Genomic DNA, 56,197 nt, shown 5'->3' on the forward strand with positions numbered 1-56,197 from the left:
TTGTTGTTATGGACGCGCTCATAACAACAACACGCCGCAGGTCAACGAGGGGGTGGGTGGCGGGGCGGGGTTAGGGCGCGGGCGGTCAGGCCGGTTGCGAATACGGCGGTTCCGGTCAGGACGGACTGCCAGGGCAGCGTGGCGATCAGGACCAGGCAACCCGTGGCGCCGAGCAGGTTGAGGGCGCGCGGGCGGCGGCGGTCACGGGCCGGCTGGGTGAAGGCCGACGCGTTCGCGATGGCGTAGTAGACCAGCACGCCGAAGGACGAGAAGCCGATCACGCCGCGCAGATCGGCGGTGGCCACCAGGACGCCGACCGCGACGGCGGTGGCGATCTCGGCGTGGTGCGGAACCCGGTGGCGGGGGTGGACGGCGGCCAGCCAGGCCGGCAGGTCGCGGTTGCGGGCCATGGCCAGCGTGGTGCGGCCGATGCCGGCGATCAGCGACAGCAGCGCACCGAGTGCGGCGAGGGCCGCCCCGGCGCGGACCACCGGGGCCAGGGCGGCGGCGCCGGCGGCCTCCACCGCGGTGGTCAGCGGCGCGGCGGACGAGGCGAGGCGTTCCGGGCCGGCGGCCAGCAGGGCGGCCGCGCCCACGACCAGGTAGACGGCCACGGTGATGAGCAGTGCGATGGAGATGGCGCGGGGAATGACGCGCCGCGGGTCGCGGACCTCCTCGCCCATGGTGGCGATGCGCGCGTAACCGGCGAAGGCGAAGAACAGCAGTCCGGCGGACTGGAGGATGCCGTAGCCGCCGCTGCCCCATCCGCGCAGGTTCGCCGGGCTCCCGCCGCCGCCCGCCGCGATCGCGATCACGACGGCGGCCAGGGCCGTCAGGCTGGTGGCGACGAGGACGCGGGTGGCCAGCGCGGTCCGGGTCACGCCGCGGTAGTCGAGCGCGGCGAGGGCCACCACCGCGGCGACCGCCGCGGCCCGTTGCGCCCACCACGGGCCCGGGACGGCATACGACGCGAACGTGAGCGCCATCGCCGCGCAGGACGCGGTCTTGCCGACCACGAATCCCCATCCGGCCGCGAACCCCCACCACTGACCGAGCCGCTCCCGCCCGTAGACGTAGGTGCCGCCCGAGACCGGGTAGACCGCCGCCAGCTGCGCGGACGCCACCGCGTTGCAGTACGCGATCACCGCCGCCACCGCCAGGCCGATGAGCAGGCCGGCACCGGCCGCCCGCGCGGCGGGGCCGAACGCGGCGAAGACCCCGGCCCCGATCATCGAGCCCAGCCCGATGACGACCGCGTCGCCGGTGCCCAGCCGGCGCGCCAAGCGACCGGCATCGTCCGGGGACGGGCCGGGTCCGTCGTCCCGGCGCGGGGAGCCCATCGCCCCTTCTCCCTCCATATATCAAACTGGTTTGATGTATTGTCGCCGTATGGGCTCTCCGGTTCAAGCCGCTCCGGCGTTCGTACGGTTGGCCGCCCATCCGGTGCGGTGGCGGCTGCTGAGCGAGCTGTCGGTGAGTGACTACCGGGTCCGCGAGCTGGTGAACCTGATCGGCGAGCCGCAGAACCTGGTCTCCTACCATCTGCGGCAGTTGCGCGGCGGCGGGCTCGTCACCGTCCGGCGCAGCAGCTTCGACGCGCGGGACAGCTACTACCACCTGGACCTGGAACGCTGTGCGCACGCACTGGCCTCGGCCGGCGCCGCCCTGCACCCCGCACTCACACCGACCGGTGCCGCCCCGCCCCCGACGCCGGACCCCGGATCGCCGCCGATTGCGCAGTCCCCGCCGCACCATCGGCCTACCGTCTTGTTCGCCTGCACGGGCAACAGCGCACGCTCACCGATCGCCGAGGCCCTGCTGCGCCGCCACAGCGGCGGCCGCGTCGAGGCGACCAGCGCCGGCAGCCACCCGAAACAGCGGATACACCCCGACGCCGTTTGGGTGCTGGACGAGCACTACGGCGTGGACATCTCCGGTCGGCGGCCGCAACACCTCGACACCCTGGACGGCCGCCGCTTCGACTACGTGATCACCCTGTGCGACAAGGTCCGCGAGGTCTGTCCCGACTTCGGCGGCCATCCCCGGCGCGTCCACTGGAGCATCCCCGACCCGGCGGCGGCCGGTGACACCGGGGGCGCCGCCTTCGTCCGCGCGGCCGCGGAGATCGACACCCGCGTCCGCTACCTGCTGCCCCGGCTCGTCCGTCCATCACGAGAGGTTCGGCCATGACGACGCACGATCGGCTCGCAAGCGTCCGCTACCTCGTCGATGACGTCCAAGCGGCCATCGACTTCTACACGACCCATCTCGGCTTCACGCTGAACACCAACCCGGGGCCCGCCTTCGCCGACGTGGTGCGCGGGCCGCTGCGGCTGCTGCTGTCCGGCCCCGCCAGTTCGGGTGCCCGCGCCACCGACGACCCCGCCCCCCCTGGACGCAACCGCATCCACCTCGTCGTCGACGACCTCGACGGCGAGATCGACCGGCTGCGCACCGCCGGGCTGGCCTTCGAGGGCGACGTGGTCGCCGGTCCGGGCGGCCGGCAGATCCTGCTCACCGATCCCGCCGGCAATCTCATAGAACTCTTCGAACCCGCCCGCTCCTGAGCTCCGGAAGCGGGCGGGTCGTACGGTTCAGGCGTTCTGGCGTTGGCCGAACATCGTCCTCACGAACCTGATGAGCATGAGGACCGGCAGAATGAACGCGTAGAAGAACATGAAGTACTCGCCGCCGTCGAAGATGAACCCCAGATACACGGCGTAACCGAGGAAACCCGTTCCGAAGGCGAGTTGGAGCAGCCTTTCCCCGACGCTCTGGCCGCCCCCGATGGACGCCATGGCGAGCATCGCGAGGCCGGACACCAGCAGAAACACGACGTACCACGAGAACGTGACATCCGCGCTGAAGTCGATATTCATAATGTCCCTCTGAATGTGCGTGACAAAGCTGGATGATCATAGCGACCTCGGCCCCGTTGATCACCGGTTGGCCTGATCAGGCCACTTTCGGACGCACCTTGGTCTTACCTGGTGAAGCGCAGCGCGTCGAAAGCGAAGGCCATTACCGCCTGGCGGAGGTGGTCGGGCGGGGCGGCGGGGAACACCACGGTGTAGCGCAGGAACCTTGCCACGATGGTCGCCACCGGCTCGCCCGTCGCGGTGACGACCTGGTAGGCGACGCCCGGGAGGTCGCGGCTCGCGGGATGCGGGCCGATGGCGCCGAGGGGTTTCCGGTCGGGAGTCAGAAGGCGCAGGCGGAGTGGCGAGTGCGTGACGCGTTCGGCCGTCTCAGCCGGGCGACCGGTGGTGTCGAACACCCCTATGCCTCCGGCCTGCCGGACGAGAAAGAACGCGATCTCCCCCGAGGCGGTGCGGGCGGTCACATAGGGGCGGCGGGTCACCAGGCGCGGAGCGGTATCCCCGGTCTCGCGTTCCAGTGGCGCGGGCGGGCGAGAGGACGTGCGGAAGCGCAGGACCGTCCGGCCGCTCTGGTCACGCCATTTGCGCAGACCCGTCAGCGACGTTCCCGTGCCCGACCGGGCGATTATCCGGCGGCCGCGTGCCCGGCTCCGCAGGAAGAAGTAAGTGAATACTCCGAGGACCGGAAGCGTCGTCACCCACATGAATGCGGCCGGGTACAGCGTGTGGCGGGAGCGGTCGAGATCGCCGGCGTACGGGCCGAGGGGGCCGACGCGCACCGGCACTCGGCGTCCGATATCGGCCTTGCCCACTCCTGACACGTGGCCGCTGTCACGGGTGCCGTCGGCGAATTGCCACGTTCCCCGGCAGTCCACGTACTCGGTGTCGCGGAGCGGTGCGCGCGTCTCGCATTTCTCGATGGTCGCGACGGCCCTCTTCCCTGACGTGACCGTGTACACGACCATTCCGGGAAGGGCGACCATCACCCATGCCAGCACCGTAAGGGTGAGGAAGAACGCGGCGGGAGCAGTGGCGGCCTCGACGGATTCCTTGAGCCCGCGGCCGGGAGTTACTGGACGGGGGCGGGGCGCTTCGCGTCCGCGCACTGCGTTCTTCCTTCCGTGAAGCCGCGCTGCCTAGCGATCGGAGTGGCTTGGAAGGTCGAGGGCTTTCAGGACGCCGCCCAGGACTCGGATGGCCAGGTCTCGGACGGCGTCGCGGGGCAGGTCGCGTTGCGCCAGCCAGGACGTCGTGGCGCCCTCGACGAACGACAGCCAGCCTTCCAGGGCTATGCGCAGGGCCGGGGACGGTGCCGTGCCGCCGGTCAGGCCGTGCGTCAGGGCGGCGAGCAGGCCGCCGCGGACGCGGTGGTGGAGGGCGGCGACCTCGGCGTCCACGCCGACGCCGCCGCTGGTGATGGTCTGGAAGGCGGCGCGGTGGGTGTCGGCCCAGCACAGGAAGGCGTCCAGCGAGCGGGTCAGGCGTTCCAGCGGGGACAGGTCGCCGAACTCCTCGGCGAGTGCGTTCAGGTGGCCGGCGGCGTCCTCGATGACCGCCAGGAACAGGCCGCGCTTGCTGCCGAAATAGTAGTAGATCAGGCCCTTGGCGACGTCGGCGGCCGCGGCTATCTCGTCCATGGACAGCGCGTCGTAGGAGCGGTCGGCGAAGAGCCGGGACGCGGTCTTCATGATCGAGTCGCGCCGGTCGGAACGGTGCCGGTCCGTCATCTCGCTCCTCCCGGCCGGTCGTCGGCGTCCGAGCGTACGCCTCTTGACTTTCGTTCAAACGCGGCCGATATTAGATCCCCAGTCTAATTGATCGGCCCGTCGGGCGCCGGACGGAGCGTGAGGCCATGAACGAGAGCCCGGAGCGGTTCCGCGACCTGCAGCGGCTGGCGTACGAGGCGGCCGAGGCGGTGGCGGGGAGCCTGGAGCCGGGGGTGACCGAGCGGCAGGCGGCGCGGCGGATGCGCCGGTGGCTGGAGCGCCGCGGGGTCGACGACTGGTTCCACGTCCCGTTCGCGTGGTTCGGCGACCGGACCGCCTTCCGCGGGATCGTCCTCCCCCACCAGTTCCTGCCCACCGGCCGGCGGCTGGCCGAGGGCATGCCCTACATCCTGGACGCGGCGCCGATCGCCGACGGCTACACCGCGGACATCGGCTACGCGGGATGCCTCGGCGGCAACCCGTCCTGGGAGCGGCTGACCGCCGACCTGGCGGTGTACCGGGAACTGATCGTCGGGCTGGTGCGCGAGCGGCGCACGTTCGCCGACATCTACGCCGAGGTCGACCGGCAGATCGTCCGGCACGGGTACGAGAACCGGCACCGCAAGTACCCGGGCCGGGTCATCGGCCACCGGGTCGGCCGGGTCACAAGCCGGCTGCCCCGCAACCTCGTCCTCGGGGCGTTCGGGGCGCGCACCGCGCAGACCGTGGCGCGCGAGCTGATCAAGGAGCGCCTGCAGGGACGGTCCACGCTGTGGAACGGCGCCCGGCAGTCGCGGCACGTGCCGACGCCGGGGCTGTGGGCGGTGGAGCCGCACCTCGGTCTCGGGGACGTGGGCGCCAAGTTCGAGGAACTGCTGGTGGTCACCGAGGACGACGCCTACTGGCTGGACGACGATCTGCCGCACGTCCGGCGATGGGCGGCGGCGCCCGCGGAGCAGGCGGACCCCGCATGAGCGACTTCGCGAGCCGCACGGTCAAGGCCGGCGGGGTCCGGCTGGCCGTCCGCGAATACGGCGAGCCGGGCCGGACGACCGTCGTGCTGGTGCACGGCTACCCCGACACCCAAGCGGTGTGGGAACCGGTCGCCCGGCTGCTGGCCGAGGACTTTCACGTGGTCACCTACGACGTGCGCGGTGCGGGCGGCTCGACGCGTCCGCGCCGCACCAGGTCCTATGTCATGGACGAGTTGAACCGCGACCTGCACGTGGTCCTGGACGCCGTCTCGCCGGACCGGGCCGTGCATCTGGTCGGGCACGACTGGGGCTCGGTGCAGAGCTGGGCGGCCGTCGCCGGCACTCGACCGGAGGGACGTATCGCGTCGTTCACCTCCATCTCGGGCCCGTGCATCGAGCACTTCGGCCAGTGGGTCCGCGACCGGCTGCGGCGCCCCACGCCCCGCCATGTGCGGCAACTGCTCGGCCAGCTGGCCCGGTCGTGGTACCTGCTGGGCGGCATGATCCCCGGCGCCGGATGGCTGGTGTGGCGCCTCGGCGGCACCCGGCTGTTCCCCGTCCTGGTCGAACGGATGGAGGGCATCGAACGCAGGCCCGCCCCCACATTCCAGCAGGACGCCCTCTACGGAATGAAGCTGTACAAGGCCAACGGCCTGCGCTTCCTGCGCCCCGGCCGGATGGTCCGGACAGCGGTTCCCGTCCAGGTCATCGTGCCGACGAGGGACCGGTTCGTCTCGCCCGCCCTGAGCGAGGACCTGGCCCGCTACACCGACCGGTCGTCGCGGCGGGAACTGCCGGCCGGGCACTGGGGCTCGATCACCGAGCACTCCGCGGACGTGGCGGCGGCCGTGACCGGACTCGTCCGCCGCACCGAAGAACAGATCGAGGAACAGGCCGAGGATCGGGACGGTGAGTCCGCGGCGCTGGACCAGCGGATCGGAGGAAGGAACCCATGACGGAGGCCCAGGCCGCCGGCGGCGAGATGGACGAGCGGCACCCCGTGATCGTCCCGCGGCGGGTGAAGTTCGACTGGACCGGCACGCCGCTGCACTGGATCCCGGACGAGCCGGTCGCCACCCACTTCATCAACACGCTGCACCTGCTGCTGCCGGCCGGTGAGCGCTGGTTCGTCCGCGTCTACAAGCAGACGCTGCCGCTGATCGGCGAGGACGACGCCCGGCTGCGCGCGGAGGTCAAGGGGTTCATGGGGCAGGAGGCCGTGCACGCCTACTCCCACCAGGGCGTCCTCGACCGCCAGATGCGGGAGCGCGGGCTCGACCCGCGGCCGCTCACCCGCCGGATCGAGTGGCTGTTCACCGCGATCCTCGGCGACCGGCCGCCGCTGCCGCTGATCTCGCGCCGGCGCTGGCTCAACCTGCGCATCGGGGTCATCGCCGGGATCGAGCACTACACCGCCGTGCTCGGCCAGTGGATCCTGGACGCCGAGGAGCTGGACGCGGCGGGCGCCGACCCGACCATGATGGACCTGCTGCGCTGGCACGGCGCCGAGGAGGTCGAGCACCGCTCGGTCGCCTTCGACGTGTACGAGTACGTGTCGGGTGCCTACTGGCGGCGGTTCGTCACCTTCTTCATCGGCGTGCTCGCGCTGCCGCTGGCCGCCTACGCCGGTGCGGCCTACCTGTGCGCCCGGGACCCCGAACTGCACGGCGTCCGCCCCCGCATCCGCGACTACCGCCGCGCCGTCCGCCGCGGGCTGCTGCCCAGCAACCGGTTCATGATCGCGGCAGCCCGCCGCTACCTGCGGCGCGACTACCACCCGTCCGGCGAGTGCTCCACCCAGCGGGCCCTGGACTACCTGGCGACCTCCCCCGCCGCCGCCCAGGCCGCCGGCACCCCACGGCCCACCTGACCGCCCGCGCTCCCCTGCCCCCAGGCCAAGGGCTGGCCGGCCCGGCTGGGCAGGGTGATGCGTTCGACGGTTGGCGCCGGCTCTATCGCCGGACCATACTTGGGAGTATGGTCTCCGTACCATGGAGTATGGAGACGGGTACGGAGACGAGATCGTGCGGCGGGTGCGGGAGCTCGGGCCCGTGCTGGCCGAGCGTGCCGAGGCCGCCGAGGCGGCGCGGCGGCTGCCCGACGCGACCATCGAGGACCTCGCCGCGACCGGGCTGTTCGGGATGCTGGTCCCGCAGCGGTTCGGCGGCCCCGAGCTGGGCTTCGCGGCGATGGCGGCGGCGTGCCGGGAGGCGGGCGCGGCCTGCGCCTCCACCGGATGGCTGTCGGTGATCTACACGCTGCACAACTGGATGGTCGGGCTGTTCCCGGATCAGGCGCAGGCCGAGGTGTGGGCGAAGCGGCCGTATGCCCTGATCCCGTGCGTCCTGTCGCCGTCCGGCACCGCGGAGCCCGTGGACGGCGGCCACACCGTCACCGGCCGCTGGTCGTGGGGAAGCGGCGTCATGCACGCCGACCACGTGATGGTCATGGCCCTGGTCACCGCGAACGACACGATCGAGCCGCGCCTGTTCCTGCTGCCGCGCGAGAACGTGGCGGTCCATGACGTCTGGCACACCAGCGGGATGCGCGGCACCGGCAGCAACGACATCGAGGTGCCGGGCGTCTTCGTCCCCGAACATCGGTCGGTGCCCATGCTGGAACTGACCGAGGGACGCTCGCCCGGGTCACGCGTCCACCCGGCCGCGCTCTACCGGACGCCGCTCGTGCCGGTGTTCGCGCTGACCGGCGCGGCGCCCGTGCTCGGCGCGGCCGAAGGCGTGCTCGCGCAGTTCGAGGAGCGGATGACGACGCGGGTGATGGCCTACAGCGGGGAGCGGCAGCGCGACCTGATGAGCGGGCAGATCCGGTTCGCCACCGCGACCGCCGACCTCGCCGCGGCCCGGCTGCTGCTGGAGAACGCGCTCGGCGACGTCACCGGCGCCATCTCCGAGGGTCGCGCCCTCGACATGACGGACCGGGCGCGGGCCCGGCTGGTCGCGGCGCACGTGGCGGCGACCGCCCGCCGGGTCGTGAACGAGTTGTGCTCCGCCGCCGGGGCGAGCGCGCAGTTCACGTCCTCCCCGTTCCAGCGGGCGCAGCGCGATGTGAATACGATCTCCGGGCATGTGGTGTTCGATCCGGATGCGGCCTACGCGCTCTACGGCAGGATCGGGCTGGGCCTCGACCCCGGCCGGGTCCTCCTCGTCTGACGGGCGGCGGGCGTGACGACCCGTGCGAGGGTGGCGCGGCGGGACTGGATCGAGGCCGCCTACCAGGAGCTGGCCGGCGCCGGCGAGCGCGGCGTGACGATCAACGCGCTCGCGGCCAGGCTCGGCGTCACCAAGGGCAGCTTCTACTGGCATTTCACGGACCGTCCCGAGCTGATGCGGGCCCTGCTCGACCGGTGGGCGCACGAGCGGACGGACGAGGTGCTCGCCCTGTCCCTCGGTAGCACCACCGAGCCGCGCGAACGGCTGCGCCGCATCCAGGCGCTCGGCCGGGAGGTCGCGCCCATCGACCGGGCGATGCGGCTGTGGGCGCAGCACGAGCCCGCGGCCGAGGAGGCGGTGCGGCACGCCGACCGGGCGTTGCTCGGGCACATCGCCGCCTGCCTGGAGGATCTCGGGTTCGGGGCCGAGGAGGCCCGGCTGCGCGCGCTGCTGATGCTGCGCGCGTGGGTCGGCGGCTACCTGATACCGGACGGGAGCGATCCCGGCCTGTACGACACCACGCTCGACATCCTGCTGGCGCGCCCTCGCTGACCGCCTTCTCGCCGCGAGATCGCCGGTCCGATGAACCGAATCCGATTCCGGCGAGTCTGAGGGGGCAACCGCCCGCCCAGAGAAGGACCCCCGATGACCGCTCTGATCGTCCTCATGTTCGTCTTGGCGGGCGTCTGCCTGCTTCTCGCGTGCATGGACCAGCGGAAGCTCTACTGGAAGACCGGCGCCTGGCAGTACCGGAACCCGGAGGCCCACGAGCCCTCCGACTCGGCGTTCGCCGTCCAGCGGGGCTCAATGGTGGTCGGCGCCGTGGCACTGGTGATCATGGGGTTCGTCCTCAAAAGCGCGGACGGTTCACGTGACTACTCCACGGCTCAGGTGAGGTCGGTCGCGTCCGCGGCGGCCTCGGAACTGGACCAGGCGGGGCCGGGGCTCGGCTCGTCGCACCGGGCGGCGAGCGCCCTCTACAAGGCCGTGGACGAGGAGGGCAACGGCAACGTGGAGATCCAGAGCGCCGGCGGCGGCAAGTACGAACTGACGAACCGCAAAGGCCAGAACCCCGTCTGCCTCACCATCACGGTCGACAACAAGCTGACGCTGGGCGGGTCCGACCCTTGGAACCATTCGGTCAGCACGTCCGTGAACGAAGGTTCCTGCTGACCCTCCTGACTGCTGACCCTCCTGACGCTCGACATCGGTCAACCGAGGCCGGCGAGGAAGGCGAGCATGGCCTCGTTGACCTCGCCGGCCGCCTCCATCTGGACGAAATGCCCGGCGCCTTCGATGATGCGGACGTCCCGTAGGCCGGGCACCAGCCCCTCCATCTGCTTCAGGGCACCGGAACCCATCATCTGCAGGACGGGGTCACGCTCCCCCACAAGGAACATCGTCGGGACGGTGACGTTCTCGTCCGGACGGCTCTGCTTCTCCTCCCAGACGTGGTCGTAGGCCCGATACCAGTTGAGGCCGCCCGTGAAGCCCGTCCGGCGGAATTCATTGACGTAGTACGCGAATTCGTCCTGCGACAACCACGGCCAGGGCAGGGGCGGGGCTTCGGGCAGTACATCGAGGTATCCGTTGCCTTCGCTGGGGTGCTGCCAGATGTCGAGGTAGCGGTATCCACCGCTGAGCGCCCAGAACACGTTCGCCAGGAATCGCTCCGGTGCGGCCGCGAGCTCCGCGTCGGCCGGCCCTTGCTCTTGGAAGTAATGCACATGGACGAAGTGCTGCTCGGCCATCCGCGCATACAGCTCCGTGGGCGGACGCGTCGAAACGGGCATGCGCGGCACGCTCAGCTGTATCAGCGCCTTGACCCGTCCAGGGGCCCACTGGGGCAGGTCCCAGACGAGAGCGGCCCCGAAGTCGTGACCGGCGAAGACGGCCTCGTCGATACCGAGGCCGTCCAGGAGCCCGACCATGTCCGCGACGGTGCGCCGCCGGTCGTACTCCCCCGGCGAGGCGGGACGGCCACTCCGTCCGTACCCGCGCATGTCGACCGCGATGGCCCGGTACCCGGCCGCCGCCAGCACCGGGAGTTGATGGCGCCAGCTGTACCAGAGCCCCGGAAACCCGTGGCACATGACCACCGGGAGCCCGTCACCCTGCTCGGCCACATGAAGCGTGATGTCGCCGGCGTCGAGCATCCGGTGCCGGACGTCCTCCCCGCCAAGCTCGCCAAGGCTCATGCCGACGATCCTGCGCGCCGGCCGGCCCGAGATCCTTCTCTCTCCCGTTCACCGGGACACCGCTGGACGGCGCGGCCCCCGGCGGACCAGAGTCGGCGACCATGCCGAGTCCCGACATCGCCGCGCGCATCGCCCGGCTGGAGGCCATCGAGGACATCAAGGCCCTCAAGCACCGCTACCTGCGCGCCTGCGACGCCAAGGACCCCGCGGAGTTCCGGGCCTGCTTCATCGCCTCGGGCGCCTCCATCGACTACGGCCGGCTCGGCGCGTTCGACGACGCCGACGGCATCGCCCGGGTCTTCGAGCGGATCGCCCTGCAGAAGATCGACGGCAGGAACGCCATCCTCGACATGCACCACGCGATGCACCCGGACATCACCGTCCACGGCGAGACGGCCGCGTCCGGGCGCTGGACGCTGAAGTTCCGCCAGGTCAACCTGTTCGAGAACACCGAGACCGTCACGACCGGCGAGTACGACGACGAGTACGTCATCGAGGACGGCCGCTGGAAGATGGCGAAATGCCACTTCCGCCGGTACTGGTCGATCACCCGCCCGATCGGCCCGGACTGCCGGATCGACCAGTAGACCGGCGGACGGCGGGTCAGGAGGCGGCCGCGGCGGGGGTGTTGCGGACGGTGACGCTGATGCGGTTCCACGCGTTGATCGCCGCGATCGCCATGACGAGGCCGGCGAGGGACTCCTCGTCGTAGTGGTCGGCCGCGTCGCTCCAGACGTCGTCCGGTACCCCGGCCGGGTTGTCGGCGATCCGCGTGGCCGCCTCGGCGAGGGCGAGCGCCGCCCGCTCCTCGTCGGTGTAGTAGGGCGCCTCGCGCCAGGCCGCCACCGACCAGAGCCGCTGGTCGGTCTCGCCGGCCTTCTTGGCGTCGGCGGCGTGCATGTTCACGCAGTACGCGCAGCCGTTGATCTGGCTGACCCGGAGCCTGACCAGCTCCAGGGTGCTCTGCGGGAGGCCGGTGCCGTTGACGTACGACTCCAGCGCGAGCATGGCCTGGTAGCCCGCGGCGGCGGGCTTGACGATGTTCATCCGTGCCTGCATGGTGCTGCCTTCCTCGAATCTGGACATTTTCTGTCCAGAATTAACCGAAATGACCGGACGCTCTGCCGGGGGCAGGGCGCCGGCCGGGTTCAGGTCCGCAGGTTCGCGAACCGGGCGCGGGCCTCGCCGGGGGCGGACGGCAGGCGGCGCTCCACCGTGCGCCGGAGATCGGCGAGGGTCTGCCCGGCCAACTCCCTGCGCCAGGCCATCTCCGCGCGCCGCATGGCCTGGGAGACGAAGCAGCTCCGGCGGTAGTCGACGCCTTCGTGCTCGCCCGGCCCCTGCCGCACGATCTGCTCGCACCGGAACGCCTCCTCCCGGCCCTCGATGGCCGCCACCACGTCCAGCAGCGAGATGTCCTCCGGGCTGCGCGCCAGCCGGAACCCGCCGCGCGGCCCGGGGGTGGAGGTGAGGATCCCGGCGCGGGCGAGCGCCTGCAGCTGCTTGTTCAGGTAGGCCGCGGGGAGCGCGTAGAACGCCGCCAGCCTGCCCGCCGTGACCGCCTCACCCGGCTCCAGCCAGGACAGGTTGATGCAGCTGTGGATCGCCCACTCGACCCCCTCGCTCATCCGCATAACCTGGATGTTAAACGTCCAGGATTCGGATCGCAACCCCGGAGCGGACCCGGAGCACGGCCGGGGCGGCGTTAAAGTCCGCTTGTGAGCACCGTGAACCCCACTTTCCGGTCGGCGGCGCCGGCCGACGTCCCCGGCCTCGTCGCGCTCATCGAGAGCGCCTACCGCGGCGACTCCAGCCGCGCCGGCTGGACCACCGAAGCCGACATCCTGGACGGGCGGCGCACCGACCCCGGCATGGTCGAGGACGCGGTGAGCGGCACCGGCAGGCGGATGCTGGTCGCCGAGGACGGCGGCCGCCTCATCGCCTGCTGCCAGCTGGAGGACCGCGGCGGGCACGCCTACTTCGGCATGTTCGCCGTGGACCCGGCCCGCCAGGGCGGCGGCCTCGGCAGGACGGTCCTCGCCGAGGCGGAACGGCTGGCGCGCGACGACTGGGGCGCGAAGGAGATGCACATGACGGTCATCAGCGTCCGCGAGGACCTGATCGCCTGGTACATCCGCCGCGGTTACACCCGGACCGGCGAGAAGAGCCCGTTCCCTTACGGCGACGAGCGCTTCGGCCTCCCCAAGCGGGACGACCTGGAGTTCGAACTCCTGGTGAAGCCCCTCAGCTGAGGCGCGCCGCACGGTCCCCGCCGGCCCGCCCGGACGACGTCCTCCGGAGCAGTCGTTCGAGCCGGCCGACCGCCCCCGCCGGCCCCGGTGCGGCGGCGATGCGGCCGGCCAGCGACAGCGCGGCGGCGCGGTAGGACGGGTCCTCGATGACCGTGCGGACGGCCGCCGCGATCTCCCCGGGACCCGCGGTCTCGCCGTCCAGGGCGATGCCGGCCCCGAGGTCGGCCGCGCGCCGGGCCAGGACCGGCTGGTCGGCGGCCGGGTTCGGCAGCGCGACGAGCGGCACGCCGTGCGCGAGGGCGGCGGCCACGGTGCCGTGCCCCGCGTGCGTCACGACCGCCGCCGCGTGCGGAAGGACCTCGGCGTGCGGCAGCCAGGGCAGGACGGTCGCATCCTCCGGCACGCGCAGGCCGGCGGCGTCCATCATGCCGGTGGTGATCAGCAGGCGCGGCCCGCCGCCGTCGGCGAACGCGTCCAGCGTGCGCTGGATGCGCGAGGTCTGGTCCCAGGCCAGGCCGGTGGAGAAGCCGGCCACCACGAGGGGGCGCGGGTCGTCCGCACGCCAGGGCGGCCGCCACCCGGAGGGCGGTTGTTCCTCGGCCATCGGGCCGACGTACTCGAACGGGGCCCGGTCGGCGAGCGGGTCCAGCTCGGGGATGCTCGCGCACAGGGCCGGGAAGGGCGTCCACGCGTCCCACAGGCGTTCGAGGGCCGGACGGCCGGCGTCCTCGCGCAGCGCGTTCACGGCGGGCAGCAGCATCCCGTCCATCCCCTGGCCCGGCGGGCAGAGCGCCCCCGGCGCGCTGTGCACCAGCACCGCCGCCGGGATCGCGGACGTCTCCAGCCGGGCGAGCGCACCGAACATCAGGCAGTCGGCGACCACACCGTCGAAGGAGCCGTCCGCGAGGACCTCGTCGACGTCCGCCGCCTGCGCGGGGCAGGCCCAGACCGCACCGACCAGCGCCGGGAGCCAGCCTTCGGGCGGCGGCGCGGCGGGGTAGCCCGCGTCCGCGCGGGGCAGCGTCCGGAACTCGAACCCCGCCCCCTCGAAGCGGGCCCGCTGGCCGCCGTAACCGGCGAACACGACCCGGTGGCCGCGCGCCGCCAGCTGCTGCGCCAGCGCGATCATCGGACCCTGGTTCCCGGCTCCGTCCCAGGTCAGCAGCAACCAGCCGGCCATGTCACGCTCCCTCCAGCAGTGCCTCGATCATCATCGTCATCGTCGCCTCGGCCTCGTCCCGCGGACGAGCCATGTCGCGGCGCAGCAGCTTCCAGGTGTAGACGTCGCAGGCGCAGACCAGCGCGTCGACGACCCTGGCGCGGCGCTCCTCGGGGACCCCGGTGAGCCGCGGCCCGAGCTGGCTCTCGACATGCCGCCGATGCCGGGCCCGCCCGATCTGGACGATCGGCGCGACCGCGGGGTCGGACTCGTCCGCCAGGTTGCGCACCACCACGTCACCGAACTTCTCGTAGTGGTCGAACCAGGCCGCCACCGAGCCCGCGACGTCCCCCGGCTCGGGCCGCCGCAGCTCGGCGCCCATCCCTTCGAGCACCTTCTCCAGGGCCAGCTCGATCAGCCGCGCCCGGGTGCCGTACGCCCGCAGCACCGTCGGGACGCTCACGCCCGCCTCGGCGGCGACGTCCTCCAGCCGCACGTCCGACCGCAGCCGCGAACTGAGCAGCGTGACCGCCGCGTCCAGGACCCGCTCCCGAGTCGCCTCCGCCGACCGCGCCCGAGCCCGCTGCGTATACCCCCTTTTCATGACAACCAACACTAACACGAAAGTCGATTGACCGAGTGGCGAGGCAAGCCGCTGTGTTCGAGTCCGTTTGAGGGTTGATCGTTCGGCAAGGCGCTAGGCCGCTGGTGACCGCGTGGAAACATTCACAAGGTAATTCAATGGAACACTTGAAGGTGGAGGTGAGTGCGGTGAAGTTCGTACTTGAGGTCGATATGAGTGAAGGTGCCGTGGCCGAGGACGCCGTCAAGGAATTGGGGCGCATCCTGCGGTACTGGGCGGGGAACGTCCGGCATTACGAGTTGAAGGTCGGTGACGAGTCGTCCATCTACGACTCCGATTATCACGATGTCGGCCGGTGGCAGATCGTGGAGACTCCCTGATCCGGACATGAAGAAGGCGCGGAGGGCGCGGGCCCCGACCGACCCGCGATTCCTCCGCGCCTTCGCCTGTGCGGGCGGCTAGTAGCCGCCTCCCGTGGACGAGCCGGTGCCGGCGGCCTTCTTGCCGGTCGGGGTGGTCGCCCACCAGACCCCGCCGACGCCCTGGCCGTTCGTGTCGCCGGGCTGCTCGTCCTTCTCGTAGTAGTACATGGGCCAGCCGTTGATGGTGAGCTGGCACTTGCCGTCGTCCTTGCGCTCGATGAAGCCGACGACCTTCTTGCTGACGCCTTCGAGTTTCAGCTTCTTCCAGCCCTTGAAGGTGGCGGGCGGCCATGCCTTCTTGCAGGCGCCGAAGCATCGGGTGGTCGGCGGCTTGTCGGTGTCCTTGTCGTAGCGGTAGAGCGTCCGGCCGTTGCCGTCGGTCAGGATCAGGCCGAGTTTCGGGTCGTTCTTCGCCTTGACGACCGTCCAGCCCTTCCAGCGGTTCTTCACCGGGGCGGCCTTCTTGCCGGTGGGGGACGCGGCGTACCAGGTGCCGCCGACGCCCTGGCCCTTCACGTCGCCGGGGCTCTGGTCCTTGGCGAACCGGTACAGCGGCCAGCCGCCGAGCGTGACCTGCCAGGTCCCGTCCGGCCGCTTCACCTTGCCGACGAGGGACTGCTCGACGCCCTGCACCTCGGTCTCACCCGCGCCGGCCGCCGCCGGCGGCCACGCACGGGCGCACGCGTCCGCGCAGGTGGACGCGGGCGGGCGCGCGGTGTCGTTGTCGAACCGGTACAGCGTCCGGCCGTTCCCATCGGTGACGATCTTGCCGAGCTTCGAGACGCTCGCGACCTCCAGCGCGGTCGGCGCGGCGGCGGGGGCGGGGGCGTCGGCGGCCGGTGCGGCCGGCGCCTTGGCGCCCGCGGCCGTGTTCTGCCTCCCCCCGGCGCTCTCCTGCCCGCACGCGCTCACCACGAGTCCCGTCGCGGTCAGGGCGGCCGCGACGGGGATCGCCCAACGTGGGAATCTCATCTGTCCTCCAGGTCGTCTGGGGCCCGGTCTCCGGTCCGGGTCCCGTCCGTCGGTCCAGGTGGAGCCGCCGCACCGCTCTGCCGGACCGACGAGGAGTACGGTGAGCCGCGCGAAAGGGTTCAAGCCCGGGAACCGGAAGCCCGCGAAACGGGTCAAAGCAGGGCAATGGACCGGCGAGGAAGGCAGCGGTGACCGGAGACGAATCTGCGGGCGGCACGCTCGGCCTGAGCAAGGAGCCGGTTCCGGCGCGGCCGGGCCCGGCCTGGATCGTCGTCCCGGCACGCGTCATCGCGCTGATCGTCGTGCTGCCGCTGCGCCTCGTCCACGACCTGTTCGTGCTGATCGGACGCGGCCTGCGGGGCACGGGGCGTGCGCTCTACCGGTGGCTACTCGTTCCGCTCGGGCGGCTCTTCTCGGCCATCGGGCACGGGATCGCCGCCGTGCTCGATCTCCTTCTCGTCCGGCCGCTGCGCTGGCTCGGCGTCGTGGTGAGACGCGGGTCGGGGCGCTTCGGCCGATGGCTCTACCGCGTGCTGATCGCCCCGGTCGGCCGGTTCCTGGCCATGATCGGACGCGGGCTCGGCCGGTTGCTGGAGTTCGTCCTGCTCCGTCCGCTGCGCGGGCTGGCGTGGCTGCTGTCCGGCGCCTGGCACGGGATCGTGTTCCTGATCGGCGTGCTCGTGGTCATGCCGGCCGTGCTGCTGTGGCGGTACGTCCTGCGGCCGCCGCTGCTCGCCCTCGCCTGGCTCGGGCGCGGGGCGTTCGGCCTCCTCGCGGCCGGCCTCAGCGCCCTCGCGGCCGGGATCGCCTGGTCATGGCGGCTGCTCGGGCGGTGCCTAGCCTGGCTCGGGCACGTGCTGTTCGTCGTCCCCGCCACCGCCTTGTGGCGGTATCTGCTGGCGCCGGTGCTCGCGGGCGTCGTGGGGACGTGGCGGCTCGCGTCCCGCCTACTTCGCTGGCTCTGGCGGACGCTCGTCGTCGTCCCGGTGCGGGTCGTGATCGTCGCCCCCGCCCGCTGGATCGGGACGAGCGTGCTGCGCCCGATCGGGCGCGGCATCGGGGCGGCGTGGCGGGTGTCGGTGCTGGAGCCGGCCCGTTCCGTCCGGCGGACGATGCGGCAGGCGAGCCGGGACGTCCGCCTCACCCTCCGCCGCACCTTCCTCGGACGCTGACGCGCATCCCCCTTCTGAGATACTCGCGGTGATGTATCGACTCCTGTTCTCACTGGTCATCTCCCGCGTCCCGGCGGAGGCCGCGCACCACCTGACGCTGCGGGGCCTGCGCGCGGTCCAGTCCGTGCCGGGGCTGGCGCCGCTGCTGCGCCGGCTGCTCGCGCCCCGCGACCCGGGGCTCGCCGTGCACGCGCTCGGGCTGGACTTCCCGAGCCCGCTCGGGCTCGCCGCCGGGTTCGACAAGGACGCCGCCGTCTACGAGGCGCTCGGCGCGTTCGGGTTCGGCCACGTCGAGATCGGCACGGTGACCGGCCGCCCGCAGCCCGGCAACCCGCGCCCCCGGCTGTTCCGGCTCCCGCCCGACCGGGCGGTCATCAACCGGATGGGCTTCAACAACGAGGGCTCCGCGGCCGCCGCGCGGCGGCTGCGCGGGCGCCGTGCCGGGACGATCGTCGGCGTCAACATCGGCAAGACGAAGGTCGTCCCGGAGGCGTCGGCCGCCGCCGACTACGTGGCGAGCGCCGAGCGGCTCGCGCCCTACGCCGACTACCTGGTCGTCAACGTCAGCTCCCCCAACACGCCCGGCCTGCGCAACCTCCAGGCCGTCGAGCATCTGCGCCCGCTGCTGACGGCCGTGCGCGAGGCCGCCGACCGGGTGACGTCCCGGCGCGTCCCGCTGCTCGTCAAGATCGCGCCCGATCTGGCCGACGACGACATCGACGCGGTCGCCGACCTCGCCCTCGACCTCGGCCTGGACGGCATCATCGCGACCAACACCACCATCGGGCGGGACGCCCTGCTCAGCGCGCCCGTCCTCGTCAAAGAGACCGGGGGCCTGTCCGGGGCGCCGCTGAAGGAGCGGTCCCTGGACGTGCTGCGGCGGCTGCGCGCCCGGACCGGCGGCCGGCTCGCGCTGGTCTCGGTCGGCGGTGTCGAGACGGGCGACGACGTGTGGGAGCGGGTCCGCGCGGGCGCCACCCTCGTCCAGGGCTACACCGGCATGATCTACGGCGGGCCGCTGTGGGCGCACCGCGTCAACCGCGACCTCTCCCGCCGGCTCCGCGCGAGCGCGTTCCGCACCCTGGACGACGCCCGCCGCTGACCGTCCCCGCCCGTATTTGCCCGTCGCTTGCCCCGAGGGCGAGCATCAGCGGGACGACCCCGGGCACCGTCCAGGCATGGCCGGCGAGTCGATCACCCGCAGGACACTGCTCATCCGGGTCGCGCCGGCGCTGCTCCTCGCGCTGCCGGCGCTCGTGACACGGGCCGGCGGCTTCGAGCTTCCCGCGGTCGCCGCCATGGCCGTCTTCGGCCTCGGCGTCCTCGCGGCGGCGATCCTGCTCATGTGGGCGGCGGAGACCGCGCGCGCCGACATGCCTGGCGCCCTCGCGATCGCGGTGCTGGCGCTCATCGCGGTGCTGCCCGAGTACGCGGTCGACCTGTACTACGCCTACGCCGCCGGGACGAGACCGCAGTACACCGCCTACGCGGCCGCCAACATGACGGGCGCGAACCGGCTGCTCGTCGGGGTCGGCTGGGCGCTGGTGGTGCTGGCGTTCGCGCTCGCCGTCCGCCGCGCCTCCGGCGGCACCGGCGGCGGACGGGGCAGGCACGCCGCACCCGGCACCGGGCGGCGGGACGTCCGGCTGACGCCGCTGCACCGCATCGAACTCGGCTTCCTGGCGCTCGCCGCCGTCCTCGGCTTCATCCCGGCACTGACCGGCGAGATCGGGTGGTACATCTCCGTCGTCCTGATCGCCTTGTACGTCCTCTACATCGCGCGGATCTCCCGCCACCCGCGGCAGGGCGTCGAGGAACTCGCCGGCGTCCCCGCCCGCCTCGCCGCGCTGCCGAAGACGCGGCGGCGCGCGGTGACCTGGACCGGGTTCGCGCTCGGCGCCATCGTCGTCTTCGTGTCGGCGGAACCGTTCGCGAACGCGCTGGTGGACGCGGGCACGTCCCTCGGCATCGACGAGTTCCTCCTGGTGCAGTGGCTGGCGCCGTTCGCCTCCGAGGCACCGGAGCTGCTCGTCGCCGCCATGTTCGCGTGGCGGCTGCGGGACGCCGACGCGATCGGGACGCTGCTGTCGAGCAAGGTCAACCAGTGGACGCTGCTGATCGGCACGCTGCCGCTCGCCTACCGGATCGGCGGCGGCGCCTGGTCGCTGCCGCTGGACTCCCGGCAGACCGAGGAGGTGCTGCTGACCGCCGCGCAGACCGTCCTCGGCCTCGCCTTCCTCGTCGACCTCGTCTTCAGGCGGTGGGAGGCGGCGGTGCTGTTCGGGCTGTTCGCGGTCCAGTTCGTCCTGCCGAGCGAGATGGCCCGGCTGGTCATCTCGGGCGTCTACCTGGCGATCGGCTTCTCCGTGCTCATCGCGCGCTACCGCGACGTCGCGGCGGCGATGTCGACGGTCGTCCGGCCTAGACGAAGAAGCCGTCCGCGATGAGCTCCGGCAGGACCGCGTCGGCATGCGCGCGCACCCGGCCCGCGTCCATACCGGTCAGCTGGGCGATGGCGTCCAGCAGCGGGTCAAGGGGCAGAGTGCCGTCGCAGACCCCCGCGAGGCCCGCCTCGACCGTCCCGACTCCGGCCGCGCGGCGCAGCCGGCCGGCCTGCCGCAGGACGATCCGCTCCGGGTCCTCGGCGCCGGGCGGGCCGACCTGTTCCTGGACGAGCCCCGGGACCGCCGCCAGAAGTTGTCCACAGCTTGTGGAAAACTCTGCGCCCTTCGCCAACCCGTTGAGAACATCCTCAACGTAGGCGCCGACGGGCTCCTCGACGGCGTGCCGCAACTCCTCGACCCGGACCACCGGACGCTCGCTCCGCCGCAACGTGATCCACCCGAACCCGACCCCGACGACCCCGTGCCGCTCGAAGTAGTCGAGCCACGCGTCATACCGCGCCCGGTACTCGGGCGTCCCGGCCTCGCACGAATCCCGCAGCCACAACTCGGCGTACTCCGCCGGATCCTGGACGTCCCGCTGGACGATCCACGCGTCGCACCCGTCCACCCAGCCGCCGACCCGCTCCTCCCAGGGAACACCGTCGACATGCAGCCAATTGGCCAAGAGCTGGCAATATCCGCCCTCGGTGAGGTAATCGGGCGCCTTTCCGACGAGCGAGCGGCAGAAGTCGTCCCCCGCCATCCCCGACTCCCGGTAGGTGAACCGGGGTCCTTCCTCCGGCGCCACCACGAACGGCGGATTCGACACGATCAGATCGAACCGCCGTCCCCGGACCGGCTCCAGCAACGACCCCTCGAGGAGTTCGGCGCCCTCGACACCCGAAAGCGCGAAACTCATCGCGGCCAACTCCAGGGCCCGCGAATTGACGTCCGTAGCGGTGACCCTCGCCCCGGGATTCCGGGCCGCCGCATGGACGGCCTGCACCCCGCATCCGGTCCCGAGATCGAGCACGTTGTCCACAGCCCTGTGGACAACCAGCCGCGCCAGATTCCCGGACGCCCCGCCCGTCCCCACGACGTGATCGCCCGCCGGAACGCCCCCGGCCCCGGGCCGCACCTTGAGATCGGACACGACATACCCCACATGCCCGTCCCCGCCCAGGCCCTCCAGCGGCTCGACCCGCAAAAGCGCCCGCATCTCCCCACCGGACACTTCGACCAGCCCCGCGGCCACGAGCTCATCCGCCGGAATGGCGTCCACCGGCACGGGCACCTGCAACCAGAACAACCGCGTCAGCAGTTCGAGGGGCGACCCGCCCCGAGTAGCCCGCAAGGCGGGCACGATCTCGTCCCGGGCCAAAGCCCCGCCCGCAACAGCCCCGAGGAGTTCCCGGACCCCGCCGACCGTGTAACCGGCCCCGACCAACAACTCGCGCACCCGAAGAAGCCCACTCACCCGCCCATCCTCCCGCACCGTCCCGGCCTGGGAGGGCGGCCTCTCGGCAGGTCAACTCAAGTACTGCTCAAATCAAGTACTGCTCAAAGCCCTTGGCGAGGGAGTCGGCGATGCGCTGCCGGAAGGAGGAGCTGGAGAGTTTGGCGGCGTCGCCCTTGTTCTGCATGTTGCCGCACTCGATGAAGACCTTGGGGACCTTCGACATGTTGAGGCCGCCGAGGTCGTCGCGGCGGTCGATGGCGTTCTTGCCGAGGTAGTTGGAGTAGGGGATGCCGGTGCCGTCGTGGTAGGCGTCGCGGAGGGCCTTGCCGAGCTTGGCGGAGCCGGTGACCATGTCGGCGTTCCGGCCGATGGAGATCGGCTCGATGATGTGGAAGCCGTGCCCGGACGAGGCGGCACCGTCGGCGTGGACGGAGATGGCGGCGTCGGCCTTCAGCTTGTTGCCGACGGCGGCGCGCTCGGTGATGCAGGGGCCGACGCTCTTGTCGTCCTCGCGGGTCAGCGCGACCTTGGCGCCGCGGGCGCGCAGGAGCTTGGCGAGCCGCTTCGAGACGTCCCAGGTGAAGGCGTGCTCGGCGTAGCCGGCCTTCGTCTCGGTGCCGGTCGTGTCGCACGCCTTGCTGCCGTTGCCGATCTTGACCTGCTTGTTGATCTCGGACGGGTGCGCGGCGTTGCCGCCGTTGTGCCCGGGGTCGATGACGACGACCTTGCCGGCGAGGGGCGCGGCGTCGTCCTCGGCGGACGCCGGCGTCCGGTCGCTCGAAGACGGGGCGCCGGCCGCGGGCGGGATCGCGGGGTCGGCGGTGGACGCACCGGAGGAACCGCTGCACGCGGTGAGCGCGGCGCCGAGGCACAGCGCGAGACCGGCGGCCGCGGGGCCGCCTCGTTGGATGCGCACAGGCCGATTCCTCCGTGATGACTTCGTTACCGGGACCATGACAGTCTGCACGGCCCCGCCGGTTCGTCAAACGAAGTCCGCGAAATCAGCGCAGCGGATCCTCCTTGCCGAGCAGCGCGGCGAGGGCCCGCGCCTCGTCGGCGTCCAGGCCGAGGACGACGCGGGGCCGCCCCCACGGGTGGTCGATCGAGTGGGCCACGTAGCTGGCGACGGACTCCGACACCTGCTCGGCCAGGCCGCGCGCGTGCCGCCACTCCGACCACGCCCGCTCCAATTCGCTCGCCGCGCGCTGCGCGCACGACACCAGTTCCGGATCACGCACGAGCTGAACCCCCCAGTGGACTTTCCCGGTGCGGTCCGGCGGGCCCCGTCCGGGCGGCCTCCCCCGAGGCCGCCCGGATCCACCCGTCGGACGGTGAGTCCATTAACCACCTGGCGGCGGGCCGGGGACCGGCGAATGCGGCAGTCTTGGCCGGGCCCTTACCCGGCTTACACCGGTTCTAGGGACGATCGACCGTCCCCCTGTCCCCGGCCATAACCGGCCACGGGCGCGGTGCCGCCGGGGATGCGTACGTGCGGGAGCGATGTGCGGCGGGGGGACGTCCCTCGGGGCTGCCGAGGGCGGCGGGTCACGGGGCGGGAGCGGGCCCCGTGGTCGAGCGCACCACCAGGTGCGGGACGACCAGGTTCTGCCGGGGGTGCCGGGACGGGTCGCCGATGCGCGCGGTGAGCAGTTCGGCGGCCACCCGTCCCATGTCGCGGCGCGGCTGGTCCACGCTGGTCAGCGAGATGTGCCGGATCGCCGCGAGATGGGTGTTGTCGTACCCGACGATCGACAGGTCGGCGGGGACGGTCATGCCGAGCTCGTCGGCGGCCGACAGCGCACCGGTCGCGACGAGGTCGTTCGGAGCGAAGATCGCGGTGGGGCGGGCGTCGCGGCGCAGCAGCGCGCCCGCGGCCCGGTAGCCGCCGTCCTCGGTGAAGTCGCCGGGCTCGACGACGATCTCCGCGGACAGCCCGTGCCGGTGCATGGCCTTCTCATAGCCGGTGCGGCGGTAGTGGGCGGTGGTCGAGCGCGCCCCTTCGATGTGCGCGATCCGGCGGTGCCCGAGTTCGACGAGGTGGTCGACGGCCAGGCTCGCGCCGAGCTCGTCGTCGTCCACGACGATGTCGACGCCGTGCACGTCGCGTTCACCGACCATCACGACGGGGACGCTCGCGGTGGCCTCCTTGAGCGATTCGGGGACGACGCTGAGCAGGACCAGGCCGTCCACGCGCATCTCCAGGAACGCCTCGACCGCCTCGGCCTCGAACAGCGGGTCCCAGCGGCCGCTGCCGACGAGCATCCGCAGGCCGGCGCCGTGCAGGCTCTCCTGCAGCCCGTCGAGGAACTCGGCGAAGAACGGGTTGTGCAGGTCGGCGACGATGGCGCCGATCAGCCGGGTGCGGCCCTCGACCAGGCTCCGCGCGACGGCGTTCGGCCGGTAGCCGAGTTCGCGGGCGGCCTGCAGGACGGCCTGCCGCCGCCGCTCGCTCACATGCGGCGACCCCCGCATCACCAGTGAGACGAGCGACTTGGAGACTCCGGCGCGCTCGGCGACGTTGCGGATCGTCGGTTTCGGCGCCGGCACCGCCCGCCCCTCCGCGCGCGGGGCCGGCGGGGTTCCGCCGCGCGCGGCCGGAGAGGGGCCGCCGCGCGGCGGGGGCACCGCACCCTCTCCCTGCCGTTCGTACGGGGGGTTCGGTTCATCAGCTGACATGGCACTCCGTCCGGGGGGACCTGCAGGACCTGCCGCGACGGCACGCCGCCGGGGGAGCCGGCGCGCCGTCCTCCGCTCGGGAGGAGATGCCATGATGCCGCGCCTTCCCCCCAAACCGTCGCAACAGGGAGTAACGGGCATCCGCGAATGGTGGTTCAGGGCTGTGGTGTTCCGGATCACAGTGCCGTCCGCGGGTGATCACGATCCGGTGGCGATGATCACGAGCCGGTGAAAAGGCCGGCCGCGTCGCGGTCGGCGGGATCTCCCGCGTGCCCGCCTCGGATACCCTGCCCACGTGGCAGAACGTGCGGTGGCCGGCGACAAGGCGGGGAGCCGGCAGAGCGGCGGGCGGGGCGGCGGACAGCGCGGTGGGCGCGGCCGACGCAGGCTCAGCGTGGACGAGCGGCGCGAGGAACTGATCGACGCGGCGCTGCAGCTGTTCAGCGCGCGCTCGCCCGAGGACATCTCGATCGACGACGTCGCGGCCGCGGCGGGCGCCTCCCGCGCGCTCGTCTACCACTATTTCGGCGGCAAGTACGAGCTGTACATCGCGGCGCTCGGCAGCGCGGCGAAGAAGCTGTCGGTGCTGCTCGAACCGCCCACCGAGGGCAAGCCCCTGGAACGGCTGCGGATCTCGCTGCAGCGCTACTTCGACTTCGTGGAGAGCCACGCCGCGGGCTACACGGCGCTGCTGCGCGGCGGCCCGGCCGACCGCTCCGGTGAGGTCGGCGAGATCGTCGACGGCATCCGCCGGCTGCTGCTGGACCGGATCCTGCACTCGCTGGACGTGACGGAGCCGCCGCCCGTCCTGCGCATCACGCTGCGCTCCTGGATGGCCGTGGTGGAGACCGCCGGCCTGGACTGGCTGGAGAACAGCGACATCCCGCGGGCCGAGCTGGAGCGGCTGCTCGTCGACCAGCTGGTGGCCATCATGCAGACGGCCGGACGCCACGATCCGGGGACCGGGGCCCTCTTCGACCGCCTCTCCCAAGAGGAACTGAACGCCTAGCTCCCAGGACCGCCGGAACGATCGGAACTCCTGGAACGACCGCGGCTCCCAGAGCGACCGGGGTTGCCGGAACGACCGGGGCGACCGGGATTGGCGGGGCGGTTGAAGGCTTGTGTCCGGTTGTGGACGCTTAGCTGTTGGGTGTCCGAAATTCCGTACAGGCCAGATCCCGCCCGCGGGTCAGCGGGCGGGATACCGGCCGAACGGTGAGCGGCCCGGTGCCCACGGTTCTCGGATGACCGTGGGACCGGCCCATTCGCCCGGGAGACCTCGGGCCGACCTCGCGGTACGAGATGCGCCCCAGTGGCCCCCGGCCGTCCCCCCTTGGTGCCGTGCGTGTTTATTCCGAGCGCTGCTGCGGGATGCCGGCGAGCAGCGCCCGCACCTCCGCCTCGCGGTAGCGGCGGTGCCCCCCGAGCGTCCGGATGGACGTGAGCTTTCCCGCCTTCGCCCACCGCGTGACGGTCTTGGGGTCGACGCGGAACATCGTCGCCACCTCCGCCGGCGTCAGCAGGGGCTCGGCCTCTGGCGTACGTGCTGACATGTTTGCGGCCTCTCCTCCGTGGACCGATGACAGCGATCCTGCGATTGATCCTCGCGTGGTCACTGATGTCCCCTATGGCCCGAAAGAGCCACTATGACATCACAACGTGTAACCTTGCCACCACTCAGCGCAACAAGCAAGTTCCTGACTGCAGTTGCGTGCAAACATCCCCGCGGCTGCGGGGCGCCGCACCTGAGCAAGGGCCACTGGGTCACGCTGCGTGATTCTAGCGACACGTATAGTCGTATCGCGCGCGGATTCGGGAAATTTGTTTTAGTTCGCGGCCTCGAGCGCCCGGACGGGCCGCCAGCGGGCCAGCAGGCGCTTGTACATCGCCACGGTCAGTTCGACCTCGCCGCGCTCCATCCCGGTGAGGGCGACGGTCATCTCGGCGACCGACTCGTCCGCGCGCAGGGCCCGGTCGTCCAGCAGGTGGACGAGGCCGCCGTAGTCGAGCTCCACGAGTGCGCGCGGGTGGAATCCGCCGAGCCACCGGGCGAGCGTCTCCAGCCGCCCGGCCGACAGGAGGTAGACCTCCTCCGTCCCGTCGCCGAGGTTCTCGCGCACCACCGGCAGCGCCGCCTCCACCCGGCGGCGCGCCTCGCCCATCGAGGTGACGTAGATGAGCGTGCGCGCGGGCGCGGCCGTCGCCGGGCCGTGTCCGGCGAGCTCCTCGGACGCGTCGTCGGACTTGCGGTATCCGGTCCCCGGCGTACCGAGCATCAGGCACCGCTCGCCGCGCGCGAACGGCACGAACCAGTCGAGCGGGACGTGCCAGGTGCTGGTCAGGATGTGCGGGCGCAGCGGCCGCCCGGCCCGCTTCCACTGGTCGAACTCGCTCATCGCCCGTTCCGCCGCCGGCGGCGGGACGAACGCGGCCGCGACCCCGGCGGCGTGCTCGCCCCGGAACCGCTCGAAGGCCAGCCAGGAGCGCAGCCTCGTCCCCCACGGGCAGATGTAGATCATGTCGTCGAGGCGCCGCACGTAGGCGTCCCTGCTCTCCCGCTCCGGGGCGACCTCCGGCGGCGACGCGGTCAGCCTGAGCGCCGCCTCGCGGTGCTCCGTACCGAGCGCGTGGATCCGCCGCGGGCGCCGCCGGGAATCGGCGTAGACCGTCCACAGGGTCCGCGCGGGCTCCGGGAAGGCGGTCACCGGTTCATAAACCCGTAGGTACGCGGCGTACGGAAGCACCACCGCATCGTTACACGAGATCGGGGCGGACGTGGGGCATCCGGCGTCCTAGTCTGATCTGGAGACAGAGAGGAGGGCACTACCGTGCCTAATGTCTTCGGGGCGCCCCACAAGGGCACCGAACCCCGACACGAGCAGGTCGTCTTCTGCCAAGACGAAGCCAGCGGCCTGCGCGCCATCATCGCGATCTACTCGACCGCGCTCGGCCCGTCCCTCGGAGGTACCCGCTTCTTCCCGTACGGCTCCGAGGAGGACGCACTGGCCGACGTGCTGAACCTGTCCCGGGGCATGGCCTACAAGAACGCCCTGGCCGGGCTCGACCTCGGCGGCGGCAAGGCCGTCATCATCGGCGACCCGGCCATCGACAAGTCCGAGGCGATGCTGAGGGCGTTCGGGCGGTTCGTCCAGTCGCTGAACGGCCGCTACTACACGGCCTGCGATGTCGGCACGTACAGCGAGGACATGGACGTCGTGGCGCGGGAGTGCCGCTTCGTCACCGGACGGACGGTCGCGCACGGCGGTGCCGGCGATTCCTCCATCCTCACGGCGTTCGGCGTCTTCCAGGGCATGCGCGCCGCGGCCGAGACCGCGTGGGGATCGCCCACGCTGCGCGGCAGGCGGGTCGGCGTGGAGGGCGTCGGCAAGGTCGGCCACCGGCTGGTGGAGCACCTGCGCGAGGACGGCGCGGACGTCGTGATCTGCGACGTGAACCAGGCGGCCGTGGACCGGGTCCGGTCATCGCACCCCGAGGTGGAGGTCGTGGCCGACGGTGACGCCATGGTCCGCGCGGATCTCGATGTGTACGCACCCTGCGCGCTCGGCGGCTCGCTCAACGACGACACCGTGCCCGTGCTGCGGGCCAAAGTGGTCTGCGGCGCCGCGAACAACCAGCTGGCCCACACGGGCGTGGAGAAGAGCCTCGCCGACCGAGGCGTCCTGTACGCGCCCGACTACGTGGTGAACTCGGGCGGCGTGATCCAGGTCGCGGACGAGATCGAGGGCTTCAACTTCGACCGGGCCAAGGCCCGCGCCACCGGCATCTACGACACCACCCTCAAGATCTTCGCGCTGGCCGCCGACGACGGCGTCCCGCCGGCGGCCGCGGCCGACCGGCTCGCGGAGCGGCGGATGACCGAGATCGGCAGATTGCGGGGGATTCTCCTCTAGCGGCCGTCACCCTGGGTCGGACGGCGTGTCCGGACAGTGGTCTTCCTAGACCCGTTTAGACCGTTGCAAGACCGTTGTAAGGGCCGCCGTGGGGCGCGGTACGACCGTCCCACGGCGGCCTTGGCACGTACTCGTGACCACCGGATACACTGTTGTTATCAGCAACAGGGGCGCCGCCACGTACCGTCGATGTACCGAGCCAGGCGCAAAACGGGTACGGTTGTACCCGTGACTGACGCATGGCTCATCAGGCACCGGTTCGTGTGGTACACGCGCGCGTTGATGGGCCCACGAAAGCCCTGACCATCGAGGGGGTCGAGCCAATGGGTCGCGGCCGAGCCAAGGCCAAGCAGGTGAAGGTTGCCCGGCAGCTCAAGTACAACACCGGCAACACGGACCTCGACCGCCTGAAGGACGAGCTGGGAGTACCGGACTCCGGCGACGACTCGTATGACGAGCTCGCCGAGAAGTACGCCGACTACGCCGAGGACTACGGCACGGAGCCCCGCAAGGACGGCACCTCCGGTTGATCGGCCGACAGTGCGCCACTGCCCACCACGGGCAGTGGCGTTTGTCGTGACTTCTCCATGTTCGACGCGGTTCTTCCTCTGTGGGGGGTGTGTGGGTCATGGTTTCCGCCGGCCGCCGAGAGAGCCCCTGGGGCACCTTCGGCGGCTCATGCTGACCGTGTGACGGTTGAGGGCTGAGAGGCGCTCAGAGCCCCTCTCAGCCCGTCACACGCCGGCTTCAAGCGAAGGCGGCGGTGCCGGTTCCCTCGGTGATCTCGCCGAGGGTCCAGGCGGGAACGCCGCGGGCGGCCAGCAGGCGCAGGGCCGCGTCGGCGGCGTCCGGGCTCACGATCGCGGCCATCCCGACGCCCAGGTTGAACGTCTTGTCCATCTCGGGCTGCGGCACGCCGCCGTGGTCCCGCAGGACGCGGAACAGCGGCGGGACCTCCCACGACGAGCGGTCCAGGACGGCGTCCACGGTCGCCGGCAGGGAGCGGGCCAGGTTCGCCGCCAGTCCCCCGCCGGTGATGTGCGCGAACGCGCGCACTCCGCCGGCCTCGGCCAGCGCCAGGCAGTCCCTGGCGTAGATGCGCGTCGGGGTGAGAAGTTCCTCACCCAGCGGACGGTCCAGTTCGGCGGGCGCCGATTCCAGGGTCAGGTCCGTCGTGGCCAGAATGTGCCGGACGAGCGAGTACCCGTTGGAGTGGATCCCGGACGACGCCATGGCGAGCACGGCGTCCCCCGCCTGGACGCGGTCCGGGCCGAGGATCTCGTCGGCCTCCACGACGCCCGTCCCCGCGCCCGCGAGGTCGAACTCGTCCGACTCCAGCAGCCCGGGGTGTTCGGCGGTCTCGCCGCCGATGAGGGCGCATCCGGCCAGGGCGCAGGCTTCGGCGATACCGCCGACGAGGTCGGCGATCCGTTCCGGGACGACCTTCCCGCACGCGATGTAGTCGGTCATGAACAGCGGCTCGGCCCCGCACACGGCGAGGTCGTCGATGACCATGCCGACGAGGTCGTGCCCGACCGTGTCGTAGACGCCGAGGCGTCGCGCCAGGTCGACCTTGGTGCCGACGCCGTCCGTGGACGTCGCGAGCAGGGGACGCCTGTACTTCAGCAACGCCGACGCGTCGAACAGGCCCGCGAACCCGCTGACGTCGTCGACGACCTCCGGGCGCCGTGAGCGCGCCACCCTCGACTTCATCAGCTCGACGGCGCGCTCGCCCGCCGCGATGTCGACACCGGCGGCCTCATAGGACGTCACCGGCCGACCTCCAGCAGATGCTTGCCGCGGGCGTCCTGCTCCACGGGGATGGGGTAGATGCCGTCGAAGCACGCCCTGCACAGGTTGTTCTTGGGGATCTGCGAGGCGGAGATGAGCTCGTCCAGGGACACGAAGCCGAGAGTGTCGGCGCCGATGGAGTCGCGGATCCCCTCCACGGACAGGTTCCCGGCGATCAGTTCGGCGCGGGTCGCGAAGTCGATGCCGTAGAAGCAGGGCCAGGAGACGGGCGGGCTGGAGATGCGGACATGCACCTCGGCGGCGCCCGCCTCGCGCAGCATCGACACGATCGCGCGCTGGGTGTTGCCCCGGACGATGGAGTCGTCCACCACCACGAGCCGCTTGCCCTCGATCGCCTCGCGCAGCGGGTTCAGCTTGAGCCGGATGCCGAGCTGCCGGATCGTCTGCGACGGCTGGATGAACGTCCGCCCGACGTAGGAGTTCTTCACCAGCCCCTGGCCGTAGGGGATGCCGGACGCCTCCGCGTACCCGATCGCGGCCGGGGTGCCCGACTCGGGCGTCGGGATGACCATGTCGGCCTCGACGGGGTGCTCGCGGGCCAGCCGGCGCCCCACCTCGACGCGGGTGGCCTGGACGCTGCGCCCGGCGATCGTCGTGTCGGGCCGCGCCAGGTAGACGTACTCGAACAGGCAGCCCTTGGGGCGCGGCTCGGCGAACCGCTCGGACCGCACGCCGTCGCCGTCGATCGCGATCAGCTCGCCCGGCTCGATCTCCCGGACGAAGCGGGCGCCGACGATGTCGAGCCCGGCGGTCTCGGACGACACCACCCACCCGCCGGCCTCCAGCTCGCCGAGCACGAGCGGCCGGACGCCCTCGGGGTCGCGGGCGGCGTACAGCGTCCCCTCGTCCATGAAGACCAGGGAGTACGCGCCGCGCGTGGCCGGGAGGATCTCCCGGGCGGCGGCCATGGGGCCGCCCTCGCCGTGGTGGGCGAACAGCGCCGTGAGGACCTCGGTGTCGGTCGTGGCGGTCAGCACCCCCGATTCCAGCCGCGCGGCCAGCTCGGGCGTGTTGATGAGGTTGCCGTTGTGGGTGAGCGCCAGCCCGCCCGCGTCCGTCGACCGGAACGTGGGCTGCGCGTTCTCCCACGTGGGCGAACCGGTCGTGGAGTAGCGGCAGTGGCCGACGGCGATGTGGCCGCGCAGCGTGTTCAGCACCGACTCGTCGAAGACCTGGGCGACGAGGCCCATGTCCTTGAACACGACGATGCGGGAACCGTCGCTGACGGCGATTCCGGCCGATTCCTGGCCGCGGTGCTGGAGCGCGTACAGGCCGTAGTAGGTGAGCTTGCTCACCTCGGCCCGCGACGCCTGGTCGGCGGGGACCCAGACGCCGAAGACCCCGCAGGCGTCCTGCGGAGCCCGGTCGGAGGGATCGATGTCGTGGCTCAGACGTCCGTCACGGAGAGGCACGTCAATCAGTCTAGATGCCCGGTTCACCTGGTCCGATCGGTGGCATGTCTTAACCGGGCTTTACCCCCTTGCACCACGGGCATCACGAGGTTCGGGGGAATCTGAGGACGACACGTGGAGGGGAACGATGACACTGCCCGGGTACGAGACCTACGCGCCGCCCGCGCCGCCCAGGCGGAGCGGGCTGGCGAGGGCCTCCCAGGTGCTCGGAATCGCCGGGCTGGCGGGCCTCGTGCTGTGCCTGGCGGGTGTGATCCCCGCCGTCGTGGGTCTCGTCCTGGGGGTGGTCTCCCTCGCCCGGCGCGATCCCGATCGGCGGCGCGCCGTCGTGGGGGTCGTCTGCTCCGCGCTCGCCCTCGTCCTCGGCGCGGGTTCGCTCTTCTGGCTGCTGAGCAAGGCCGCGCAGTGCGGGGACGAGGCGCGGTACCCGGACGAGCCGTCACGCCGGGGCTGCGTGGAACGCGAGTTCCCCTTCGCCAAGGAGAAGCCCCGCCCCGCCGCTCAGTCCGCTGCCCAGCCGGCCGCTCGGACGGCCGCTCAGTCGGCCAGCGCGCGGACGGCTTCCTCGGCGAGCGGTGAGGCATACACGCGGAAGTCGTCCATGAGGCCGCCGAACCCGGGCTTGGTGGGTTCGCTACCCAGGTAGATGGGTCCGGCCGGTGTGACGACGGGGTGTTCCAGCGGGACGGCCACATCCAGCTTGCCGTTGATGTAGAGGAACATCCCTCCGGTGTTCACCGCGAAGGCGACATGGGTCCATTCCCCGAGCGACAGCCTGGTGTGGCTGTCGACGTAGTCCGGTCCCTTGACGGTGAACAACTGGACCCGCAGCCTCATCTCGTCCGGATACAGCCACAGGCCGAGGCCCCGGGCGTCGTCCTCCGCGACCGGCTTGTAGACGAGGCTGCGCCACTCCCCCGTCGGCTGCTCGGTCACCTGGACGAAGAACGCCAGGCTGAACCCGAACACCTGGCTCAGGACGAGTTGGGGCGCGGCGGGGATCACAGCCCGGTCGTGTCCGTTGAGCGAGAGCGCCTCACCGTCCCGGCCGGGGACGATTCCGGCGGTCTCGTCCAGTTCGGCGGCGGGTCCGGCTCCGGTCGCGTCCGCGACCCTGCGGCCGTCCACGGTGGCGACGTCGAACGTCCAGTGCGCGATCAGCACGGGGATCACCTCCAGCAAGGCGGATACTCCCGCACTGCGGCGCCCCAGTCGATGGGCGGGGGAAGACTCAGTCGATGGGCAGGGGCAGGAAGGCCGACAGGTCCGCGCGCGCGCCGCTGGCCCTGACCCGTCCGTCCGCGACCGCGTCGGCCCAGGCCAGCCGTCCCGTGGCCAGCGCGATCCAGGCCGCGGCGTCCATCTCCACCACATTCGGTGGTGTACCACGGGTATGGTGCGGGCCGTCGATGCACTGAACGGCGGCGTGCGGAGGGACCCGGACCTCCACCGAACGGCCCGGGGCCAGCTCGGCGAGCCGGTCGAGCAGGAACCGCACCGCCCCCTTGACCACCGGACGGGACGGCTCGGCGCCGCCCGCCCCGGCGGAGGCGAGGACCGTGTCCAGGGCCGCGCGACGGAGCGCGGCGGGCTCGTCCGGACCGCTGTGGGGCGGCAGGCCGAGCGCGGCGCGCTGCTCGTTCAGGACGGCGAGGGAGAGCGGAGTTCGCGACATCGCGCCCGAAGCTACCCCGTCGGTCGCGGTGGCCGGGCGGCCGGTGGCGAACCGGTGGGTACGGGAGGCCGCCCTTCCACAGGAAGTACGCCGAAGCGGTAGAAAGAGGACCCCCGGTGCAGGCATGGGGGAGTGAGTTGGACGGGGAGCCGGGGCGCGTCCCCGGAGGACACGGAGGTTCGTCAGATGCCCGAGGCGCTGCCCCTGCAGCCGGGTGACCCGCTGAGACTCGGCTCGGTCGAGATCACGGGCCGGCTCGGCGTCGGCGAGCAGGGCGCCGTCTTCCTCGGCAGGGACCGGTCCGGCGGCCACGTCGCGGTGAAGGTCCTGCACGTGCGGCTGAGCGGCGAGCCCGTCGCCAGGTCCCGGTTCACGGGCGCGTTCTCCTCGGCCCGGAAGGTGTCCGGGTTCTGCACGGCGGCGATCCTGGACGCCGATGTGGACGGTGACCGCCCCTATGTGGTGAGCCAGTGGGTGGACGGGCCGTCCCTCCAGCAGCTCGTGGACGAGGAGGGCGTGCGCGGCGGCGCCGTCGTCGAGCGTCTGGCGGTGGGTACGGCGATCGCGCTCGCGGCCGTCCACCGGGCGGGTGCCGTTCATCACAACTTGAAGCCCGGAAACGTCCTCCTGGGACGGGACGGGCCGAGGATGACCGACTTCGGCATCGCGCACGCTCTGGAAGCGGTCAACGTCTCCTTCACGGCGCACATCACCGACGATCCCTCCTACAAGGCCCCGGAGCAGTTGAGCGGCATGGGCATCGGCTCCGCCGCCGACGTGTTCGCGTGGGCGTCCACCATCCTGTTCGCCGCCACGGGCAAACCGCCGTTCGGGGAGGGTTCGCCCCACGAGATGATGCAGCGCATCGTCTACGACCAGGCAGACCTGTCGGACGTCCCCGATGCGCTGCGCGAGGTCATGGCGAGTGCTCTGGCCAAGGTCCCGGCGGAGCGTCCTACCGCCGCGCAGATCCTTGAACGGCTTCTGGGGGCCGGCAGCCCGCTCCCCGCCCGCATGCCACCCTCGATGGTGGAGGTGGGGCGCGCCCTGGCGGCGGGCCCGGCCGCCAGGCAGCAGGCGTCGCCGACGGTGCCGCCGCCGCGCTCCCCCATGGGCGCACCCGCGCCGCCGAGGGGGATGCAGCCCCCGCCGCCCGCACCGCCCACGCCGCCTGTGCCGCCGCCCCCTGCCCCGCCAGGGCCTTTCGGTCCTCCCGGTCCTCCCGGGCCTTCCGGGCCTTCCGGGCCTTCCGGGCCGCCGACCGAGGCGGCGTCGCCCTCCCTCCCCCTCCTCGGGAAGCTGTCGCGCAAGCCGCGCCGGGAGTCGCGTCCGCCGGAGCCGGAGCCGCTCGCCGCCGACCTGGACCCGGCGGCCTTCGAGGCGACGACGACCTTCGGCGCGGTCGGCCTGGACCGCCCGGCCGGCTCCGGCCGCCGGGACGAGCGGGACGAGCCGGTCCACGCGGACCAGACCGCGAGGTTCGACGCGGTCGGCCCCGACCCGACGGCGGTCTTCGACGCGGTCGGCATGCACGACTATCCGGACGTCTCCGAACCGCATCTCATCCCCGGCCTCGGCCATGGGCGGGACGACGGTGAGCGGCGCCCGTCACCGCTGGCCTCCATCGCGCGGATGAGGCGGCCCAGCAACCATGTGCTCGGTCTCGCCCTTTCACTGTTCATCGGTGTCAGCGTCGGGATCGCCATCATCGCGCTGGTGCTGTGGCCCCAGCTCAAGGACGACGGCGGGGGCTCACCCGACAGCGCGAACGCGTCCAACAACCGTCCGGTGACGACGATCCCGGCCTCTTTCGCGGGTACCTGGAAGGGCGATGTGGTCAACACCGGCCGCAATGCCTCTTTCCCAGTGGAGGTCACGTTCGAGGCGGGCGGCACCACCGCGCGTGCGGTGTATCCACGCGAGAAGTGCGACGGCACTCTGACACTGACCAGGGGCACCGAGAGCGCACTGAAGATGAACCTGGCCATCGGCAGCCCGTGTACGAGCGGCGTCGTCGAGATCACCCGGCAGCCGGACGGGACGCTGCAGTACACGTGGAGCAAGCCGGGCACGAAGCTCGGTTACGGGGGCAGGCTCAGCCGCGCCTGATCGGGAGCCATTCCCCGCGCCACGTCCAATTTGTCACCTCAAATCAGGACAGTTCCGCTAGGGTTCCCTCGATCGAGATCATCGGTCGCATGGCGGGCCCGCCGCACGCGGTCCCCGGCAGAAGGAGAGGCCGTGCGGGCTGTCCACCGAAGGCTGCTGCTGGCCGGCGCGGTCGCGACCAGCCTCGGCGCCGCCGCGGCGCTCCCCGTGCTCGCCGACGACCCCGCCTCCCTCGTGCGGGTGAGGGCGGCGGAGGGCACTCCCGTGCCCGGCCAGTACATCGTCACGCTGAAGCCCGGGGCGTCCACCGGCGACACCGCCGGGAAGGTCGGGGCGGCTGGCGTCAAGCGCTTCGACGGCGTGCTGAACGGCTTCGCCGCCAAGCTGACCGGCGACCAGCTCGACAGGCTGCGCCGCGACCACCGCGTCGCGGCGATCGAGCAGGACCAGATCGTCCGGACCAGCAAGACCCAGCGCGCACCTCTGCCCTGGGGCCTCGACCGCATCGACCAGCGGTCCAGGAAGCTCTCGAAGAGCTATTACTACAAATCTTCCGGAAGCGGCGTCAACGCCTACGTCATCGACACCGGCCTGGACGTCAAGCACAAGGAGTTCGGTGGCCGCGCCTCCATCGCGTGGACGGCGAAGAGGTTCAACGGCGACGGCCGTGACTGCAACGGGCACGGAACCCACGTCGCGGGCATCATCGGCTCCAAGACCTATGGTGCGGCCAAGTCCGTCAAGCTGCGGGCTTTGCGCGTCCTCGACTGCGACGGCGCGGGCTCGATGTCGGACGTCGTCGCAGCCGTCCAGTGGCTGCGCACGCACGCCGCCAAGCCGGCCGTGGCGAACATGTCGCTCGGCGGGTCGAAGTCCTCGGCGCTGAACACCGCTGTGACGAGCCTGTCGAAGTCCGGGGTCTTCCTGTCCGTGGCCGCGGGCAACGACAACAAGGACGCCTGCAAGTCCTCGCCGGCCGGGGCGGGCTGGGTCATGGCGGTCGGCGCGACCACCAAGTCCGACGCCCGCGCGTCGTTCTCCAACTGGGGCAAGTGCGTCGACATCAACGCACCGGGCTACGGCGTCTACTCCACCTGGCCGGGCGGCGGCCGCAAGGCGATCAGCGGCACGTCCATGGCCGCCCCCTACGTGAGCGGTGTCGCGGCCCTGTACCTGTCCACCCACAAGAAGGCCACCTTCCCGCAAGTGCAGAAGTGGCTGAACGACAATTCCACCCATGGCCTCAAGGGGCTCCGATCCCAGCCCGACCGGCTGCTCTACAAGGGCAAGTTGTGAAGCCGGTCACGTAGGATGGCCCGGCTCCCAGCAAGGAAGCCGGGCTTCCCGCGTACCGAGCCGTCCCACCGGATCCAGGGGTCTACCCTTGGCGAGGCTGGACTTCTTTAGCGCTCATTGACCTCAGGGCCCCCGGACCTCCGTACCTACGGCCGAGACGAGAGGAGAACACGTGGAGACCCCCGCCTCCACCTGTCGGCCGACCGCGCGCCGGCGAGGTGGACGACGCACCGCCACGGCTCTCGTGGCCATCGCCACCGCGCTGCCGCTGATCGGCGCCGCCACCCCCTCCGCGAGCGCGGCCCCGCCCGCGTCCGTCCCCATGGACCCGGGGGACAGCGCCAAGTTCGCCAAGCTGAACCGGCAGATCGAGAAGCTGGACAAGGAGTACGGCGGCGACCTCGCCAAGCTGAAGGACGCCCAGTACGCGGCGGAGAAGGCGCTGAGCAAGTCCAACGCCCTGCAGAAGGACCTCGTCGAGGCCCGCAACCTCGTGGCGCAGCTCGCCGCGACCCAGTACATGACCGGCGGCGAGGACCCGACCGTCGCGTTCCTCGCCGACGCCGACCCCAACGAGATGCTCAGCAACGCCACCCTGGTCAGCCACCTGGCGCAGAACAAGGCGGCGAAGGTCGCGCAGATCCAGAAGCTCGTCAACGACCAGCTCGAGGCCCGCAAGAAGGCCCAGGCGAAGATGACGGAGCTGAAGAAGGAGATCAAGGACCTGAAGGGCCGCAAGACCCAGATCCAGCAGCTCGTCAAGAAGTACAAGCCCGAGTCGCCGAGCATCGGCATGGGCGGCGTCACGCCCCGCATGCTCAAGGTCAAGAACACCCTCGACCTGGAGACGGGCCCGTTCCCGACGATCGGCTGCGTCCGGCACAGCGGCGACCCGCAGGACCACGGCACCGGCCACGCCTGCGACTTCATGGTCACGACCGGCGGCGTGATGGCGGGCGGCAGCGCCAAGGCCCTCGGCGACCGCACCGCCCAGTACGCCATCTCCCACGCGAGCGCCCTCGGCATCAAGTACGTCATCTGGCGCCAGCGCATCTACGACATGCGCAGCCCCGGCTGGCGCATGATGGAGAACCGCGGCGGCGTGACCGCCAACCACTACGACCACGTCCACGTCTCGGTCTTCTGAAAGTAGGGGATATTGCATCTGATGATGAATATCCACTTGTTGAGATGGCGTTGGTACTGGCCAACTGCTGGTCGGTGTGGTCTCGGCCTCCCAAGTTCGCTACTCGCGTGATGCCAGGCTGAGCTGCTTCTTCTCGCGTTCTTGCGGCGAGATCTCGCATCTGATGCGAGCATGTCGCATCAGATGCGAGGGAGGTGGTTGGGGTGAATCGGGTCGCGGTGGAGGGTGCGGCGCATCTGGTGCTCGCGGACGGTGTGGTGCCGCTGCATCCGCAGGAGGCGGTGTTCACCGCAATGCTGGCGGGGTGGGAGCGGCAGCAGCAGGCTCGCCTGCTGGCGGTCTCGACGATCCGGACGCGGGTGGATCTGGTTCGGCGGTTTGCGGAGTTCGCCGGGACGCCGCCGTGGGAGTGGCTGCCGGGGGATGTGGAGGACTGGGCGACCGACTTGTTGTCGTCGCCGGGGCCGTTGGCGCGCTCGACGGTGCGGAACTACCTGAATCAGATCGCGATGTTCTGCGACTACCTAACCGACGCCCGCTATGGGTGGGGTGAGCAGTGCCTGGAGTACTTCGGGACGCATCCGGTCCAGATCTGCCACGAGGACAACATGCCGTCGCACTCCTCGCCTTACGAGGGACGGCCGGAGGCGCGGGCGTTGACCCGCCGGGAGTTGCAGGACTTCTTCGACTACGCCGACGAGCGAGTGGTGCGGATTCGGGCGGCGGGCAAGAAGGGGTGGGCGCCGGCGTTCCGCGACGCCACCCTGTTCAAGGTGGTCTACGGGTGGGGGCTGCGGCGGCGCGAAGCAGCACATTTGGATCTTGCGGACTTCTCACGGAACCCGAAGGCTCCGGAGTTCGGACGCTACGGTGCCTGCTATGTCAGGTTCGGGAAAGCGGTGAAGGGGTCACCGCCCCGGCGACGGACGGTCCTGACGGTCTGGGAATGGGCGGCCGAGGCGCTGGCTGAGTACGTTGAGGAGGTCCGTCCGCTGTTCGAGGTCGGTAAGCGGCAGTTGCTCTGGCCGACCGACCAGGGCGGACGCGTGCAAGGCCGAGAGATCACCCGCCGGTTCGCCGACTACCGGGACGCACTCGGTCTGGAGGAGGTGCTGCATCCCCACTGCCTGCGGCATTCCTACATCACGCATCTGATCGAGGACGGCGCGGATCCGTTCTTCGTCCAGCGGCAGGTGGGCCACGCCTGGGGGTCAACGACGGCCATCTACACCCATGCCGGGTCGGACTTCATGAACAATGCGTTGCGCGAGGTGCTGGACGCGGGGCTGGGAGGGGTGGAGTGATGCGGACGATCCGTTATCGGTGGCATCTGCGGGAGTTGATGGCCCGCCGCGGCATGTTCAACACCACCGACCTGGCCCCGTTGCTGGCCGAACGCGGGATCGAGATGTCGGTGTCACAGGTCCACCGGCTGGTCACCGGCACTCCGGAGCGGCTCAACCTGCAGGTGTTCGCCGCGCTCTGCGACATCCTGGACGCCGGGCCCGCGGAGTTGTTCGAGCCGGTGGTCATCGCCTCGGCCCGTCGCAAGACCGCCGAGGAGACCGGCCTGCTCCCGTCCGCTGCGCCGGGTGAGGTTCGTCGGCCGCGCCGCGCCCGGATCGTCCCCGACGAGCCGTGAGCCGGCGGGGCCGGTGCGCCGACTGCGGCAGGGACGGCCTCTGCCTTCCGGGTCCTCGCCCGGACGGCGCCCCGGTTTGCGGGGCGTGCTACAGCACCTATCGTCCCAAGGTCCGTTGCCAGCAGTGCGGTGAACTCCGTTTTCCTGCGGTCAGGGCGGGCGGCAGTTCGGGCAGCACGCTCACCTTGTGCTCCCGCTGCTACCGGGCCGAGCGGCCTCGGCGCCGCTGCGACGGCTGCGGACAGCTCCGAGTGATCAACTCCGGCCGGGTCGGGCACGAGGAGCTCTCGCTCTGCTCGACCTGCTACGTCCGCCACCAGACTCCGCTTCCCTGTGATGAATGCGGGCGGCTGGCGCCACCGGCCGTGGTCCCGGGCGGCCGGACCGCCACCACCCGGGTGCTCTGCGCCCGCTGCTACGAGCATCCCAAGCGGCCCTGCGGGGTCTGTGGTAGCACCCGACGAGTCTCGGCCAAGGCCACCGCCGATCATCCGGACCTCTGCCTCACCTGCAACCAGGCCGCCACGGTCACCTGCCAGGTCTGCGGACACCTGGCCCGGGGACGACGCACCGGCATCGCCGATGGGCCCGCCTGCTTCGCCTGCATCCTCGCCGACCGCGTCACCGCCCTGCTCACCGGACCGGACGGCCAGATCATGCCCGCGCTGCTGCCGCTACGCCAGGCCGTCCTGGCCACCGGCAACCCGCAGGCCGCCCTGACCAACCTCCATCGCAGCAGCAGGCGAGCCCACCACGTCCTGGCCGACCTCGCCGCCGGGCGCCTGCCCCTGACCCATGACGGCCTCGACAGCCGCGGCACCAGCCGCTCCATCGACTACCTGCGCGTTCTTCTCGTCGCCTCGGGCGCTCTGCCTGCTCGCGACGAGCACCTGTTCCGCCTGGAGACCTTCTCCCAGACCGTCACCGCCGCCGCTCACCCCGAAGACCGGAAGCTCATCGCGCTGTTCACCCGCACTCACCTGCTCCGCCGCCTCCGCCGCCGTCTTGACGGCGCGTCTCTCCAACCAGGGGCTGCCTATCGGGCCCGCGCCGAACTCGCCGCGACCAGCCGCTTCCTCACTCACCTGCGTGACCGCGGCCGCACACCGGCCACCTGCCGCCAGATGGACATCGACGCCTGGCTCGTCGACGTCCGCCGCGCCGACAGCACGCGTGCCTTCTGGTCCTGGGCCGGCAGAACCCGCCACCTGCCGCCGCTCGACATCCCACCAAAATGACCTCGGAGCCGTCCGAGTTCACCCCCGATACCGGTCGGTGGGCGCTGGCCCGCCGCATCCTCCACGACGCCGCCATCCCCACAGCCGACCGAGTCGCCGCTCTCCTGGTCCTGCTGTTCGCCCAGCGCCTCTCGCGCATCGCCCGCCTCACCACAGGCGATGTCCACCACACTCCCGGCGGCACCACCGAACTCGCCCTCGGCTCCACCAACGTCGTCCTGCCCGAGCCCCTCGCCGAACTGGTCAACCAGCTCCCGACTCCACGCGCCGATAGAACCGCCCACCACCTCCACGACAACGCCTGGCTGTTCCCCGGCCGTCACCCCGGCAAGCCTCTCCATCCCACCAGCCTCGCCCGCCGTCTCACCGCCCTCGGCATCGACGCTCGCCCCGACCGCAACGCCGCCCTCCTGGACTACGCCCGACAACTCCCCCCACCAGTCATCGGACGCCTCCTCGGCCTCACACCGGGAACCGCCGACCGCTGGGCCACCATCGCCGGCGGCAAGTGGGCCCGCTACCAACCCACCCGTCGCTGAATCGGGCCCTGGCCGTGACACCATGCCGCCATGGCCCGCTGGATACGCCTCTATCACCCCGAGGAAGACACCTGGTTCCACTACGAACTGAATGACCAGGAATGGGCCGTTCGGCAGATCGAGCTCCAGGGCCCTGACCAGCGCCCCACCACGGCGGCAGCCCTCGACGAGGTGCTCCGGCTCCGCGATCACCACGGCCTGGCCGAGCTCCATGCCTACGAACGACGTTTCGGTGTCCTCACCGAAGACAGCCTGGAGGGCTGGCAAAACGCTGATCAAGCCATCCAGATCACCCGTCAGGAATTCGAAGCGCTCTGGACCGAGGCGAGACAACACCTCGCTCAGACAGAGCTAGCCCAACCCTCAACGACGAACTCCGCCGCCCTCGCACACGCTCTGAACGGCCCTGCCGAGCCACCGCTGCGCCCACTACCGGATCAGGTCACCGACCTGCTGATATCGCTGGGCAGTCCGCCCCGGCTGGCGGCTCATCTGCGTCTCGTCCATGACGTCGCCTGCCAGATCGTCGACTGGCTCCAGCAGCGTCACCCCCACCTCCGCTTCGACCGGCACGCCGTGCTCTTCGGCGCCGCAACCCACGACATCGGCAAGTCCCTGCACCCCTCCGAGCTCTCCGGACCTGGCTCAACCCACGAGCCAGACGGCCGGGACCTGCTGCTCCACCACGGCTTCAACGAGACCCTCGCCCGCTTCGCAGCCACTCACGCGTCATGGACGGACCCCGATGTCACTCTCGAGGACCTGCTGGTGAGCCTCGCCGACAAGATCTGGAAGAACAAACGCGTCCCCGAACTCGAAGACCTCGTCGTGACCCACCTCGCACAGGCGACCAGCCGACAGCCCTGGGAGGCATACGCCGCCCTCGACGAACTCCTCACCGACATCGGCGACACCGCTGACCAACGGCTCGCCTTCCAAGTCTCACACCCGATCCACGGCTGAACCCCGACACAGAAGAGCCAGATCACCCTCGGATTCCCACACCTTGAATAAGACCCTCCGCCACTACCGCAGCCGCGCGACGGGGCTCGGCGGCTACTTCTTGCGGCCGAAGAGGAAGTAGGAGACGGGGCCGGCGAAGTTCACGAAGGCCACGGCCCGCCACAGCCGCTTCGAGCCCTTGACCTGGTCGCTCGGACGGCGCTGCAGGTCGATGAGTGCGGCCGCCAGCAGCGACAGCTGCACCGTCGTGGCGCCCGCGATGAACGAGCGTTCCGTCCGGCTGAGCTCGGACCAGCGCTTGGAACCCACCGTGCCTCCCCCGTGGATCGGTTGCCCTCCCAGGCTAGACCGGGCCCGACGCCGCGAAAGGGGCGCCCCCATCGTGCGGGGGCGCCCCTTTCGTCCGCGGATCGGATCAGTCGGTGGATCAGTCGGCGTAGCTGGGCAGCATGCGCTCGTGCGCCTCGCGCAGCTCCGACAGGCCGATGTTGAACAGCTCCTGCTGGTCGCCGTCCGGGCCGCGTCCGGTCACGTGGAGGGTGTCGCCGCCCGCGACGCCGAGCTGGGCCACCGGCACCCCCGCGGACTCGCAGAGGGCCGCCAGGCGGGCCTCAGAGCCCGGCGTGACCGCGACCATGGCGCGGGCCACCGACTCGCTGAACAGCGCCGTGAACGGGTCGCCGTGCAGCGTGATGCGGGCGCCGAGGCCGCCGCGCAGGCACGTCTCCACCAGCGTCTGCGACAGGCCGCCGTCCGACAGGTCGTGGACGGCGGTGAGCAGCCCGTCGCGGATCGCGGCGACCAGCACCGACGCCAGCGCCGCCTCCGCCTTCAGGTCGACCAGCGGCGGCAGCCCGCCCAGGTGGTTGTAGACGACGTGCGCCCATTCCGAGCCGCCGAACTCCTCGCGGGTCTCGCCGAGCAGCGCGAGCGTGGCGCCGTCGGTGGTCAGCGACATGTTCACCCTGCGGCGGACGTCGTCGTGGACGCCCAGGACACCGATCACCGGCGTCGGGTTGATCGGGGTGTCACCGGTCTGGTTGTAGAAGCTGACGTTGCCGCCGGTGACCGGGATGCCCAGGTACTGGCAGCCGTCCGCCAGGCCCTCCACGGCGCGCGCGAACTGCCACATGACGCCCGGGTCCTCGGGGGAACCGAAGTTGAGGCAGTTCGTGACGGCCAGGGGCCGCGCACCGGTGGCGGCGACGTTGCGGTACGCCTCGCTGAGCGCGAGTTGCGCGCCCGAGTACGGGTCGAGCCGGGTGTAGCGGCCGTTGCCGTCCAGGGACAGCGCGATACCCAGACCGGACTCGTCGTCCACGCGGACGACGCCCGCGTTCTCCGGCATGGCCATGACCGTGTTGCCGAGCACGTAGCGGTCGTACTGCGAGGTCACCCACGTCTTGCTGGCCAGGTTCGGGGACCCGGCCAGCCACAGGACCGTCCGGCGCAACTCGTCGCCGTTGGACGGACGCGTGAGCCGTCCGGGGGTGTCGGCCTGGAGGGCGCCGAGGTCGTGCGGGGGCTCCAGCGGCCGGTTGTAGACCGGGCCCTCGTCGGCGGCCGTGGTCGGCGGGATGTCGACGATCGTCTCGCCCCGCCACGTCATGACCAGCCGGCGCGTGTCGGTGACCTGGCCGATGACCGTCGCCGGGATCTCCCAGCGGGCGCAGATCTCCATGAAGCGGTCGACCTTGTCGGGCGACACCACGGCCATCATGCGCTCCTGCGACTCGCTCATGAGGATCTCCTCAGGGCGCAGCGTCGCGTCGCGCAGCGGGACCGTGTCGAGGTCGACGTGCATTCCGCCGGTACCGGCCGCGGCCAGTTCCGTCGTCGCGCAGGACACTCCGGCGGCGCCGAGGTCCTGGATGCCGACCACGAGGTCCTCGTTGAACAGCTCCAGGCAGCACTCGATGAGCAGCTTCTCCATGAACGGGTCGCCCACCTGGACCGACGGCCGCTTCTGGTGTGACTCCTCGTCGAACGTCGCCGACGCCAGGACGGACGCGCCGCCGATGCCGTCCGGCCCCGTCAGGGCACCGAACAGGATCACCTGGTTGCCGGGGCCGGGGGCCACGGCGCGCTTGATGTCCCCGTGCTTCATCACACCGACGCACAGGGCGTTCACGAGCGGGTTCTGCTCGTAGCAGGCGTCGAAGACGGTCTCACCGCCGATGTTGGGCAGGCCCAGGGAGTTCCCGTAGCCGCCCACACCGGCCACCACACCGGGCAGGACGCGCTGCGTGTCGGGAGCGTCCGCAGGGCCGAAACGGAGCGAGTCCATGACGGCGATGGGACGCGCACCCATCGACATGATGTCGCGCACGATCCCGCCGACGCCCGTCGCGGCGCCCTGGTACGGCTCCACATAGGACGGGTGGTTGTGCGACTCCACCTTGAAGGTGACCGCCCAGCCGTGGCCGATGTCCACGACACCGGCGTTCTCCCCCATCCCGACCAGAAGCTTGTCGGTCTTGGGGGCCTTGTCGCCGAACTGGCGCAGATGCACCTTGGAGCTCTTGTAGGAGCAGTGCTCGCTCCACATGACCGAGTAGATCGCCAGCTCCGCCGACGTGGGACGGCGCCCGAGGATGTGCCGGACACGCCGGTACTCCTCCTCGTTCATCCCCAGCTCGGCGTACGGCTGCGGACGCTCGGGCGTCGCCGCGGCGATGGCGACCGTGTCCGTGCCCTGGCCGGCCGGGCCGGACGCCTCGATCGCGGGGATTGGACCGGTCCCCGGGCGGAGGGGCTGCAGACCGGTTCCGGTCTCGACCGTCGGCTGCGGGCCGGTGCCGGGACCGAGCGCGGGCTGCGGGCCCGTCCCCGGGCCCACGGCGGGCTGCGGGCCGGTTCCCGGGCCGCCGACGGCCGGCTGCGGGCCGGTGCCGTGGCCGATGCGCGGCTGCGGGCCCGTCCCGCCGCCTTCGGCGCGGAAGGGCACCAGCGGACCGGTGTTCAGGTTGACGACGGGCTGCGGGCCGCTGTCCGGACGGACCGCCGGCTGCGGGCCGGTGCCGGAACCGATCACCGGCTGCGGGCCCGTGCCGGAGCCCACGGCGGGCTGCGGGCCGGTGCCCGTGCCCACAGCGGGCTGCGGACCGGTGCCCGTGCCGACCGCCGGCTGCGGGCCCGTACCGGAGCGCTCGGGACGCGCCAGCGGGCCGCCGTCGAGGTCGACGATCGGCTGCGGGCCAGTGCCCGGACCGACCGCGGGCTGCGGCCCCGTCCCGGAGCCCACGGCGGGCTGCGGCCCGGTACCCGTGCCGACCGCCGGTTGCGGGCCGGTGCCGGTCCCGACGGCGGGCTGCGGGCCCGTACCAGGCCCCTCAGGACGCGCCAGCGGGCCGCTGTTCAGGTCAATGATCGCTTGGGGACCAGTACCCGGACCCACGGCGGGCTGCGGACCCGTCCCAGAGCCCACGGCGGGCTGCGGCCCGGTACCCGTGCCCACGGCCGGCTGCGGGCCAGTGCCAGAGCCTACGGCGGGCTGCGGGCCGGTGCCGGGGCCTTCCGGACGCGCCAGCGGGCCGCTGTTGAGGTCGACCAGAGGCTGCGGGCCGGTACCCGACCCGACCGCGGGCTGCGGTCCGGTGCCGGAACCCACGGCCGGCGGCGGGCCGGTGCCCGTACCGGTGCCACCGGGTTCCGCGGGCGGGCGAGGCGCGGCGAAGCCGTTCAGGTCGGGCATGGTCAGCGACGGGTCCACCGCGGTGGACGAGGGGTCGCCGCCGGGGCGCTCCTCCTCCAGCGCACGGGCGAACTCCTGCTCGGGCCCTTCGAGGGACGCGGCCGGTGCGGGAGCCTGCTCGCCGTCCAGCACGGGTATGGGCCCCGTGAACGGCCCGGGAGAGGCCGCGACGGCGGGATCCTGCTGGACGGGCCGGCTGGCCTGGTTCGTCTGCCGGTCCTCGTCGATGATGGCCTTGAAGCCCTGGGTCACCGCTGGGTTGACGGGCTGGAGCTCGGGGTCGTCGGCGTCGGACTTGAGCTCGCCGAGCCACTCCATCGACGGCTCGTCGGAGGCGTTCCGGGTAGCGCGCCCGGAAGCGTGGGGCCGTTGCTCACTCATGCGTTGACCAGTCTCTTGACGATGGAGGTGAAGAAACCGAGGCCGTCGGTGGACGGCCCGGTCAGCGACTCCACGGCATGCTCGGGGTGGGGCATGAGCCCGACCACGTTGCCGGCCTCGTTGCAGATGCCGGCGATGTCGTCGAGGGAGCCGTTCGGGTTCAGGTCGACGTAGCGGGCGACGATCCGGCCGGTGTCGGCCAGTTCGATCAGCGTCTCCCGGTCGGCGGTGTAGCGGCCGTCCCGGTTCTTGATCGGGATCACCAGCTCCTGGCCCTCGCTGTACTCGCTGGTCCAGGCGGTGCCGGCGTTCTCCACCCGCAGCCGCTGGTCGCGGCAGACGAAGTGCAGGCCCGCGTTCGGGAGCAGCGCCCCCGGCAGCAGGTGCGACTCGCACAGCACCTGGAACCCGTTGCAGATGCCGAGGACGGGCAGTCCCGCGCCGGCGGCGGCCACCAGTTCCGTCATCAGCGGCGCGAACCGGGCGATCGCTCCGGCGCGCAGGTAGTCCCCGTAGGAGAACCCGCCTGGCAGGACGACGGCGTCGACTGCCCGCAGGTCGCGGTCGCCGTGCCACAGCGCGACCGGCTCGGCGCCGGACAGCCTGACGGCTCGTGCGGCGTCCTTGTCGTCCAGAGAACCAGGGAAGGTGATGATCCCAACCCGGGCAGCGTCCATCTGTTCTGTTCCTCCGAAAGAAGGCGGCGGCCGGGACGGTCGGGATCTCCTCCGCCGATCACCCCGCTGCGCGTCGCATACCCCCCGCGCGCGTCCCAATCTACCCGGCGTTGTGCATGAGTCCGGCGTCGAGGCGGCGGACCAGGGCCCCGTCGCTCCAGGTCAGCCGCTTCCGCAGGTGAACGACGGTGCCCGAGTCGGGGGAGGAGTGGATGTCCAGGTCGTCCACCAGCGCCCGCATGATTTTAATCCCGCGCCCGGACTCGCTCAACGCGCCCCGGTCCACGGGGGCCGGCCGGGGCCCGCGGCCCCAGTCCATGATCTTGAGCATGCACACGCCCTCGTCGACGTGTCCGGTCACCTCGTACTCCCCGGTCGCGCGGGCGTGCTGGACGACGTTCGTGCACGCCTCGGAGGTGGCGACCAGGACGTCGTCGACGCAGTCCTCGGAGACGCCGAGCCCCCGCAGGGCGTCCCCCACCACCCGCCGGATCACCGGGATGCTCAGCGCATCGCGCGGCAGCGCGAGCGAGAACCTCATATCCACCCGGACACCTCGTGTCATGCCCCGGGCTTCCCGACCGTTCCCCCGGCCCCGGAGCGCGCTCGACGACTCGACGCAGCTAACACTTCCCCGGCGGATTACTCCGTAATCGCTGTACTCACGGGTCTTTCCGGGAAATCTCACCGTCCCGGCCGCGCGCAGGGAACGAAACAAACCCCGTGCGATACCGAACAGTATTCCGCACAATTCCGGCTAGAGAACGCGGACCTCGTAGTTCTCGATGACCGGATTGGCCAGCAGCGTCTCGGCGATCTTGCCGACCCGCTCCAGGGCCGCCTCGTCGGCGTCCCCCTCCAGCTCCACCTCGAACCGCTTGCCCTGCCGGACGGCGACCACGCCGTCGAACCCCAGCTGCGGCAGCTTCCTGGCGATCGCCTGGCCCTGCGGGTCGAGGATCTCCGGCTTGAGCATGACGTCCACGACGACACGCGCCACAACCGCCCCCTCACTGATCTGCACTTTTCCTTACGATCTGAAGCGTACGGCACCATGGCTCTTCACGAGCCATCCGCATCCCCCCGGAGCCACCCGATGAACATCGAGGATCTGACCCCCTCGGAACGCCGCCTGTGGAAGGCGTTCCCGAAGGGCGAACCGGTCGACCTGTCGACCGGCGACCGGGCGTTCGACGACACCGCGCAGTCCGGCCGGTGGGGGCACGACCGGGTGGTCAGGGCCGAGGTCCTGGTGGCCCTCCTGGTCGGCGCGGTCGAGCGCGAGCCGGGGCAGGTCGCCGCCGTCCGGCTCACCGGCGCACGCATCACGGGCTCGCTGAACCTCGGGCACGCGGAGGTCACCGTCCCCCTCGCCCTCACCGGCTGCGCGTTCGACGAGGCACCGCACCTCTACTGGGCGAGCATGAACAGCGTCCACCTGATGCGCTGCCGGCTGCCCGGCCTGGTCGCGTCCGGTACGCGCGTCGACGGCCACCTGTGGCTGGAGGGGAGCCGGATCGACGGCGGCGTCTGGCTGGACGGCGCGAACATCACCGGGATCCTGAACATGTCCGGCGTCCAGCTGGCCAACCCCGGCGGGGACGCGCTGCTCGCCGACCGCCTCGCCGTCGAGGCGAACGTCTACTGCGACCAGGACTTCACCGCCGACGGCGAGGTCCGGCTGCCCGGCGCCCGCATCGGCGGCCAGCTGATCTTCCGCGGCGCGCGGCTGCACAACCCGTCCGGCGTCGCCCTGTACGCCAGCCGCCTGGACGTCGCCGCGAACGTGTTCTGCGACGGCGGCTTCACCGCCGAGGGCGAGGTCCGGCTCCGCGGCGCCAGCGTCGGCGGCTACCTGTCCTTCGTCGGCGCGAACCTGTCCGCGCCGCAGCGCACCGCCCTCAACGCCGACGACCTCACCGTCGAGACCGACATCTACTGCTCGGACGGCTTCACCGCCACCGGCGCCGTCAGCTTCTCCGGCGCCCGCGTCACCGGCCAGCTCAGCCTCCGCGACGCCCGGCTGCGCAACGACGACGGGACGGCGCTCAGCCTGCAGCGCCTCCAGGCCGAGGAGCTGCTCCTGCGCACCGCCGAACCCATCAAGGGCACCGCCGACTTCTCCTACGCCCGCATCAACCTGCTCCGCGACGACGCCGCGTCCTGGCCGGAGCGCCTCCAGCTCGACGGCCTCCAGTACGAGACCCTCGACCCGCCCCTCACCGCCCGCGAGCGCCTCGACTGGCTGCACCGCGACACCGACGGCTACGCCCCGCAGCCCTACGAGCGCCTCGCCCAGACCTACCGCACCCTCGGCCTGGACGCCGACGGCCGCTCCGTCCTGCTCGCCAAGGCCCGCGACCGGCGCAGGACCCAGGGCCTCCCCCGCAAGATCGTCGGCTGGATGCAGGACGGCCTGGTCGGCTACGGCTACCGCCCGTTCCGCGCCGCCAGCTGGCTGATCGGCCTGCTGGCCTTCGGCACGATCGTCTTCTCCATCCACCGGCCGGACGTCCTGGACGACGGCCACAAACCGCATTTCAACGCGTTCTTCTACACCCTCGACCTGCTCCTGCCCATCGGCAGCCTGGGCCAGGAGATCGAGTTCGCCCCCAAGGGCGTCTACCAGTGGATAGCGAACCTCATCGTCGCCGCCGGCCTCGTCCTCGGCCTGACGGTCGCCGCCGGCGCCACCAGAGCCCTCTCCCGCGAATAAACCCCCCTTCCACCCCACCCGAAACACCGTTTCCGCCCCTGCCCCCTCCCCTTTCATTACCGTCCACAGGGCGAAAGGAGGCGGGTCATGACCCTCAAGATCGACGCCCGCGCCGTACACGCCGAACTTCAGGCGATATCAACGGCGATGTCCGAGGTGACCCGCCTCATGGGCCCGCAGACGTGGCAGGGCGGCTCCGCCGCCGCGTTCACCACCGACCTGCAAGGCCACAACCGGGCACTGAACCGCCTGATGCTGGCCGTGGAGCGCACGGTCGCCCGCTACAACCAGATCCCGCTCGTCCTGGACCCGCCGGACATCCCCCGCGTAACACCCGCGAGCGGCAAACCGGGCATCGCCTCCGTCTCCCCCTCCGCCCTGGAACGCCTCGAAACAGCCCTGAACCGCGCCGCGGCCGACCTCCCCCACCGCGCCAAGATGGTCCGCGGCCACCTGGCCCTCGCCTACCCGGACATCCCGAGCACGACGTCCTGCGACAACGCCGCCACCTGGTGCCACGCCCAGGCAACTCGAATGCGCACCCGCATCATGTACGCCTTAGCCGAAAACGAAGTAACTGCAACGCCCTTGATCCAGGGCCCGGTAATCCAGGTCCCAGATGTGGAACGCTTCGGCTCCAAGGAAATGACCGACCTGGCCCGCCTCCAGGCCCGCGCCTGGCTGAAGCACACAACCCACCCGGGCAACGCCACCCCGACCCTGATGTCGGAGATAGCCCGCACCCTGGCCGAGAACAGCAAGAACACCACTTACCTGGCCACGTTCTTCTCCAACATCCCACCAGGCTCCGCAGGCAAACTCCCCTACCGCCTACACCAACTGAGCAAAACCAGCGGCCTGACCACAGAAGACAAGAAAACGGTAGGCAACCTGGGCACAGCCCTAGCCGCCCTATCCCGCAAAAAAGAAACCGAAGGAATAGCAGCCAAGGCCCTCGGTCCCGCAGGCACAGACATGCCCGGCCAAGCCCTCCTGGTCAAACTGAGTGCCCCCAACATCAAGTGGAGCAGCGCAATCCTCGCCGACCTAGGTCATGCCGCTCTCCGCTGGCGCCAGAAGCACCCGTCCTATGAACTGAAACAGACTGTCGCCTCAGGGCGAAGCCGATCCCGGGTCAAAGTGCTCAACCAGCCGGAGGGAGCTTGGTGGACGACTTGGGGCATCGGCGACCCTTACACCCGAGAGGCGGATCCCAAAACCCTGAAGGAGTACGACCCGACGCTCAACATCCTCGGCCGCATCTCCCAGCAGAAGGACCTCACCGCAGCCAGGACCCTTGCCGCCGGCCGGCTCGATGACGCTTTCACGATCAAGGACGCGGACAAGGCGAACCCCATGATCTGGCTCAGCCGGGGCAACGGAGGGACCTACGCCTCGTTGCTCGTGGCACCGGACTGGCCGGACGGCGGCACGATCGCGGGCTCGGTGATCGAACTGGCCACCACCCCGGAAAAGGGCCACGACGAGGAAGCCGCACTCAACGCGGCCGAAATCATGAAAACGGTGGCATGGTGGAACGAGAAGGGCCGAGAGAAGACCGACAAGTTCCTCAAGCAGAACACTCTCCCCGATTGGGTTCCCGGGATCAACATCCTCCCGCGCTCGGACATGGGCCCGAACTGGATGAGCCGCAGCGACCACTACACCGCCGAACTCGGCCCCGGCCTACGCACCGGCCTCCTCGGAATGGTGCGCATGCATATTCCAGTGCTCACCACGGGAGACGTCGCCGTCACCGGTACCGGCTTCACCACTGTCGACCCGGTGACGGGCCGCGCACACGCAGACGTCGGCGGACAGGAGGTCCAGTCTTTTCTGCGCACGCTCGCCGCTGACGACAGAGCATGGGCCCAACTTGCGCTCGATACGCAACTCTACCGGCAGCGGTTGTTCGCCTGGGCGCTGCCACATCACGACCTCAATGGAGCGGTCGACAAATCCGGCTACCTTGAGGGCAGCCTCATCGCCGCTTACCTGGCCGAGAGAAGCAACACCGAGAAACTCACCCAGAAGGAATTCGACGACGCCCAGAAACATCTGGCCGTCCTCCGAAATCTCATCGGAGCCGGTATCGGGCTGAGCCCCGCCGGCAAGGTGCCGGGTGTCACGGATGCCTACAGCATCGGCACGGACCTGGCCTTGGACAAGATGAAGTACAAGGATTTCGAAAAGAACATGGGCCGGATACAGGCGCATGATTCGACGTACGGCGATCAACTTTACATCGATCTCGCCCGCGGGTACGCCTTGGCGCATGGCGGCCACACCAGGAACAACGAAATCGATGCGCTACTCAAACTGGACGCACTGACCGACGATCAGAAGGCGGTAGTCATCCACTGGACCAAGGAACATCAGTTCCGGCCCGCTACAGCACGGGACGATATTTTAGACGGAACAAGTGTGATCAGAAGAATTGAGAACGGCGTCAACCAGAACCGACCGCCCGGCAGCTCCTAGTCCTCGAAAGGAGAACCCTTCAACCGCACGGGAAGCTTGAACGCGTATATCTGTCCACATCTCCGGTCATTCATCAAAATAACACCGTCCTCCCTGCGTACGATGCCGCCGGGCAGTGCCGAAGCGATCGTGGAGAGGCCGCCACTGGTTCCCGGGCACCACTTGAAGGCTCCCCAGGACAGGTGCTCCATCCGGCCGTCCCCTCTGACGATCGTCGGATGCGGTGTGCGCTGGGTGGCGGTCGTCCCTCCGAGGAGCAGCACATCCCCGTGCCCGGCCGTGATCATCGCCGACCACGGAGGAAAGGCGGCCGCCGATGAGGGAAAGCGAATATAACGGGCCCGCCCGGTACGCGGAATGTAGAGAAGGCCGGCCCTCCCCAGCAGGGTCACTTGGCCGTTCTCATCGATGATGGCGTCCGCCGGTCGTAGCCTCTTGCCCTTCGTGAGCCCGGAGAGCGCCTTCGCGTAGCCAGGCGGTGACCACTCACGTAGTCGTCCCGGCCCCATCACCTCAAACAGTCTCCCCGCGCCCGAAACAATGATCGGAGTGCCGTCCGCACGCAGGAAGATCCTTCCGCCGGACCATTCCGAGTAGAGCTCGCGTTTCGCACCGTCACTGATGGAAGTACCCAACGTCCCGGTCACGTCTATGGTCGCGGCCGCCGCCTGCGTCGTCCAGTCAATGATCGGCGTCTGCTTCCAGTCAGCGAGTGAGATCTTGGTGATCGCCATACCTGACTTCGCCGCAAGCAACCACAGGTCATTCCCGTGGACGAGTAGCTGGTCGGCCGCGATCCCGACGGCGTTCAGCTGGATACGCCCGTCCTTGCCCAGCCGCACCACGCGTCCGTCATCATCGTGGTAGACGCGGTAGTAGATCGTCCCGTCACGCGACACCGCGAGCCCTCCAGCACCGTAGGCACTACTCCGAAGCGCGTACTCGCCATCCCTCGGATCTCTGTTCAGGTCCGGGGCCCCGGCGATGACGACCACCTGGCCGGGGCGGGTGGGTTTCGGGGTGGGGTTGAACGACTGAGTGTGCTGGGAGCAGGCGCTCAGGGCCGCCAGGAGGGCTACTGGCGGGATGACCTGGGTGTAACGCACCTGTCGAATGATGCCAGGCGAAGGCCCACTGCGGGCGGTATGCGGCACGTTGCGCGTTTGCGGGGATGGGCGCGGGTGGGGTCTGCGGCGCGGCAGGTGGCGGCGGCGATCACCGTATTGCTGGAAGCACGGGGCGAGCGCGGCGTCCGGTTGAGGGCCTGCGGGTTGGGTCAGGGCGCGGGGGTGGGGTAGGGATCACGGTGGCGGGACTTGCATCGCAGGGTGTGATGTCTGCCACGATGGCATTGCGGCTTTTGTCCCTTACCGGGGCCGATGGCCGTTGACATCGGCCGGCGGCGCGGCGATCCCGTGTACCGGCCCCGAACGAGGAGTGTCATCGATGACGATCGACTCCGTGCGCGGCGCGCCCGACTCCCCGCAGCTCGCCGAGCCCGAGCTCGTCCAGCTGCTGACCCCCGAGGGGGAGCGCGTCGAGCATCCCGACTATCCCCTGGACCTCAGCGCCGAGGAAGTGCGCGATCTGTATCGCGACCTGGTGATCGTGCGGCGGATCGACCTGGAGGCCGTGGCGCTGACGCGGCAGGGTGAGCTGGGTCTGTGGGCGTCGCTGCTGGGGCAGGAGGCCGCTCAGATCGGATCCGGGCGTGCCCTGTCCGAGCATGACATGGTCTTTCCGACGTACCGCGAGCATGGCGTCGCGTGGTGCCGGGACGTCGAGCCGCTGAAGCTGCTCGGGCTGTTCCGGGGCGTCAACCATGGTGGGTGGGATCCGGCTGAGCACGGGTTCCACCTGTACACGATCGTGATCGGCAGCCAGACGCTGCATGCGGCCGGGTACGCGATGGGCATCCAGCGGGACGGTGTGCTGGGCACGCCGTCGGCCGGGGCCACGATCGCCTATTTCGGGGACGGCGCGACGTCGCAGGGCGACGTGAACGAGTCGTTCGTGTTCGCGTCCGTGTTCAACGCGCCGATCGTGTTCTTCTGCCAGAACAACCAGTGGGCCATCTCGGAGCCGTTGGAGAGGCAGTCGCGGATCCCCCTCTACAAGCGCGCGCAAGGGTTCGGGTTCCCCGGGCTGCGGGTGGACGGGAACGACGTGTTCGCGTGTCTCGCGGTGACCAGGAAGGCCCTGGAGAACGCCCGGACGGGTCAGGGCCCGACGCTGGTCGAGGCGTACACCTACCGGATGGGCGCCCACACGACGACCGACGATCCCACGCGGTACCGGCTGAAGGCCGAAGAGGAGGCGTGGAAGCTCAAGGACCCGATCGAGCGGGTCAAGGCGTACCTGGTGCGCAACGACCTGGCGGACGCGGGGTTCTTCGAGAAGGTCGAGGACGAGGCCAAGCAGCTCGCGAAGGAACTGCGCGAGGGCTGCCGTGCGATGCCCGACCCGAAGCCGCTGTCGATGTTCGAGAACGTGTACGCCGAGCGGCATCCGCTGATGACGGAGGAGCAGGAGCAGTTCGCCGCCTACCTGGCGTCGTTCGAGGAGGAGTCGAAGTGACCACCCTGACCCTCGGCAAGGCGCTGAACGAGGGCCTGCGCAAGGCCATGGAGAACGACCCGAAGGTCCTCATGATGGGTGAGGACGTCGGGAAGCTCGGCGGTGTCTTCCGGATCACGGACGGCCTGCAGAAGGACTTCGGAGAGGAGCGGGTCATCGACACGCCGCTCGCCGAGTCCGGCATCATCGGGACGGCGATCGGGCTCGCGCTGCGCGGGTACCGGCCGGTCTGCGAGATCCAGTTCGACGGGTTCGTGTTCCCGGCCGCCGACCAGATCATCACGCAGCTCGCGAAGATGCGGATGCGGTCGCTGGGCAAGCTGTCGCTGCCGGTCGTCGTCCGGATCCCGTGCGGGGGCGGCATCGGTGCGGTCGAGCACCATTCGGAGTCGCCCGAGGCGTACTTCACGCATACCGCGGGGTTGCGCGTGGTGACGTGTTCCAACCCGCTGGACGCGTTCTCGATGATCCAGCAGTCGATCGCGTCGCCGGACCCGGTGATCTTCTTCGAGCCGAAACGCCGGTACTGGGACAAGGCCGACGTCGACATCGACTCCACGGAGTGGACGCCGCTGCACCGGGCGCAGGTCGTCCGGCCGGGCGAGCACGTGACGGTGCTGGCGTACGGGCCGTCGGTGAAGACGTGCCTGGAGGCGGCCGCGGCGGCGGGCGAGGAGGGACGGTCGCTGGAGGTCATCGACCTGCGCTCGCTCAACCCGCTCGACATCGGCACGGTGACGGAGTCGGTGAACCGGACGGGCCGGTGCGTGGTGGTGCACGAGGCGCCGGTGTACAACGGCTTCGGCGCCGAGCTGGCCGCGCGGATCACCGAGAAGTGCTTCTACCGGCTGGAGTCGCCGGTGCTGCGCGTCGGCGGGTTCTCCACCCCGTATCCGCCGTCTCGCCTGGAGGACGACTATCTGCCCGACCTCGACCGCATCCTGGACGCGGTCGACCGGACCTTCGCGTGGTGACGCCGGTGACCGAGCCGAGACTGTTCAAGCTGCCGGACGTGGGCGAGGGCCTGACGGAGGCGGAGATCGTCAAGTGGCACGTCCAGCCGGGCGACACCGTCGAGGACGGCCAGACCATCGTCGAGATCGAGACGGCGAAGGCGATCGTGGAGCTGCCCTGCCCGTTCGATGGCGTGGTGGCGGAGCTGCTGGTCAGCGAGGGTGAGACCGTGGACGTCGGGGTGCCGATCATCGCGGTCGGCACGGAGGGCGGCGCGGTCGCGACGCCGGTGTCGGAGCCGCCGGCGCAGACGGCGGCGCTGCGCGAGGAGGGCGTTCCGACGGCGAACGAGCCGGGCATGGTCACGCCGCAGGAGGCGCCGCCGAAACGCCAGCCGGTGCTGGTCGGGTACGGGGTCAAGGAGGGGGCGACCAAGCGGCGTACGCGCAAGGCGTCCAACGGCGCCGCGCAGGCCGCGACGCCCGCGCCGGTGCAGCCTCAGCCGGTGCAGCCCGCGCCCGTGCGGCCGCAGGTGCAGCCGCCGGCGCCTCGTCCACAGCCTGTGGACAACGGGTTGCCGCTGGCGAAGCCGCCCGTCCGGAAGATGGCGAAGGACCTCGGCATCGACCTCGCCACCATCACGGGTTCGGGGCCGCAGGGCTCGATCACGCGGGACGACATCCTCGCCGCGCAGGCGGCGCCGCCCCAGGCGGTGGCCGCCACGGCAGGTGCGCGTGAGGAACGCGTACTGGTCAAGGGTGTGCGCAAGGCGACGGCGGCGGCGATGTCCGGTTCGGCGTTCACGGCCCCGCATGTCACCGAATTCCTCCAGGTGGACGTCACCCGCACCATGGAGACCGTCAAGCGGCTACGCGAACTGCCCGAGTTCGCCGACGTGAAGGTGTCGCCGCTGCTGCTGGTGGCGCGCGCGCTGCTCACCGCCGTCCGACGGCACCCGGTGGTGAAC

At 70.9% G+C, this 56,197-nt stretch carries 57 protein-coding genes (1 of these 57 cut by a window edge); 31 read left to right on the forward strand and 26 right to left on the reverse strand.

Features of this window, described 5'->3' with window-relative positions:
- Nucleotides 1–41: 41 nt before the first annotated feature.
- Entirely contained in the window at nt 42–1,340 is a 1,299-nt protein-coding gene (locus ABZ806_RS16250) for an APC family permease (RefSeq protein WP_500218088.1), read from the reverse strand.
- 49 nt (nt 1,341–1,389) lie between these two features.
- Here ABZ806_RS16250 and ABZ806_RS16255 point away from each other — a divergent pair, with 49 nt between their 5' ends.
- Both ABZ806_RS16255 and ABZ806_RS16260 read left to right on the forward strand, forming a co-directional pair.
- Nucleotides 1,390–2,190 carry an arsenate reductase/protein-tyrosine-phosphatase family protein gene (locus ABZ806_RS16255; RefSeq protein WP_500218089.1) on the forward strand — a complete coding sequence of 267 codons (801 nt, stop codon included), beginning with the start codon at nt 1,390–1,392 and terminating at the stop codon, nt 2,188–2,190.
- Nucleotides 2,187–2,567 carry a VOC family protein gene (locus ABZ806_RS16260; protein ID WP_500218090.1) on the forward strand — a complete coding sequence of 127 codons (381 nt, stop codon included), beginning with the start codon at nt 2,187–2,189 and terminating at the stop codon, nt 2,565–2,567. The genes ABZ806_RS16255 and ABZ806_RS16260 overlap by 4 nt, the downstream gene beginning before the upstream one ends.
- A gap of 27 nt (nt 2,568–2,594) precedes the next feature.
- Here ABZ806_RS16260 and ABZ806_RS16265 read toward each other — a convergent pair whose 3' ends face one another.
- The 3 genes from ABZ806_RS16265 to ABZ806_RS16275 form a co-directional block, all read right to left on the reverse strand.
- Nucleotides 2,595–2,879, reverse strand: coding sequence for a hypothetical protein (locus tag ABZ806_RS16265; protein ID WP_500218091.1), 285 nt, complete (start codon nt 2,877–2,879; stop codon nt 2,595–2,597).
- Between the two features lie 104 nt (nt 2,880–2,983).
- Nucleotides 2,984–3,985, reverse strand: coding sequence for a hypothetical protein (locus ABZ806_RS16270; protein ID WP_500218092.1), 1,002 nt, complete (start codon nt 3,983–3,985; stop codon nt 2,984–2,986).
- A gap of 30 nt (nt 3,986–4,015) precedes the next feature.
- Nucleotides 4,016–4,606: a TetR/AcrR family transcriptional regulator gene (locus ABZ806_RS16275; protein WP_500218093.1), complete on the reverse strand. Its 591-nt coding sequence runs from the start codon at nt 4,604–4,606 to the stop codon at nt 4,016–4,018.
- A 125-nt stretch (nt 4,607–4,731) separates the two neighbouring features.
- Here ABZ806_RS16275 and ABZ806_RS16280 point away from each other — a divergent pair, with 125 nt between their 5' ends.
- The 6 genes from ABZ806_RS16280 (at nt 4,732) to ABZ806_RS16305 (ending at nt 9,902) form a co-directional block, all read left to right on the forward strand.
- Nucleotides 4,732–5,559, forward strand: coding sequence for a M24 family metallopeptidase (locus ABZ806_RS16280; protein ID WP_500218094.1), 828 nt, complete (start codon nt 4,732–4,734; stop codon nt 5,557–5,559).
- Nucleotides 5,556–6,515, forward strand: a complete 960-nt coding sequence (locus ABZ806_RS16285) for an alpha/beta fold hydrolase (protein ID WP_500218095.1) — start codon at nt 5,556–5,558, stop codon at nt 6,513–6,515. The genes ABZ806_RS16280 and ABZ806_RS16285 overlap by 4 nt, the downstream gene beginning before the upstream one ends.
- On the forward strand, nt 6,512–7,429 hold the full coding sequence (locus tag ABZ806_RS16290; protein WP_500218096.1) for a metal-dependent hydrolase: 918 nt from the start codon (nt 6,512–6,514) through the stop codon (nt 7,427–7,429). The genes ABZ806_RS16285 and ABZ806_RS16290 overlap by 4 nt, the downstream gene beginning before the upstream one ends.
- 121 nt (nt 7,430–7,550) lie before the next feature.
- Nucleotides 7,551–8,729, forward strand: coding sequence for an acyl-CoA dehydrogenase family protein (locus ABZ806_RS16295; RefSeq protein ID WP_500218097.1), 1,179 nt, complete (start codon nt 7,551–7,553; stop codon nt 8,727–8,729).
- Nucleotides 8,730–8,741: 12 nt separating this feature from the next.
- Nucleotides 8,742–9,281 (forward strand): TetR/AcrR family transcriptional regulator, encoded by a 540-nt coding sequence (locus tag ABZ806_RS16300; protein WP_500218098.1) that lies wholly within the window; start codon nt 8,742–8,744, stop codon nt 9,279–9,281.
- A gap of 93 nt (nt 9,282–9,374) precedes the next feature.
- Nucleotides 9,375–9,902, forward strand: a complete 528-nt coding sequence (locus ABZ806_RS16305; RefSeq protein WP_500218099.1) for a DUF6199 family natural product biosynthesis protein — start codon at nt 9,375–9,377, stop codon at nt 9,900–9,902.
- A gap of 38 nt (nt 9,903–9,940) precedes the next feature.
- Here the strand turns inward: ABZ806_RS16305 and ABZ806_RS16310 are convergent, their stop codons facing one another.
- The gene (locus ABZ806_RS16310) at nt 9,941–10,927 is read right to left on the reverse strand and encodes an alpha/beta fold hydrolase (protein ID WP_500218100.1); all 987 of its coding nucleotides are present in this window, start codon (nt 10,925–10,927) and stop codon (nt 9,941–9,943) included.
- Nucleotides 10,928–11,028: 101 nt separating this feature from the next.
- On the opposite strand from ABZ806_RS16310, the gene ABZ806_RS16315 reads away from it, so the two are divergent.
- A complete protein-coding gene (locus ABZ806_RS16315; protein WP_500218101.1) occupies nt 11,029–11,514 on the forward strand; it encodes a nuclear transport factor 2 family protein in 486 nt (161 codons plus the stop codon).
- A gap of 16 nt (nt 11,515–11,530) precedes the next feature.
- Here ABZ806_RS16315 and ABZ806_RS16320 read toward each other — a convergent pair whose 3' ends face one another.
- A complete protein-coding gene (locus ABZ806_RS16320; protein ID WP_500218102.1) occupies nt 11,531–12,013 on the reverse strand; it encodes a carboxymuconolactone decarboxylase family protein in 483 nt (160 codons plus the stop codon).
- Nucleotides 12,014–12,075: 62 nt separating this feature from the next.
- The gene (locus tag ABZ806_RS16325; protein ID WP_500218103.1) at nt 12,076–12,561 is read right to left on the reverse strand and encodes an RrF2 family transcriptional regulator; all 486 of its coding nucleotides are present in this window, start codon (nt 12,559–12,561) and stop codon (nt 12,076–12,078) included.
- An 84-nt stretch (nt 12,562–12,645) separates the two neighbouring features.
- On the opposite strand from ABZ806_RS16325, the gene ABZ806_RS16330 reads away from it, so the two are divergent.
- On the forward strand, nt 12,646–13,179 hold the full coding sequence (locus tag ABZ806_RS16330; RefSeq protein WP_500218104.1) for a GNAT family N-acetyltransferase: 534 nt from the start codon (nt 12,646–12,648) through the stop codon (nt 13,177–13,179).
- Here the strand turns inward: ABZ806_RS16330 and ABZ806_RS16335 are convergent.
- Together ABZ806_RS16335 and ABZ806_RS16340 are read right to left on the reverse strand one after the other, a co-directional pair.
- The gene (locus ABZ806_RS16335; RefSeq protein WP_500218105.1) at nt 13,172–14,359 is read right to left on the reverse strand and encodes a glycosyltransferase; all 1,188 of its coding nucleotides are present in this window, start codon (nt 14,357–14,359) and stop codon (nt 13,172–13,174) included. The genes ABZ806_RS16330 and ABZ806_RS16335 overlap by 8 nt on opposite strands.
- Nucleotide 14,360: 1 nt before the next feature.
- Entirely contained in the window at nt 14,361–14,942 is a 582-nt protein-coding gene (locus tag ABZ806_RS16340) for a TetR/AcrR family transcriptional regulator (protein ID WP_500218106.1), read from the reverse strand.
- A gap of 167 nt (nt 14,943–15,109) precedes the next feature.
- Here ABZ806_RS16340 and ABZ806_RS16345 point away from each other — a divergent pair, with 167 nt between their 5' ends.
- Entirely contained in the window at nt 15,110–15,301 is a 192-nt protein-coding gene (locus tag ABZ806_RS16345) for a hypothetical protein (RefSeq protein WP_500218107.1), read from the forward strand.
- A 78-nt stretch (nt 15,302–15,379) separates the two neighbouring features.
- Here the strand turns inward: ABZ806_RS16345 and ABZ806_RS16350 are convergent, their stop codons facing one another.
- Nucleotides 15,380–16,315 (reverse strand): hypothetical protein, encoded by a 936-nt coding sequence (locus ABZ806_RS16350; protein WP_500218108.1) that lies wholly within the window; start codon nt 16,313–16,315, stop codon nt 15,380–15,382.
- A 188-nt stretch (nt 16,316–16,503) separates the two neighbouring features.
- Here ABZ806_RS16350 and ABZ806_RS16355 point away from each other — a divergent pair, with 188 nt between their 5' ends.
- The 3 genes from ABZ806_RS16355 to ABZ806_RS16365 all read left to right on the forward strand — a co-directional run bounded on the left by ABZ806_RS16355 (nt 16,504) and on the right by ABZ806_RS16365 (nt 19,934).
- Nucleotides 16,504–17,487: a hypothetical protein gene (locus tag ABZ806_RS16355; protein WP_500218109.1), complete on the forward strand. Its 984-nt coding sequence runs from the start codon at nt 16,504–16,506 to the stop codon at nt 17,485–17,487.
- Between the two features lie 31 nt (nt 17,488–17,518).
- The gene (locus ABZ806_RS16360) at nt 17,519–18,589 is read left to right on the forward strand and encodes a quinone-dependent dihydroorotate dehydrogenase (RefSeq protein ID WP_500218110.1); all 1,071 of its coding nucleotides are present in this window, start codon (nt 17,519–17,521) and stop codon (nt 18,587–18,589) included.
- 76 nt (nt 18,590–18,665) lie between these two features.
- A complete protein-coding gene (locus tag ABZ806_RS16365) occupies nt 18,666–19,934 on the forward strand; it encodes a calcium:cation antiporter family protein (RefSeq protein ID WP_500218111.1) in 1,269 nt (422 codons plus the stop codon).
- Here ABZ806_RS16365 and ABZ806_RS16370 read toward each other — a convergent pair.
- The 4 genes from ABZ806_RS16370 to ABZ806_RS16385 all read right to left on the reverse strand — a co-directional run bounded on the left by ABZ806_RS16370 (nt 19,909) and on the right by ABZ806_RS16385 (nt 23,877).
- Entirely contained in the window at nt 19,909–21,348 is a 1,440-nt protein-coding gene (locus ABZ806_RS16370) for a DUF7059 domain-containing protein (protein ID WP_500218112.1), read from the reverse strand. The two genes, ABZ806_RS16365 and ABZ806_RS16370, sit on opposite strands and share 26 nt — an antisense overlap.
- 67 nt (nt 21,349–21,415) lie before the next feature.
- The gene (locus ABZ806_RS16375) at nt 21,416–22,246 is read right to left on the reverse strand and encodes an N-acetylmuramoyl-L-alanine amidase (protein ID WP_500218113.1); all 831 of its coding nucleotides are present in this window, start codon (nt 22,244–22,246) and stop codon (nt 21,416–21,418) included.
- An 85-nt stretch (nt 22,247–22,331) separates the two neighbouring features.
- Nucleotides 22,332–22,568: a hypothetical protein gene (locus ABZ806_RS16380; RefSeq protein ID WP_024934223.1), complete on the reverse strand. Its 237-nt coding sequence runs from the start codon at nt 22,566–22,568 to the stop codon at nt 22,332–22,334.
- Between the two features lie 307 nt (nt 22,569–22,875).
- Nucleotides 22,876–23,877: a LacI family DNA-binding transcriptional regulator gene (locus ABZ806_RS16385; protein WP_500218114.1), complete on the reverse strand. Its 1,002-nt coding sequence runs from the start codon at nt 23,875–23,877 to the stop codon at nt 22,876–22,878.
- Between the two features lie 424 nt (nt 23,878–24,301).
- Here ABZ806_RS16385 and ABZ806_RS16390 point away from each other — a divergent pair, with 424 nt between their 5' ends.
- Nucleotides 24,302–25,015, forward strand: coding sequence for a TetR/AcrR family transcriptional regulator (locus tag ABZ806_RS16390; RefSeq protein WP_500218115.1), 714 nt, complete (start codon nt 24,302–24,304; stop codon nt 25,013–25,015).
- A gap of 340 nt (nt 25,016–25,355) precedes the next feature.
- On the opposite strand, the gene bldC is transcribed toward ABZ806_RS16390, so the two are convergent.
- Nucleotides 25,356–25,559, reverse strand: coding sequence for a developmental transcriptional regulator BldC (gene bldC, locus ABZ806_RS16395; protein WP_012850682.1), 204 nt, complete (start codon nt 25,557–25,559; stop codon nt 25,356–25,358).
- 273 nt (nt 25,560–25,832) lie between these two features.
- Nucleotides 25,833–26,753 (reverse strand): DUF8083 family protein, encoded by a 921-nt coding sequence (locus ABZ806_RS16400; RefSeq protein ID WP_500218116.1) that lies wholly within the window; start codon nt 26,751–26,753, stop codon nt 25,833–25,835.
- An 81-nt stretch (nt 26,754–26,834) separates the two neighbouring features.
- On the opposite strand from ABZ806_RS16400, the gene ABZ806_RS16405 reads away from it, so the two are divergent.
- Together ABZ806_RS16405 and ABZ806_RS16410 are read left to right on the forward strand one after the other, a co-directional pair.
- Nucleotides 26,835–27,917 carry a Leu/Phe/Val dehydrogenase gene (locus ABZ806_RS16405; protein ID WP_500218117.1) on the forward strand — a complete coding sequence of 361 codons (1,083 nt, stop codon included), beginning with the start codon at nt 26,835–26,837 and terminating at the stop codon, nt 27,915–27,917.
- Between the two features lie 323 nt (nt 27,918–28,240).
- Complete coding sequence (locus ABZ806_RS16410) at nt 28,241–28,447, forward strand: DUF3073 domain-containing protein (RefSeq protein WP_500218118.1); 207 nt, start codon at nt 28,241–28,243, stop codon at nt 28,445–28,447.
- Nucleotides 28,448–28,664: 217 nt separating this feature from the next.
- Here ABZ806_RS16410 and purM read toward each other — a convergent pair whose 3' ends face one another.
- Entirely contained in the window at nt 28,665–29,690 is a 1,026-nt protein-coding gene (purM, locus tag ABZ806_RS16415) for a phosphoribosylformylglycinamidine cyclo-ligase (RefSeq protein WP_500218119.1), read from the reverse strand.
- Nucleotides 29,687–31,141, reverse strand: a complete 1,455-nt coding sequence (purF, locus tag ABZ806_RS16420) for an amidophosphoribosyltransferase (protein WP_500218120.1) — start codon at nt 31,139–31,141, stop codon at nt 29,687–29,689. The genes purM and purF overlap by 4 nt, the downstream gene beginning before the upstream one ends.
- A 127-nt stretch (nt 31,142–31,268) precedes the next feature.
- Between purF and ABZ806_RS16425 the strand changes: the two genes are divergently transcribed.
- Complete coding sequence (locus tag ABZ806_RS16425) at nt 31,269–31,787, forward strand: hypothetical protein (RefSeq protein ID WP_500218121.1); 519 nt, start codon at nt 31,269–31,271, stop codon at nt 31,785–31,787.
- Here the strand turns inward: ABZ806_RS16425 and ABZ806_RS16430 are convergent.
- Both ABZ806_RS16430 and ABZ806_RS16435 read right to left on the reverse strand, forming a co-directional pair.
- Nucleotides 31,679–32,314: a LamG domain-containing protein gene (locus tag ABZ806_RS16430; protein ID WP_500218190.1), complete on the reverse strand. Its 636-nt coding sequence runs from the start codon at nt 32,312–32,314 to the stop codon at nt 31,679–31,681. The genes ABZ806_RS16425 and ABZ806_RS16430 overlap by 109 nt on opposite strands.
- 58 nt (nt 32,315–32,372) lie before the next feature.
- Nucleotides 32,373–32,816 (reverse strand): sterol carrier family protein, encoded by a 444-nt coding sequence (locus ABZ806_RS16435; protein WP_500218122.1) that lies wholly within the window; start codon nt 32,814–32,816, stop codon nt 32,373–32,375.
- Between the two features lie 186 nt (nt 32,817–33,002).
- Between ABZ806_RS16435 and ABZ806_RS16440 the strand changes: the two genes are divergently transcribed.
- From ABZ806_RS16440 to ABZ806_RS16475, 8 genes are all read left to right on the forward strand, one after another.
- Nucleotides 33,003–34,925: a serine/threonine protein kinase gene (locus ABZ806_RS16440; protein ID WP_500218123.1), complete on the forward strand. Its 1,923-nt coding sequence runs from the start codon at nt 33,003–33,005 to the stop codon at nt 34,923–34,925.
- 132 nt (nt 34,926–35,057) lie between these two features.
- Nucleotides 35,058–36,221, forward strand: coding sequence for a S8 family peptidase (locus ABZ806_RS16445; protein WP_500218124.1), 1,164 nt, complete (start codon nt 35,058–35,060; stop codon nt 36,219–36,221).
- 172 nt (nt 36,222–36,393) lie between these two features.
- The gene (locus tag ABZ806_RS16450) at nt 36,394–37,368 is read left to right on the forward strand and encodes a coiled-coil domain-containing protein (protein WP_500218125.1); all 975 of its coding nucleotides are present in this window, start codon (nt 36,394–36,396) and stop codon (nt 37,366–37,368) included.
- A gap of 203 nt (nt 37,369–37,571) precedes the next feature.
- A complete protein-coding gene (locus ABZ806_RS16455; protein ID WP_500218126.1) occupies nt 37,572–38,672 on the forward strand; it encodes a tyrosine-type recombinase/integrase in 1,101 nt (366 codons plus the stop codon).
- Nucleotides 38,672–39,010 carry a helix-turn-helix domain-containing protein gene (locus ABZ806_RS16460; RefSeq protein WP_500218127.1) on the forward strand — a complete coding sequence of 113 codons (339 nt, stop codon included), beginning with the start codon at nt 38,672–38,674 and terminating at the stop codon, nt 39,008–39,010. Before ABZ806_RS16455 ends, ABZ806_RS16460 begins: the two co-directional genes overlap by 1 nt.
- A gap of 251 nt (nt 39,011–39,261) precedes the next feature.
- Entirely contained in the window at nt 39,262–40,248 is a 987-nt protein-coding gene (locus ABZ806_RS16465) for a hypothetical protein (RefSeq protein ID WP_500218128.1), read from the forward strand.
- On the forward strand, nt 40,245–40,787 hold the full coding sequence (locus ABZ806_RS16470) for a site-specific integrase (protein WP_500218129.1): 543 nt from the start codon (nt 40,245–40,247) through the stop codon (nt 40,785–40,787). The genes ABZ806_RS16465 and ABZ806_RS16470 overlap by 4 nt, the downstream gene beginning before the upstream one ends.
- A gap of 30 nt (nt 40,788–40,817) precedes the next feature.
- A complete protein-coding gene (locus ABZ806_RS16475; protein WP_500218130.1) occupies nt 40,818–41,750 on the forward strand; it encodes an HD domain-containing protein in 933 nt (310 codons plus the stop codon).
- A gap of 93 nt (nt 41,751–41,843) precedes the next feature.
- Here the strand turns inward: ABZ806_RS16475 and ABZ806_RS16480 are convergent, their stop codons facing one another.
- From ABZ806_RS16480 to purS, 5 genes are all read right to left on the reverse strand, one after another.
- On the reverse strand, nt 41,844–42,059 hold the full coding sequence (locus ABZ806_RS16480) for a PLD nuclease N-terminal domain-containing protein (RefSeq protein WP_500218131.1): 216 nt from the start codon (nt 42,057–42,059) through the stop codon (nt 41,844–41,846).
- A gap of 118 nt (nt 42,060–42,177) precedes the next feature.
- Nucleotides 42,178–44,472, reverse strand: coding sequence for a phosphoribosylformylglycinamidine synthase subunit PurL (gene purL / locus ABZ806_RS16485; RefSeq protein ID WP_500218191.1), 2,295 nt, complete (start codon nt 44,470–44,472; stop codon nt 42,178–42,180).
- Nucleotides 44,473–45,821: 1,349 nt separating this feature from the next.
- Entirely contained in the window at nt 45,822–46,502 is a 681-nt protein-coding gene (gene purQ / locus ABZ806_RS16490) for a phosphoribosylformylglycinamidine synthase subunit PurQ (protein ID WP_500218132.1), read from the reverse strand.
- 100 nt (nt 46,503–46,602) lie between these two features.
- On the reverse strand, nt 46,603–47,043 hold the full coding sequence (locus tag ABZ806_RS16495) for an ATP-binding protein (RefSeq protein ID WP_500218192.1): 441 nt from the start codon (nt 47,041–47,043) through the stop codon (nt 46,603–46,605).
- Nucleotides 47,044–47,259: 216 nt separating this feature from the next.
- Nucleotides 47,260–47,502: a phosphoribosylformylglycinamidine synthase subunit PurS gene (purS, locus tag ABZ806_RS16500; RefSeq protein WP_500218133.1), complete on the reverse strand. Its 243-nt coding sequence runs from the start codon at nt 47,500–47,502 to the stop codon at nt 47,260–47,262.
- 96 nt (nt 47,503–47,598) lie between these two features.
- Between purS and ABZ806_RS16505 the strand changes: the two genes are divergently transcribed.
- Both ABZ806_RS16505 and ABZ806_RS16510 read left to right on the forward strand, forming a co-directional pair.
- A complete protein-coding gene (locus tag ABZ806_RS16505; protein WP_500218134.1) occupies nt 47,599–49,218 on the forward strand; it encodes a hypothetical protein in 1,620 nt (539 codons plus the stop codon).
- Between the two features lie 87 nt (nt 49,219–49,305).
- Nucleotides 49,306–51,699 carry a hypothetical protein gene (locus tag ABZ806_RS16510; RefSeq protein ID WP_500218135.1) on the forward strand — a complete coding sequence of 798 codons (2,394 nt, stop codon included), beginning with the start codon at nt 49,306–49,308 and terminating at the stop codon, nt 51,697–51,699.
- On the opposite strand, the gene ABZ806_RS16515 is transcribed toward ABZ806_RS16510, so the two are convergent.
- Nucleotides 51,696–52,805, reverse strand: a complete 1,110-nt coding sequence (locus ABZ806_RS16515; RefSeq protein WP_500218136.1) for a hypothetical protein — start codon at nt 52,803–52,805, stop codon at nt 51,696–51,698. The two genes, ABZ806_RS16510 and ABZ806_RS16515, sit on opposite strands and share 4 nt — an antisense overlap.
- 340 nt (nt 52,806–53,145) lie before the next feature.
- Between ABZ806_RS16515 and pdhA the strand changes: the two genes are divergently transcribed.
- The 3 genes in view from pdhA to ABZ806_RS16530 are tightly spaced (at most 5 nt apart) and all read left to right on the forward strand, a layout consistent with a single transcriptional unit that may run on beyond the window.
- Entirely contained in the window at nt 53,146–54,276 is a 1,131-nt protein-coding gene (gene pdhA / locus ABZ806_RS16520; RefSeq protein WP_500218137.1) for a pyruvate dehydrogenase (acetyl-transferring) E1 component subunit alpha, read from the forward strand.
- Nucleotides 54,273–55,250, forward strand: a complete 978-nt coding sequence (locus tag ABZ806_RS16525) for an alpha-ketoacid dehydrogenase subunit beta (RefSeq protein WP_500218138.1) — start codon at nt 54,273–54,275, stop codon at nt 55,248–55,250. Before pdhA ends, ABZ806_RS16525 begins: the two co-directional genes overlap by 4 nt.
- Before the next feature lie 5 nt (nt 55,251–55,255).
- On the forward strand, nt 55,256–56,197 hold the 5' portion of the coding sequence (locus ABZ806_RS16530; protein ID WP_500218139.1) for a dihydrolipoamide acetyltransferase family protein. 471 nt of this gene lie beyond the right edge of the window; the window shows 942 of its 1,413 coding nt (coding positions 1–942); it begins with the start codon at nt 55,256–55,258; its stop codon lies off the right edge, out of view.

Origin of the sequence: Spirillospora sp. NPDC047418, assembly GCF_040643275.1 — a bacterium.
Taxonomy (GTDB): domain Bacteria; phylum Actinomycetota; class Actinomycetes; order Streptosporangiales; family Streptosporangiaceae; genus Spirillospora.

Bases quoted from the DNA above. Each gene is read 5' to 3' on its own strand.
- ABZ806_RS16310 (WP_500218100.1), bottom strand. From the start codon at position 10,927: ATGAGCCTTGGCGAGCTTGGCGGGGAGGACGTCCGGCACCGGATGCTC.
- ABZ806_RS16495 (WP_500218192.1), bottom strand. From the start codon at position 47,043: ATGAGGTTCTCGCTCGCGCTGCCGCGCGATGCGCTGAGCATCCCGGTG.
- pdhA (WP_500218137.1), top strand. From the start codon at position 53,146: ATGACGATCGACTCCGTGCGCGGCGCGCCCGACTCCCCGCAGCTCGCC.
- ABZ806_RS16275 (WP_500218093.1), bottom strand. From the start codon at position 4,606: ATGACGGACCGGCACCGTTCCGACCGGCGCGACTCGATCATGAAGACC.
- ABZ806_RS16425 (WP_500218121.1), top strand. From the start codon at position 31,269: ATGACACTGCCCGGGTACGAGACCTACGCGCCGCCCGCGCCGCCCAGG.
- ABZ806_RS16305 (WP_500218099.1), top strand. From the start codon at position 9,375: ATGACCGCTCTGATCGTCCTCATGTTCGTCTTGGCGGGCGTCTGCCTG.
- ABZ806_RS16335 (WP_500218105.1), bottom strand. From the start codon at position 14,359: ATGGCCGGCTGGTTGCTGCTGACCTGGGACGGAGCCGGGAACCAGGGT.
- ABZ806_RS16360 (WP_500218110.1), top strand. From the start codon at position 17,519: ATGTATCGACTCCTGTTCTCACTGGTCATCTCCCGCGTCCCGGCGGAG.
- ABZ806_RS16440 (WP_500218123.1), top strand. From the start codon at position 33,003: ATGCCCGAGGCGCTGCCCCTGCAGCCGGGTGACCCGCTGAGACTCGGC.
- ABZ806_RS16250 (WP_500218088.1), bottom strand. From the start codon at position 1,340: ATGGGCTCCCCGCGCCGGGACGACGGACCCGGCCCGTCCCCGGACGAT.
- ABZ806_RS16505 (WP_500218134.1), top strand. From the start codon at position 47,599: ATGAACATCGAGGATCTGACCCCCTCGGAACGCCGCCTGTGGAAGGCG.
- ABZ806_RS16280 (WP_500218094.1), top strand. From the start codon at position 4,732: ATGAACGAGAGCCCGGAGCGGTTCCGCGACCTGCAGCGGCTGGCGTAC.
- ABZ806_RS16290 (WP_500218096.1), top strand. From the start codon at position 6,512: ATGACGGAGGCCCAGGCCGCCGGCGGCGAGATGGACGAGCGGCACCCC.
- ABZ806_RS16255 (WP_500218089.1), top strand. From the start codon at position 1,390: ATGGGCTCTCCGGTTCAAGCCGCTCCGGCGTTCGTACGGTTGGCCGCC.
- purQ (WP_500218132.1), bottom strand. From the start codon at position 46,502: ATGGACGCTGCCCGGGTTGGGATCATCACCTTCCCTGGTTCTCTGGAC.
- ABZ806_RS16435 (WP_500218122.1), bottom strand. From the start codon at position 32,816: ATGTCGCGAACTCCGCTCTCCCTCGCCGTCCTGAACGAGCAGCGCGCC.
- ABZ806_RS16325 (WP_500218103.1), bottom strand. From the start codon at position 12,561: ATGCGGATGAGCGAGGGGGTCGAGTGGGCGATCCACAGCTGCATCAAC.
- ABZ806_RS16285 (WP_500218095.1), top strand. From the start codon at position 5,556: ATGAGCGACTTCGCGAGCCGCACGGTCAAGGCCGGCGGGGTCCGGCTG.
- bldC (WP_012850682.1), bottom strand. From the start codon at position 25,559: ATGTCAGCACGTACGCCAGAGGCCGAGCCCCTGCTGACGCCGGCGGAG.
- ABZ806_RS16470 (WP_500218129.1), top strand. From the start codon at position 40,245: ATGACCTCGGAGCCGTCCGAGTTCACCCCCGATACCGGTCGGTGGGCG.
- ABZ806_RS16295 (WP_500218097.1), top strand. From the start codon at position 7,551: ATGGAGTATGGAGACGGGTACGGAGACGAGATCGTGCGGCGGGTGCGG.
- ABZ806_RS16340 (WP_500218106.1), bottom strand. From the start codon at position 14,942: ATGAAAAGGGGGTATACGCAGCGGGCTCGGGCGCGGTCGGCGGAGGCG.
- ABZ806_RS16320 (WP_500218102.1), bottom strand. From the start codon at position 12,013: ATGTCCAGATTCGAGGAAGGCAGCACCATGCAGGCACGGATGAACATC.
- ABZ806_RS16510 (WP_500218135.1), top strand. From the start codon at position 49,306: ATGACCCTCAAGATCGACGCCCGCGCCGTACACGCCGAACTTCAGGCG.
- ABZ806_RS16475 (WP_500218130.1), top strand. From the start codon at position 40,818: ATGGCCCGCTGGATACGCCTCTATCACCCCGAGGAAGACACCTGGTTC.
- ABZ806_RS16460 (WP_500218127.1), top strand. From the start codon at position 38,672: ATGCGGACGATCCGTTATCGGTGGCATCTGCGGGAGTTGATGGCCCGC.
- ABZ806_RS16365 (WP_500218111.1), top strand. From the start codon at position 18,666: ATGGCCGGCGAGTCGATCACCCGCAGGACACTGCTCATCCGGGTCGCG.
- ABZ806_RS16260 (WP_500218090.1), top strand. From the start codon at position 2,187: ATGACGACGCACGATCGGCTCGCAAGCGTCCGCTACCTCGTCGATGAC.
- ABZ806_RS16410 (WP_500218118.1), top strand. From the start codon at position 28,241: ATGGGTCGCGGCCGAGCCAAGGCCAAGCAGGTGAAGGTTGCCCGGCAG.
- ABZ806_RS16265 (WP_500218091.1), bottom strand. From the start codon at position 2,879: ATGAATATCGACTTCAGCGCGGATGTCACGTTCTCGTGGTACGTCGTG.
- ABZ806_RS16315 (WP_500218101.1), top strand. From the start codon at position 11,029: ATGCCGAGTCCCGACATCGCCGCGCGCATCGCCCGGCTGGAGGCCATC.
- ABZ806_RS16350 (WP_500218108.1), bottom strand. From the start codon at position 16,315: ATGAGATTCCCACGTTGGGCGATCCCCGTCGCGGCCGCCCTGACCGCG.